This is a genomic window from Micromonospora sp. NPDC053740, assembly GCF_040677775.1.
In the GTDB taxonomy this organism is placed as follows: Bacteria; Actinomycetota; Actinomycetes; order Mycobacteriales; family Micromonosporaceae; genus Micromonospora; species Micromonospora alfalfae.
Genome location: NZ_JBFASO010000013.1, coordinates 115,344 through 173,014 on the forward strand (window position 1 = coordinate 115,344; position 57,671 = coordinate 173,014).

52 protein-coding genes and 1 tRNA gene (1 of these 53 only partly in view) are annotated in these 57,671 nt (G+C 69.7%); 37 read left to right on the forward strand and 16 right to left on the reverse strand.

All coding sequences use genetic code 11. From position 1 onward, the window contains the following. The 7 genes from AB0K35_RS29380 to AB0K35_RS29410 form a co-directional block, all read left to right on the forward strand. Nucleotides 1–20 carry the 3' end of an MFS transporter gene (locus AB0K35_RS29380; protein WP_238671269.1) on the forward strand. It extends 1,252 nt beyond the left edge of the window, so 20 of the gene's 1,272 nt are visible here — the last part of the coding sequence; its start codon lies off the left edge, out of view; its stop codon occupies nt 18–20. Then, nucleotides 17–1,516, forward strand: coding sequence for an MFS transporter (locus AB0K35_RS29385; protein ID WP_363889516.1), 1,500 nt, complete (start codon nt 17–19; stop codon nt 1,514–1,516). The genes AB0K35_RS29380 and AB0K35_RS29385 overlap by 4 nt, the downstream gene beginning before the upstream one ends. Nucleotides 1,517–1,566: 50 nt before the next feature. After that, entirely contained in the window at nt 1,567–2,736 is a 1,170-nt protein-coding gene (locus AB0K35_RS29390) for a siderophore biosynthesis protein (protein WP_363889519.1), read from the forward strand. Further along, on the forward strand, nt 2,733–4,361 hold the full coding sequence (locus AB0K35_RS29395) for an IucA/IucC family protein (protein WP_363889521.1): 1,629 nt from the start codon (nt 2,733–2,735) through the stop codon (nt 4,359–4,361). The genes AB0K35_RS29390 and AB0K35_RS29395 overlap by 4 nt, the downstream gene beginning before the upstream one ends. Next, nucleotides 4,358–5,956, forward strand: a complete 1,599-nt coding sequence (locus AB0K35_RS29400) for an IucA/IucC family protein (RefSeq protein WP_363889524.1) — start codon at nt 4,358–4,360, stop codon at nt 5,954–5,956. Before AB0K35_RS29395 ends, AB0K35_RS29400 begins: the two co-directional genes overlap by 4 nt. Next, nucleotides 5,953–7,098 (forward strand): alanine racemase, encoded by a 1,146-nt coding sequence (locus AB0K35_RS29405; protein ID WP_238671264.1) that lies wholly within the window; start codon nt 5,953–5,955, stop codon nt 7,096–7,098. Before AB0K35_RS29400 ends, AB0K35_RS29405 begins: the two co-directional genes overlap by 4 nt. 211 nt (nt 7,099–7,309) lie before the next feature. Continuing rightward, on the forward strand, nt 7,310–8,614 hold the full coding sequence (locus AB0K35_RS29410; protein ID WP_238671263.1) for a cellulose binding domain-containing protein: 1,305 nt from the start codon (nt 7,310–7,312) through the stop codon (nt 8,612–8,614). A gap of 97 nt (nt 8,615–8,711) precedes the next feature. On the opposite strand, the gene AB0K35_RS29415 is transcribed toward AB0K35_RS29410, so the two are convergent. Both AB0K35_RS29415 and AB0K35_RS29420 read right to left on the reverse strand, forming a co-directional pair. After that, nucleotides 8,712–9,146 (reverse strand): SRPBCC family protein, encoded by a 435-nt coding sequence (locus tag AB0K35_RS29415; protein WP_238671262.1) that lies wholly within the window; start codon nt 9,144–9,146, stop codon nt 8,712–8,714. Nucleotides 9,147–9,165: 19 nt separating this feature from the next. Beyond that, nucleotides 9,166–10,629: a multicopper oxidase domain-containing protein gene (locus tag AB0K35_RS29420; RefSeq protein ID WP_363889528.1), complete on the reverse strand. Its 1,464-nt coding sequence runs from the start codon at nt 10,627–10,629 to the stop codon at nt 9,166–9,168. Between the two features lie 334 nt (nt 10,630–10,963). Here AB0K35_RS29420 and AB0K35_RS29425 point away from each other — a divergent pair, with 334 nt between their 5' ends. From AB0K35_RS29425 to AB0K35_RS29435, 3 genes are all read left to right on the forward strand, one after another. Then, on the forward strand, nt 10,964–12,040 hold the full coding sequence (locus tag AB0K35_RS29425; protein ID WP_363889530.1) for a histidine kinase: 1,077 nt from the start codon (nt 10,964–10,966) through the stop codon (nt 12,038–12,040). After that, on the forward strand, nt 12,037–12,711 hold the full coding sequence (locus AB0K35_RS29430) for a response regulator transcription factor (RefSeq protein WP_238671259.1): 675 nt from the start codon (nt 12,037–12,039) through the stop codon (nt 12,709–12,711). The genes AB0K35_RS29425 and AB0K35_RS29430 overlap by 4 nt, the downstream gene beginning before the upstream one ends. A gap of 65 nt (nt 12,712–12,776) precedes the next feature. Then, a complete protein-coding gene (locus AB0K35_RS29435; protein ID WP_112581719.1) occupies nt 12,777–13,343 on the forward strand; it encodes a PadR family transcriptional regulator in 567 nt (188 codons plus the stop codon). Between the two features lie 52 nt (nt 13,344–13,395). Here the strand turns inward: AB0K35_RS29435 and AB0K35_RS29440 are convergent, their stop codons facing one another. Both AB0K35_RS29440 and AB0K35_RS29445 read right to left on the reverse strand, forming a co-directional pair. Continuing rightward, nucleotides 13,396–15,093, reverse strand: coding sequence for an MFS transporter (locus AB0K35_RS29440; protein WP_238671258.1), 1,698 nt, complete (start codon nt 15,091–15,093; stop codon nt 13,396–13,398). A 162-nt stretch (nt 15,094–15,255) separates the two neighbouring features. Next, the gene (locus AB0K35_RS29445; protein ID WP_363889534.1) at nt 15,256–16,794 is read right to left on the reverse strand and encodes an aminotransferase class III-fold pyridoxal phosphate-dependent enzyme; all 1,539 of its coding nucleotides are present in this window, start codon (nt 16,792–16,794) and stop codon (nt 15,256–15,258) included. A 127-nt stretch (nt 16,795–16,921) separates the two neighbouring features. Between AB0K35_RS29445 and AB0K35_RS29450 the strand changes: the two genes are divergently transcribed. The 6 genes from AB0K35_RS29450 (at nt 16,922) to AB0K35_RS29475 (ending at nt 24,023) form a co-directional block, all read left to right on the forward strand. Beyond that, entirely contained in the window at nt 16,922–17,947 is a 1,026-nt protein-coding gene (locus tag AB0K35_RS29450) for a methyltransferase (protein ID WP_238671256.1), read from the forward strand. Nucleotides 17,948–18,029: 82 nt separating this feature from the next. Then, entirely contained in the window at nt 18,030–19,148 is a 1,119-nt protein-coding gene (locus AB0K35_RS29455) for a sensor histidine kinase (protein WP_238671255.1), read from the forward strand. Next, complete coding sequence (locus AB0K35_RS29460; RefSeq protein ID WP_238671254.1) at nt 19,145–19,804, forward strand: response regulator transcription factor; 660 nt, start codon at nt 19,145–19,147, stop codon at nt 19,802–19,804. Before AB0K35_RS29455 ends, AB0K35_RS29460 begins: the two co-directional genes overlap by 4 nt. A 69-nt stretch (nt 19,805–19,873) precedes the next feature. Further along, complete coding sequence (locus AB0K35_RS29465) at nt 19,874–21,985, forward strand: multicopper oxidase family protein (protein ID WP_363889538.1); 2,112 nt, start codon at nt 19,874–19,876, stop codon at nt 21,983–21,985. Between the two features lie 88 nt (nt 21,986–22,073). Further along, nucleotides 22,074–23,195: a ScyD/ScyE family protein gene (locus tag AB0K35_RS29470; protein ID WP_238671252.1), complete on the forward strand. Its 1,122-nt coding sequence runs from the start codon at nt 22,074–22,076 to the stop codon at nt 23,193–23,195. Between the two features lie 129 nt (nt 23,196–23,324). After that, entirely contained in the window at nt 23,325–24,023 is a 699-nt protein-coding gene (locus tag AB0K35_RS29475) for a response regulator transcription factor (RefSeq protein WP_238671251.1), read from the forward strand. A 16-nt stretch (nt 24,024–24,039) separates the two neighbouring features. Here AB0K35_RS29475 and metK read toward each other — a convergent pair whose 3' ends face one another. Continuing rightward, nucleotides 24,040–25,227 carry a methionine adenosyltransferase gene (gene metK, locus AB0K35_RS29480; RefSeq protein ID WP_091394940.1) on the reverse strand — a complete coding sequence of 396 codons (1,188 nt, stop codon included), beginning with the start codon at nt 25,225–25,227 and terminating at the stop codon, nt 24,040–24,042. 231 nt (nt 25,228–25,458) lie between these two features. Here metK and AB0K35_RS29485 point away from each other — a divergent pair, with 231 nt between their 5' ends. From AB0K35_RS29485 to AB0K35_RS29575, 19 genes are all read left to right on the forward strand, one after another. Then, the gene (locus tag AB0K35_RS29485; protein ID WP_091397314.1) at nt 25,459–26,247 is read left to right on the forward strand and encodes an AfsR/SARP family transcriptional regulator; all 789 of its coding nucleotides are present in this window, start codon (nt 25,459–25,461) and stop codon (nt 26,245–26,247) included. Between the two features lie 81 nt (nt 26,248–26,328). Next, complete coding sequence (locus tag AB0K35_RS29490; RefSeq protein WP_238671250.1) at nt 26,329–27,591, forward strand: beta-ketoacyl-[acyl-carrier-protein] synthase family protein; 1,263 nt, start codon at nt 26,329–26,331, stop codon at nt 27,589–27,591. Then, nucleotides 27,588–28,808 carry a ketosynthase chain-length factor gene (locus AB0K35_RS29495; protein WP_238671249.1) on the forward strand — a complete coding sequence of 407 codons (1,221 nt, stop codon included), beginning with the start codon at nt 27,588–27,590 and terminating at the stop codon, nt 28,806–28,808. Before AB0K35_RS29490 ends, AB0K35_RS29495 begins: the two co-directional genes overlap by 4 nt. Next, nucleotides 28,805–29,863, forward strand: coding sequence for a methyltransferase (locus tag AB0K35_RS29500; protein WP_363889543.1), 1,059 nt, complete (start codon nt 28,805–28,807; stop codon nt 29,861–29,863). Before AB0K35_RS29495 ends, AB0K35_RS29500 begins: the two co-directional genes overlap by 4 nt. Nucleotides 29,864–29,878: 15 nt before the next feature. Continuing rightward, a complete protein-coding gene (locus AB0K35_RS29505) occupies nt 29,879–30,205 on the forward strand; it encodes an antibiotic biosynthesis monooxygenase family protein (RefSeq protein WP_130406888.1) in 327 nt (108 codons plus the stop codon). Next, nucleotides 30,198–31,820 carry an FAD-dependent oxidoreductase gene (locus tag AB0K35_RS29510; protein WP_238671246.1) on the forward strand — a complete coding sequence of 541 codons (1,623 nt, stop codon included), beginning with the start codon at nt 30,198–30,200 and terminating at the stop codon, nt 31,818–31,820. The genes AB0K35_RS29505 and AB0K35_RS29510 overlap by 8 nt, the downstream gene beginning before the upstream one ends. Nucleotides 31,821–31,824: 4 nt before the next feature. Next, complete coding sequence (locus tag AB0K35_RS29515) at nt 31,825–32,166, forward strand: TcmI family type II polyketide cyclase (protein WP_238671245.1); 342 nt, start codon at nt 31,825–31,827, stop codon at nt 32,164–32,166. Continuing rightward, nucleotides 32,163–33,170, forward strand: a complete 1,008-nt coding sequence (locus AB0K35_RS29520) for a methyltransferase (protein WP_357364549.1) — start codon at nt 32,163–32,165, stop codon at nt 33,168–33,170. Before AB0K35_RS29515 ends, AB0K35_RS29520 begins: the two co-directional genes overlap by 4 nt. Next, nucleotides 33,170–33,634 carry a cupin domain-containing protein gene (locus AB0K35_RS29525; protein WP_208646634.1) on the forward strand — a complete coding sequence of 155 codons (465 nt, stop codon included), beginning with the start codon at nt 33,170–33,172 and terminating at the stop codon, nt 33,632–33,634. Before AB0K35_RS29520 ends, AB0K35_RS29525 begins: the two co-directional genes overlap by 1 nt. Further along, nucleotides 33,631–33,888 carry a phosphopantetheine-binding protein gene (locus tag AB0K35_RS29530; protein ID WP_091394916.1) on the forward strand — a complete coding sequence of 86 codons (258 nt, stop codon included), beginning with the start codon at nt 33,631–33,633 and terminating at the stop codon, nt 33,886–33,888. The genes AB0K35_RS29525 and AB0K35_RS29530 overlap by 4 nt, the downstream gene beginning before the upstream one ends. A gap of 4 nt (nt 33,889–33,892) precedes the next feature. Then, on the forward strand, nt 33,893–34,363 hold the full coding sequence (locus AB0K35_RS29535; protein ID WP_238671243.1) for an SRPBCC family protein: 471 nt from the start codon (nt 33,893–33,895) through the stop codon (nt 34,361–34,363). Continuing rightward, nucleotides 34,360–36,021: an acetyl-CoA carboxylase carboxyltransferase subunit alpha gene (locus AB0K35_RS29540; RefSeq protein ID WP_363889548.1), complete on the forward strand. Its 1,662-nt coding sequence runs from the start codon at nt 34,360–34,362 to the stop codon at nt 36,019–36,021. Before AB0K35_RS29535 ends, AB0K35_RS29540 begins: the two co-directional genes overlap by 4 nt. Then, nucleotides 36,008–36,445 carry a biotin/lipoyl-containing protein gene (locus AB0K35_RS29545; RefSeq protein WP_238671241.1) on the forward strand — a complete coding sequence of 146 codons (438 nt, stop codon included), beginning with the start codon at nt 36,008–36,010 and terminating at the stop codon, nt 36,443–36,445. Before AB0K35_RS29540 ends, AB0K35_RS29545 begins: the two co-directional genes overlap by 14 nt. 4 nt (nt 36,446–36,449) lie before the next feature. Further along, entirely contained in the window at nt 36,450–37,835 is a 1,386-nt protein-coding gene (locus tag AB0K35_RS29550; RefSeq protein ID WP_238671240.1) for an acetyl-CoA carboxylase biotin carboxylase subunit, read from the forward strand. A 154-nt stretch (nt 37,836–37,989) separates the two neighbouring features. Next, nucleotides 37,990–39,453 (forward strand): peroxidase family protein, encoded by a 1,464-nt coding sequence (locus tag AB0K35_RS29555; RefSeq protein ID WP_238671239.1) that lies wholly within the window; start codon nt 37,990–37,992, stop codon nt 39,451–39,453. A 105-nt stretch (nt 39,454–39,558) separates the two neighbouring features. After that, nucleotides 39,559–41,004, forward strand: a complete 1,446-nt coding sequence (ahcY, locus tag AB0K35_RS29560; RefSeq protein ID WP_363889552.1) for an adenosylhomocysteinase — start codon at nt 39,559–39,561, stop codon at nt 41,002–41,004. 14 nt (nt 41,005–41,018) lie between these two features. Further along, entirely contained in the window at nt 41,019–41,996 is a 978-nt protein-coding gene (locus AB0K35_RS29565; RefSeq protein ID WP_363889555.1) for a carbohydrate kinase family protein, read from the forward strand. Between the two features lie 96 nt (nt 41,997–42,092). Next, nucleotides 42,093–44,972 (forward strand): BTAD domain-containing putative transcriptional regulator, encoded by a 2,880-nt coding sequence (locus AB0K35_RS29570; protein WP_363889558.1) that lies wholly within the window; start codon nt 42,093–42,095, stop codon nt 44,970–44,972. Nucleotides 44,973–45,131: 159 nt separating this feature from the next. Continuing rightward, nucleotides 45,132–46,499, forward strand: coding sequence for a glycoside hydrolase family 6 protein (locus tag AB0K35_RS29575; protein WP_238671235.1), 1,368 nt, complete (start codon nt 45,132–45,134; stop codon nt 46,497–46,499). Between the two features lie 111 nt (nt 46,500–46,610). Here the strand turns inward: AB0K35_RS29575 and AB0K35_RS29580 are convergent, their stop codons facing one another. Next, nucleotides 46,611–47,855, reverse strand: a complete 1,245-nt coding sequence (locus tag AB0K35_RS29580) for an MFS transporter (protein WP_363889560.1) — start codon at nt 47,853–47,855, stop codon at nt 46,611–46,613. A 203-nt stretch (nt 47,856–48,058) separates the two neighbouring features. Between AB0K35_RS29580 and AB0K35_RS29585 the strand changes: the two genes are divergently transcribed. Beyond that, entirely contained in the window at nt 48,059–48,709 is a 651-nt protein-coding gene (locus tag AB0K35_RS29585; protein ID WP_363889562.1) for a CGNR zinc finger domain-containing protein, read from the forward strand. A 195-nt stretch (nt 48,710–48,904) separates the two neighbouring features. Then, nucleotides 48,905–48,977, forward strand: a tRNA-Arg gene (locus tag AB0K35_RS29590). A 396-nt stretch (nt 48,978–49,373) separates the two neighbouring features. Here AB0K35_RS29590 and AB0K35_RS29595 read toward each other — a convergent pair. The 10 genes from AB0K35_RS29595 to AB0K35_RS29640 form a co-directional block, all read right to left on the reverse strand. Continuing rightward, a complete protein-coding gene (locus tag AB0K35_RS29595) occupies nt 49,374–50,393 on the reverse strand; it encodes an ImmA/IrrE family metallo-endopeptidase (protein WP_363889564.1) in 1,020 nt (339 codons plus the stop codon). Between the two features lie 8 nt (nt 50,394–50,401). After that, nucleotides 50,402–50,770: a hypothetical protein gene (locus AB0K35_RS29600; RefSeq protein WP_363889567.1), complete on the reverse strand. Its 369-nt coding sequence runs from the start codon at nt 50,768–50,770 to the stop codon at nt 50,402–50,404. Next, nucleotides 50,763–50,993 carry a colicin E3/pyocin S6 family cytotoxin gene (locus AB0K35_RS29605; RefSeq protein ID WP_363889570.1) on the reverse strand — a complete coding sequence of 77 codons (231 nt, stop codon included), beginning with the start codon at nt 50,991–50,993 and terminating at the stop codon, nt 50,763–50,765. The genes AB0K35_RS29600 and AB0K35_RS29605 overlap by 8 nt, the downstream gene beginning before the upstream one ends. 139 nt (nt 50,994–51,132) lie before the next feature. Further along, entirely contained in the window at nt 51,133–52,515 is a 1,383-nt protein-coding gene (locus AB0K35_RS29610) for a tyrosine-type recombinase/integrase (protein WP_363889572.1), read from the reverse strand. Next, nucleotides 52,512–52,697, reverse strand: a complete 186-nt coding sequence (locus tag AB0K35_RS29615) for a helix-turn-helix domain-containing protein (protein WP_074474991.1) — start codon at nt 52,695–52,697, stop codon at nt 52,512–52,514. The genes AB0K35_RS29610 and AB0K35_RS29615 overlap by 4 nt, the downstream gene beginning before the upstream one ends. Before the next feature lie 24 nt (nt 52,698–52,721). Further along, nucleotides 52,722–54,434: a replication initiator gene (locus tag AB0K35_RS29620; protein WP_363889575.1), complete on the reverse strand. Its 1,713-nt coding sequence runs from the start codon at nt 54,432–54,434 to the stop codon at nt 52,722–52,724. Between the two features lie 65 nt (nt 54,435–54,499). Beyond that, nucleotides 54,500–55,168 carry a DUF2637 domain-containing protein gene (locus tag AB0K35_RS29625; protein ID WP_363889577.1) on the reverse strand — a complete coding sequence of 223 codons (669 nt, stop codon included), beginning with the start codon at nt 55,166–55,168 and terminating at the stop codon, nt 54,500–54,502. Then, complete coding sequence (locus tag AB0K35_RS29630) at nt 55,165–56,592, reverse strand: FtsK/SpoIIIE domain-containing protein (RefSeq protein WP_363889580.1); 1,428 nt, start codon at nt 56,590–56,592, stop codon at nt 55,165–55,167. The genes AB0K35_RS29625 and AB0K35_RS29630 overlap by 4 nt, the downstream gene beginning before the upstream one ends. After that, entirely contained in the window at nt 56,583–56,810 is a 228-nt protein-coding gene (locus AB0K35_RS29635) for a hypothetical protein (protein WP_363889583.1), read from the reverse strand. The genes AB0K35_RS29630 and AB0K35_RS29635 overlap by 10 nt, the downstream gene beginning before the upstream one ends. A gap of 165 nt (nt 56,811–56,975) precedes the next feature. Then, complete coding sequence (locus tag AB0K35_RS29640) at nt 56,976–57,404, reverse strand: hypothetical protein (protein ID WP_172892459.1); 429 nt, start codon at nt 57,402–57,404, stop codon at nt 56,976–56,978. Nucleotides 57,405–57,671 lie beyond the last annotated feature (267 nt).

The following is a 57,671-nucleotide window of genomic DNA, read 5'->3' on the forward strand; positions in this document are numbered from 1 at the left end:
GCGTCAAGGCGGTGGCGTGACCAGCGTCCAGCCGGCCACCGACACAGCGACATCGGCACTACTGCCACAGCGATGGCTCATCCTGGCCGTGCTGTGCGTCGCGCAACTGGTGGTGGTGTTGGACAACACGGTGCTGACCGTGGCGGTGCCGGTGCTCACCACCGAGTTGGGTGCCAGCACCGCCGAGGTGCAGTGGATGATCAACGCGTACGCGTTGGTGCTGTCCGGGTTGCTGCTCACCGCCGGTAGCGCCGCCGACCGGTACGGCCGCCGTCGGATGCTGCTCGCCGGGCTGGCCCTGTTCGGGGTGGGCTCGCTGGCCGCCGGTCTGGCCAGCACCAGCGGGCAGTTGATCGCCGCACGGGCCGGGATGGGCGTCGGTGGCGCGCTGCTGGTCACCGCGACGCTCGCCGTGGCGATGCAGGTCTTCGACGCCGCCGAGCGGTCCCGGGCGATCGGCATCTGGGCCGCCACCAGCGCGTTGGGCTTCGCCATCGGGCCACCGATCGGCGGCACGATCCTCGCGCATCTGCCGTGGGGCGCGATCTTCCTGATGAACGTGCCGATCGTGCTGGTCTGCCTGCTCGTCGGTCGCGCGCTGGTTCCCGAGTCCCGCGGGACGGCCGGCGGCCGACTCGATGTGCTCGGCGCCGTGCTCTCCACCGCCGGCCTGGCAGCGGTCGTCTGGGCGATCATCGCCGGGCCGGAGCGCGGGTGGGCGTCGACCGAGGTGACCGGCGCGGGGGCTGTCGGCGTACTCCTGCTCGGGATCTTCGTGCGGTGGGAGCGACGGATCGAGCACCCGATGTTGGACATGCGCTTCTTCCGGGACCGGCGCTTCGTCGGTGCGATCTCCGGCGTCGTGCTGATCACGTTCGGTGCCACCGGCGCGCTCTTCCTGCTCACCCAGCATCTCCAGTTCGTCAGGGGTTACCCCGCCTGGGAGGCCGGTCTGCGGATGGCGCCCTTCGCGCTGTCCATCGTGCTGCTCAACGTCAGTGGCGTCGTCGCGAGTGTGATCCGTCGGCTCGGCCTGGCTGTCGCCATCGCCGTTGGCATGACGCTTCTCGCGGCCGGTCTCGCGCTGGTCACCCTCGTTCCGTCCGACGGGTACGGGGTGCTGCTTGTCGGGTTGCTCGTCATGGGTGTCGGTTGCGCGTTGGCCAATCCGGCCATCGTCGAGGCGGTGATGAGCGCGATCCCGGCGGCGAAGGCCGGCGCGGGCGCGGGCGTCGACGGCACCATGACCGAGGTTGGCAGCAGCCTCGGCATCGCGGTGCTGGGTGCCGTGTTGAACGCCCGGTTCGCGGCGCTGCTGCCGGCGGCCCTGGCGGGCGCCGGGTCGTTTCCGGCGGCTCTCGCCGCCGCAGGTGAAGGGGCCGAACGGGAGGCCGTCACTGTCGCCTTCGCCTCGGCGCTGGAGACGGGGCAGTTGGTGGGCGCGGCTGCTGTGTTGATCGGTGGACTGGTTGCCGCCGGATTGCTGCACCGGGCGGATCACCCCAAAACCGCATAATAAGGATAGGCTACCCTAATAGTCACATCGTGGTAGTCGACGGAGGCGGTATGCGGCTGTACATCACCGCGCTCAACCCCACCGACGCCGTCCTGGACGGGTTCCTCCCGGCGGCGGCGTCACTCGGGCTGTCGGCCACGGTGCTGACCGACAGGCCGGCCGAATGGCCGGCGGACGTGCGGGTGGCGCGCTGCGCGGTCCGCGACCCGGCCGCTGTGGTCGCGGCGGCGGCACCCGACCGCGCGGTGGCGCTACTGTCCAACAGCGACCACCTCCAGGAGGCCACAGCGATCGCCGCCCGAAAGCTCGGCCTGCCCGGCAAGGACCCGGACGCCGCCCGCCTCTGCAAGGACAAGGCCGCGGCCCGCCGGGCTATCGCCGCCGCGGGCCTCGATCTGGTACGCACCGGCACCATCGACCCCGGCGTCACGCCGGACGTGCCGACCGGGATGTTCCCGGCGGTGGTCAAACCCCGCGAGGGGGTGGCCAGCGAGGACGCGTACCTGGTGACCGACCACGCCGAGCTGGTCGCCCGGGTCGCCGAGATCCGTGGCCGGCGGCCGGACGTGGCGCTGGTGGTCGAGGAGTACCTCGCCGGCGAGCTGCGGACCTTCGAGACCCTGGGCGACGGCACCGAGCTGGCCTCCCTGGGCGGATGGCGCACCGGCCTCGGCCCGCCGCCGACCTTCACCGAGGAGAGCCTCGCCTGGTCGCCCCCGGCGGAGCGGGCGCGCACCCAGCTGCGGACGCGGCTCGACGCGCTCGGAGTCGGCTTCGGCGCCTGCCACACCGAGTACGTCATCTCCGACGGCCGGGTCCGGCTGATCGAGGTGAACTACCGCCTCATCGGCGACCGGATGGACCTGATCCTCGCCGAACTGCTCGGTGTGCCGTTGTTCGAGTACGTCATCCGGCTGCACCTCGGCGAGCCGCTGGCCGCCCTCGGCCTGCCCGACACTGTCGACCGCCACGCCCAGGTCGAGTACGTCTGTGCGGACCGGTCCGGCCGTCTCGTCGCCGCACCGGGCCCACTCGACACCGTCCACGGCGACGTCCGGCTGGGCTGCCGTCCGCTGCGCGAGGTGGGCCACAGCGCCGAGCACACCGGCACGAACCGTGACTACCTCGCCGTGCTGCACGGAATCGGCCCCGACGAGGGCACCGTCCGGCAGGCGCTGGCAGCCCTCCGCAACGGCCTCCAGTGGACCATCGTCGAGTGAGCGACGACTGTGAGCGGGAAGTCTTCGCGCGGGTGCTCGACGCCCTGCTGCGCGAGGATCACCTCGGTCTGAGCAGCGCCGGCCGACCGGACGGGCCCGACTGGTGGCAGGTGCCACACCCCGCTGGCCTGCTGCGCATTCCGATCCGCGCCGACGGGTTCCAGCAGGCAGTCCGCAGCGCCGCGCCGATGGTGCTGCTGGTGACCCGCGCTGGCGACGTGCGGCGTACGGAGACGCTGGACGGACTGTTGACGCTGCTCGCCCCGCACGACAACGCCGAGGCCGAGGCCGGCTGGCGCGACCTCGGCGTCGAGTGCCGCGCCGACCTGCGGGCCCGACGGCTCGCCGCACGCGATCGGGCACTGGTGCTCACCGAGGTGGCGGCCGAACGCGCGCTCGCCCCGACCGGCCTGCCGGCGGCCCTCCTGGATGACGTGCTCGCCGCCCACCACGGCCACCCCGTCTACCCCACCGACCGGTGCCGGCACGGTCTGCGCGACGACGAACTGCTCAGGTACGCCCCGGAGCATGCCCCACGTTTCGCGCTGCGCTGGTACGCCGCCCCGGTCGACGACGTCCGACTCGCTGGCGAGCTGCCAGCGTGGTGGCCGAGCGCGCCGCGACCGGGTCAGCTGCTGCTGCCGGCGCATCCGATCACAGTGGCCCGCGACGCGCTCCCGGTGCTCGACCTGCCGGTGACCCCGGTGCGACCCACCCTCTCCATGCGGACTGTGGCGCTCGACCACGACCCGTACCTGCATTTCAAACTGCCGCTGCCGACCGCGAGTCTCGGCGCGCGCAACCGACGCACGCTGCAACCGGGCTCGCTCGCCGACGGCGCGACCGTCGCCGGACTGCTCGACCGGACCGCCACCGCCGAACCCAGCTTCGCCGGTCGGATCCGGCACGCCGACGAGAGCACCTGGGCGCACGTCGACGGCGACGAGCGCCGCGGTTTCCTGCTGCGCCGATTTCCGCGCGACCTGGCCGGCGTGCAGGTGGTGCCGGTAGCGGCCCTCGCCGCCGCCGACCCGGTGGCGGGCACGGTCCTCGAACGGATCAGCCCGCAGCGGCCCGTCGCGCTGCTGGAGTCCTACCTGGACCTGCTGCTCGACTGGCACGTCTTCCTCTGGCTACGCCACGGAATCGCACTGGAGGCGCACCCGCAGAACATCCACCTGCTGGTGCACTCGGACGGCACTGTCGGCCTGCTCTACAAGGACAACGACGGCGCCCGGCTCGACAGGCGGCACGGCGGCACGAACGGGCTCGCCCTGCACGACGACCGGATGTGGGCGCGCGACCCGCACGAGTTGGCCGACGTGTTCATCACCATCACCCTGCACCTGGCCGCCGCCGCGCCCCTGGTCGCCCTGGCCGCCCGAGGGCTGCCCGTGCCGACACCCGCCGAGGCGCTGGTGCCCCGGCTCGCCGCCGCCCGCGACCGCTGGGGCGACGGACCGGCGGTGCGGATCTTCACCGAGCGGGTCCTGCACGCCACCGAGCTGCCCATCAAGGCGATGCTCACCGCCGGCACCCTGCTGCCCAAACAGCGGCTCGGCTGCGCCGACATCAACAAGTACTACCTGCGTACCGGCCCGAACTACCTGCGGGAGACACGATGACGAGCGCCCAGTTGCGCTCCCGGCCGGCCAGCGACACCGGTCAGCGCGCCGACCTGGCCGCAGCCCACGCCGTCTTCGGCTGCCTGCTGCGCGAGCTGGCCCCGGCCGACGACACCCCGACAGTGGTCGACGGCACCGTACGGCTGCTGCTGCGGCACCTCGACGTCACAGTGCGCTGCGAGGTCGCGCGAACCTCGCCGCTCGGCGCGCACCGCTACACCGGCCCGGTCCAACGCAGGTCCGGCAGTGGGCGGTGGGAAGACCTGGACGCGGACGGGTTGGCCGCCCTGGTCGCCGCGGAACTCACCACCCGTACCGGCCTGGTGAACGACGAGTTCGCCGAGCAGGTCAGGTCCAGCCGGGACACAGTGGCCCGGCTGCTGGCCGACCGGCCGGCCGAGGATCCGACCCCCACCGGTGAGCCCGCCATCGACGCGTACGTCGACTCCGAGCAGTCGCTGGTCTTCGGCCACCCGCACCACCCCACCCCGAAGTGGCGCAGCGGTGACCCGGACAGTTGGCGGGCGTACGCGCCGGAGCTGCGCACCGCGTTCCGGCTGCACTGGCTGGCCGTACCGGACGACCTGATCGCCGACGCCGGGCCGTTCGATCCACTGGTGGCCGCCCTCGACCCGCCACGGCCCCCGCGCGGGCACCGCGTCCTACCGGTGCACCCCTGGCAGCTGTCGCTGATTCCGCCCACCCACCCCCGGCTGCGCAACCTGGGGGCGGCCGGTGTGCCGGTACGACCCACGGCGAGCGTCCGTACCCTCTACGCCCCCGAGGCCGACCTGTTCGTGAAGACCAGCCTGCACGTGCGGATCACCAACTGCCTGCGCAAGAACGCCCGTTACGAACTCACCGGCGCGGTGGCGCTGACCGACCTGCTGGCCCGGGTGCCGCTGCCGGACGGGGTGGGGCTGCTCGCCGAGCCCGCCTACCGCACTGTCGACGTCCCCGGCCCGGACGAGGCGTACGGCACGATCCTGCGCGGCGGGCTGCGCCCGCACCTGCGTCAGGGCGACACCCCGGTGCTGGCGGCGGCGCTGGCCGCAACACCGCTGGTGACACCGGATCCGGTGGCCTGGTGGCGCGCGTACGTCGGTCTGCTGGTGCCGGCGGTGCTGCGCAGCTGGCTCAGCCACGGCGTGGTGCACGAGGCGCACCTGCAGAACGTGGTCGTCGTGCTCGACCGTGATCACCTTCCGGTACGCATGCTGCTGCGCGACCTGGAGGGGGTGAAGCTGGACGCCGATCGGTGGGGCACCTGGCCGGACGGCGTCCCCGCCCAGGTCCGCTACGGTCCCCGGGCCGCCCACCGCCGGATCGTCTACTGCCTGTTCGTCAACCACCTCGGTGGGATCAGCGGGGCTCTCGCCGACGCGCGGCCGGGAATCGAACGGCGGCTGTGGCAGGAGCTGCGCGCCGTCGTCGAGGCGGTGGCCGCCGACCTCGGTGAGCCGGCGGAGCTGCGCGCGCTGCTGACCGGAGAGCCGCTGCTGGCCAAGGCGAACCTGCTGGTCCGCTGGCGGCGCGACGCCGACCGGGCCGCACCGTTCGTGCCGGTGCCGAACCCGATGGGTGAGCCACGATGACCCGACCGATCTACGTCCACGACCTCGACGCGCTGGCCGGGCAGGCCCGAGCCATCCGGGCGGCGCTGCCCCAGCCGGTCGAGCTGCTCTACGCGGTCAAGGCCAACCCGGACGCCGGTGTGCTGCGAACCCTCGCCCCGATCGTCGACGGGTTCGAGGCCGCCAGCCGGGGAGAGCTGCGCAGGCTGGCCGAGGTGCTGCCGGGACGGGCGCCGGCCGCGTACGCAGGGCCGGGCAAGACCGATGCGGACCTCGCCGCCGCTCTCGCCGCCGGGGTGCACCGCATCCACGTCGAGTCACCCACCGAGCTGGTGCGACTCGGCGCGCTGGCCACCGCGGCGGGCCGGTCGGCCCAGGTACTGCTGCGGGTGAACCTGCCGGTCGACGCACCGGGCGCGAGCCTGGTCATGGGCGGCGGACCCAGCCCGTTCGGCATGGACCCGGCCGACGCGGTCGCGTGCGCCCGCCGCCCGCCCGCCGGCATCGACGTACGCGGGATCCACGCGCACCTCGCCAGCGGGCTGGACGCACCGCTCGCCGCAACTGTCGCTGCCGCCGTGGTCGGCTGGGCTGCGGCCGCTGTCGACGCGGCGGAGGTCGACGTCGGCGGCGGCATGACAGTCGACTACACCGATCCGGACGCGCGGTTCGACTGGGACGGCTACGGCCAGGCCCTGGCGGACGTCCTCGACAGGCACCCGGGCGTGCGGCTGCGCATCGAGCCGGGCCGGTCGGTCACCGCCTACTGCGGGGCGTACCTCACCGAGGTCGTCGACGTGAAGCGCTCCTACGGCGAGTGGTTCGTGGTGGTGGCCGGCGGGACGCACCACCTGCGGACCCCGGCGGCGAAGGGGCACGCGCAGCCGTTCACGGTGCACCCGCGACAGGGTGTCGGCGGCCCCCGTACCGACGGCGGGCCGGTCACAGTGGTCGGGCAGCTCTGCACCCCGAAGGACGTGCTGTCCTTCTCGGCCACCGCGGGGCCGATCGGCGTGGGCGACGTGCTGGCCTTCGCCATGGCCGGGGCGTACGCCTGGAACATCAGCCACCGTGACTTCCTGCTGCACGAGCCCCCGCATTTCCGCACCGGTGACCTGCACAAAGTGGCCGCCGAGTGGGCGGCCCGGCCGCTCGGGACGTGAGCCCGGGAGGCTCGGCCGACTCGGTGTGTTATCGATAACATGCTATCTTTCACCCGGGAGTGAAGGGCACGCTCCCGGTCACCCGAGCCAGTCGGAGAAGACGCGCCGAGGGCCCCGTCCCTCCCGCCGCCTTCCCGGTCGGTGACCAGTCCGGGCCCCCGTCGATGCCAGGCGACCACTGATCGTCGCCGAACGGCAAGGAGCCCAAACAATGCTGAGACGTAGGTTCTTCCTCCCATCCATCGCGGCCGCGGCGCTTCTCCTCGCGGCCACCACCGGCGGCGCGTTGAGCGGCGGCTTCGGTGCGACGGCGGTGGCCGCCACCAACGGCACCCTCGCGGCGACCGCCGGCTGCGGCAAGGCCCCCACACTCGCCAGCGGGACGCGGACGATTCAGAGCAGCGGCCAGAGTCGTACGTACAACCTGCGGATCCCGGACGGATACGACCGGAACCGCCCCTACCGGCTGATCTTCGGCTTCCACTGGTTGAACGGCTCGGCCAACAACGTCACGTCGGCCGGCTACTACGGGCTCCAGCCGCTGTCGAACAACAGCACGATCTTCGTCGCCCCACAGGGTCTCAACGCCGGCTGGGCCAACACCAACGGTCGGGACCTGACCCTCTTCGACGACATCTCCCGGCAGATCGAGAACGACCTCTGCGTCGACACCACCCAGCGCTTCGCCCTGGGCTGGAGCTACGGCGGGGCCATGAGCTACGCGGTGGCCTGCGCCCGACCCACTGTCATCCGTGCGGTCAGCGTCCTCTCCGGTGCCAACCTCAGCGGATGCAACGGGGGCACGCAGCCGGTCGCCTACTTCGGCATCCACGGCATCTATGACAGCGTGCTGAACATCTCCCAGGGTCGGCAGCTGCGCGACACGTTCGTGCGCAACAACGGCTGCACCGCGCAGAGCCCGCGCGAGCCGAGCCGGGGCAGCCTCACCCACATCACCACCGCCTACTCGGGTTGCCGGGCCGGCTACCCGGTGCAGTGGGCGGCGTTCGACGGGGATCACACCCCCAGTCCGGTGGACGGGTCGGGCAGCCCCAACGACTCGCGGACCTGGACCTCGGGTGAGATCTGGAGGTTCTTCAGCCAGTTCGAGTCGACAACGCCGCCGACGACCCCGCCTCCGACGACCCCGCCGCCGACCGATCCGCCGCCGACCGATCCGCCGCCGACCACCCCGCCGCCGACCGGGGAGCCCGGCACCTGCGCCGCCACCTACCGGACGCTCAACACCTGGCCCGGCGGCTTCCAGGCCGAGGTGACAGTGGCCAACAACTCCACAGCACCCCTGAACGGCTGGACCGTGGGCCTGACCCTGGCCAGTGGTCAGGCCATCAGCAGCCTCTGGAGCGGCACCAACACGGGCACCACCGGCAGTGTCACAGTCAGGAACGCCGCCTACAACGGCACTGTCGGCCCGAACGCCTCGACCACCTTCGGTTTCACGGCCACCGGCAACGGTGCCACCGCACCCAGCAACGTCACCTGCACCAGCCCCTGACCGGGGCAGGAGGAGGGCCCGGAGCCGGTTGGCTCCGGGCCCTCCGGTGACGTCCACTGGCGGCGGTTGCCGCCAGCGCCACCGGCTCACACTGCGCTCAGGCTTCGTTCTCCAGCAGGTCGCGAAGGGCGTCGAGGGCGGCGATCTCCTCTTCGAACGTCTTGCCGACGACCGGGCCGAGGAAGCGCGACAGCCCGCTCGGCTGCCACGCCAGCTTCAGCGTCAGCCGGGTCCCGCCGCCGTCGGCCGGGGTGAGCGTGTATTCGCCCTGGGTGCGTACCACGCTGCCGGTTGCCTGGAACGCCAGACGTCGACCCGGCTCGAACCCGGTCACCTCGTAGTCGGCCGGGATGCGGCTCCCACCGGGGCCCTTGAGTCCCTGTTTGTAGCGAGCGCCGACCCCCTCGCCGGAGACGCGCGCGACATCGAGCACGTTGGGACGCCAGCGGGCGTCGTTCTCGCCGCGGGCGAGAAAGGCGAAGACGTCCTCAGGGGTCCGTCCGATCTGCACAGTCTTCTCTGCCGAGGGCACAAGGAACCTTTCTCAGGGGTCAGGGAACGATCTTCATCTGTGCCATCATCCCACTCGCGGAGTGGTCGATCATGTGGCAATGGTAGACATATCGGCCAAGGTACGGTCCGAATGTCGCCTGGAGTCGGACCGTCTCGCCCGGTCCCACCGCGATGGTGTCCTTCACCCCGGCCTCGCCCGGCGCCGGCGGCTGACCGTTGCGGTCCAGCACCCGGAACTGGACCAGGTGGGGGTGGAAGTTGTGCGGGATGCCGAAGAGCGTGTCGCCGTTCGTCACCGTCCACACCTCGGTCGTGTTGCGTTTGATCTCGGTGTCCACCCGTCCGGCGTCGAACTGCTGCCCGTTGATGAGGAACTGGCCGGTCGACGGGTTGAAGTTGAGCGTGAACGCCCGCTCCTTCGTGGCCGCCGGCAGTGCGGGGATGGTGCTCAGCCGGTCGGGCACCCGACTGGTGTCGGCGGTGGCCCGGTTGACGTCGAAGCGCAGCACCGGCCCGGCCACCGCGTCGTCGAGGAAGATCTGGCTGCCGACCGGGAACGCGCCGAAGTCGACGACGATCTCGATCCGTTCGCCGGGCGTCAGGCTCCAGGAGCGGATCGGCGTCGGCCGGGCGAGCAGCCCGCCGTCACTAGCGATCTGGGCGACCTCGGCGTCGTTGCCGAGCCGCAGGGTGAAAGTGCGGAGGTTGGACGCGTTGGCGAAGCGCAGCCGGTACTTGCGGGCGGCCACCGGGAAGTAGGGCTGCGGCTTGCCGTTGACCAGGATCGTGTTGCGGAACTGGAAGTCGTCGTGTTCGAAGACCAGGCTCGCGTCGTCGGCGAACCGCGCGTCGCGCAACATGATCGGGATGTCGTGGTTGCCGCTGGGCAGCCGCAGTTCGGCCTGGGCTGGGTCGTCGATCAGGTAGAAGCCGGCGAGCCCGCGGAACACGTGCTCGGCCTCCATGTGATGGGCATGGTCGTGGTACCAGAGCGTGGCCGCCCGCTGCTTGTTCGGATAGCTGTAGAGCCGGCTCTTACCCGGGTCCAGCACGTCGGTCGGGAACCCGTCGCTGCTCGACGGTGTGTGGCCTCCGTGCACGTGCACCGCGGTCGGCATGTCGAGGTGGTTGCTGTGGGCGATGACCGCGAGCCGGCCCGTCTTTACCCGGAACGTCGGGCCGGGAAAGAGCCCGTCATAGGTCAACACCTCGGTACGCGTCCCGGGCAGGATCTCCACTTGAGCCTTACGGGTGGAAACGACGTAGAAGTCGGTGTTGGCTACCGAGGCGATCGGCTGCTGCACGGGAGGTATCGGCATCCGGACAGCGAACGGGGCGGTGGCGGCCGCGACGTGTGCCGTCTTCCCGTGGCCGGTGTGGGCGCCGTGGGCCGGTGTCGCGGACGGGGTGGACCCGCGGGCTGCTGCCGCCGCGGTGGTCGTGACCAGCGCGGCTGCTCCCGCGGTGGCGCCGGCCTTCATGACGTTGCGTCTGCTCACCATTGGTCGCTCCACTCCTGGTGGTCGAGGTCTCGGGTGAACTGTCGGGGAGGCCCCTCGACGCGTCGTCGAAAACTGGTCGCGGCCAAATATGGATTTCACCTTAAGTTTTGGTGTGACTACCAAAAGCTAAGCTTCGATGCTTCCAACGACGCGCAGTGAGACCGTAGACTCGTGCGAGTAGTCGGCCGTGACAACTCGTAGAAGGCCGATCCGATCTGAGTGCTTTTGTCGCCCACGACGGGGGGAGTCGGCGACACGGCGGGCAGCCGGCGCTGGGGAGAGCCGTTCGTGCCCGCACCTGGGGAGCAATAGGGCACACACCGGGGGATCCGCAATGGTTGTTGGAAACGATGCGCTGCGGAGGACCGCTGCCGAGGTTCTCGAACGCAGGCATCAACCGATTCTTGCCGCCTACTGTCAACGTCTTGCCGCTGCGAGTGACGACTTCGAAGGGGCCGCTGGCCTGATCGACAACTACACGGCGCAGGCCGAGGTCCTGCTCCGGGACACGGCGGCCGAGATTCGCCGTGAGGCGACCGACCCGCTGTCGACACCGCCGCCGGCGGTGTCCACCGAGGATGTCGAGCTGCACCCACGAGAGTGCTTTCGCGCTGTCGTCGCGCTGGCCGACATCGCGTTGGCCGACGCGCTGGAGCAGTTGACCGGCCAGCCCGACGAGGGCGCGATCCTGGCGCTGGTCGCGGACGCGCTCACCCGTACGACACTGACCCGGCTGGTCGACGCGAGTTCGCGCTATGCCGCCGGCCTGATGAACGAGGTCCACCAGGCGCAGATCGCCGAGCGTTCCTTGATCGCGCGCGAGCTGCACGACCGGCTGGGCCACAGCCTCAGCGCGGCGTACCGCAACCTGGAGGCCCACGAGCTCGCCCAGGAGCGACGCCACGACGACGTGGACCGCCGGGTGGTCATCGCCCGGGAGTCGCTCCACGACGCGGTCGGCTATCTGCGTGTGCTCATCGCCGACCTTCGGCTCTCTCAGCCGCTCGGGTCACTCGACGAGGCGCTGGCCAACTTCCTGTCGACTGTCGAGACGGGCGAGACCCGTCTGCACACCGAGATCAACGGCGACGAGTCGTGGGTGCCGCCCGAGGTGCTCGACGAGGTGTTCCTGGTCGTCCGCGAAGCGTTGCGCAACGCGGTGGCCCATGCCGGCGCTCGGGTGATCCACGCGGTCATCGACATCACCCCGCACGAGCTGCGGGCGACCGTCGCCGACGACGGGGTGGGCTTCGACCTCGCGGCGGTGCGCGACGGCTCCGGCCTGCGGGCGATGGCTGAGCGCGCGGCCGTCGTCGGCGGTCGTCTCGCCGTGCGCGCGTCGGGCCACCAGGGCGCTTCGGTCGAGCTCGTCGTGCCGCTGCTGGCCGTCGGGGCGGAGGCCGGCCGGTGACCGTCACGATGATCGAGCCGACCCGCATCGTGCTTGTCGACGACCATGTGGTGGTGCGCGACGGCCTCCGGGAGATCCTCGACGCCCAGCGTGACCTCGTGGTCGTCGGCGAGGCCGGCGACAGCGGCGCCGCGATCAACGAGATCCGAATCCGTCAGCCCGACATCGTGCTGCTCGACGTGCAGATCCCCGGCGACGGGGTGACCACCACGGTCCGCCGGATCCGTGACGTCGCGCCGTCGAGCCGGGTCATCATCCTCAGCATGTTCGACGGCCCGACGCTGTTGCGTGAGTTGTTGACCCTTGGCATCTGCGGCTACCTGCTGAAGAACTCGACCCGCCAGGAGTTGGTGGCGGCGATCCGCAGCGCCCGCGCCGATGACGCGCCGGTGATGCTGGCGGTGTCGCGGGAGAGCCTGACCCAGGTGCAGGGGCCGGTGCACAGCACGCTGTCGGACCGTGAGCGCGAGGTCCTGCAGTTGGTCGGTCAGGCGATGAGCAACGCCCAGATCGCCGGCCGGCTCTGCCTGTCGGAGGCGACGGTCAAACGCCACCTGCGCAACATCTTCGCCAAACTCGGCGCGGTGTCCCGGATCGACGCTGTCAACAGGGCCATAGCGGCCTCGCTGATCGTCCTGCCGAGGCTCTGCGATCCGACGTTTCACGGATAGCGGCCTGGTCAAGGATTGCTCTGGGTAACTTGCCCGCAAACGGGCACTCGTGTTGGACTAATGCCGTGAATAGCACTCGCCTGTTCGTACTCGGAGCGCTCGCGCGTGGGGGCCCCATGCATGGGCACCAGATCCGCCGGGCGGCGCAGGTCGACCGTACCGAGCTGTGGAGCGACGTCAAACCGGGCTCGCTCTACGGCGCGCTGCACCGAATGCAGGTCGAGGGCGTCATCGAGGCGGTCCGGACCGAGCAGGAGGGCAACCGGCCCGCCCGCACGATCTACGCGCTCACCTCGGCGGGCGCGGCCGAGCTGATCGACCACCGTGACGAGGCGTTGCGTGACACCAAGCTCCGTCACGACCCGGTCGACCTGGCCCTGCAGAACGTGATCGACCTCGGAGAAGACGCGCTGCGCGCCATCATCGTGGCGCGCCGGAAGGCACTCGCCGAGCAGCTCGACTCGTGGCTCGCGCTCCGAGAGCTGGCGGCACCGCACATCCGTGGTCTGGAGTGGACGACCTTCCGTCATACCGAGCTCCGACTCCGTACCGAGCTCGCCTGGCACGACGAGCTGCTCGACCAGTTGCCCAAGCTGATGGCCAACCAACCGACCTCGATGACGACCTCCTGACGGTGCCAGCCCCGACCCCGGTGGCATTTCCGGGGTCGGGGCTGGCGGCATGTCACTGAGCGGGCTCGGGCTGGGTGGTCACGTTCCAATCGGGCTTGCTCGCCTCGGCCCAGGGCTCTTCGGGCCGGCGGGGCAGCAGGTAGACGAGAAGGAACGTGAGGATCACGCCGATCAGGACGGCGCCGACGGTCCACTGGACCGCCCGGTTGAAGTTGGTCTCCAGCGCCGACGTGGCGGCGTTGTCGAAGGCCGCGCCCACCGGACCCGGCGCCGAGTCCGCGCAGCCCGGCGGCGTGGCCGTCGGATCCGACGCGCGCGACTGGCGGATGAAACAGTCGGCGAAGGTGGTCGTCGCCGCGCTCGCCTCGGCCGGCGGCAGGCCGGCCGCCACGAGCGATGCCTGGAGCTCCGGGCTCGCCTTCTCGGCGGCCGTCCCCGAGTAGGAGCCGAGCGTTCCGAAGAGGACAACGCCGGCCACCGCGACGCCGATCGCCTGGCCGAGACGTTGGGCGGTGCCGAGCACACCGCTGGCCGCGCCCGCGTCCTGCCAGGGCACGCCGGCCAGCACGATCTCGACGCTCGGCGCGATCACCAGGCCCGAGCCGAAGCCGGCGAAGAGCAAGGCAGGCAGTAGCTCCAGGCCGGAACCCCACCAGTGGATCGTGGCGATGATGCCCACCATGCCGACGATCACGATGCCCGCGCCGAGCATCAGGACGCCACGACCGAGCGCCCGGGCGACGTTGTCGGAGATGGCCGCGCCGACCAGTGTGCCGAACGAGAACGGCAGCAGGATCAGGCCCGTCGTCAGGGCGGATTTCTCCAGGCCGATCTGCAGGTGCAGCGAGAGCGCGAAGAGCAGGCCGATGAAGCCCGCGAAGTAGCAGAGACTGATGCCGACGCCGGCGGAGAAGGAGCGGTGCGCGAAGAGGCGCATGCTCACCAGCGGGACCTGGGCGCGTCGGGCGCGGCGCAGCTCCCACACCGCGAAGACGGCCAGCGCGGGCAGCGCCGCTGCCATCGAGACGAACGTCCATGCCGGCCAACCCAGGCGCTGACCCTCGACCAGGGGTACGGCCAGCAGCAGGACGGCGGCCGAGACGAGCAGCATGCCGATCACGTCGAGACCACCGCGGCGGCCGCGTGACTCGGGCACCAGGATCAGCGCGGCGACGAACGTGGCCAGGCCGATCGGCACGTTGAGCAGGAACACCGGCCGCCAGTCCCAGCCGTTGAGGTCCCACGCGATCAGCAGACCGCCGAGGAGGGGGCCGCTGGCGGTCGCGATGCCGCCGATCGCGCCGTAGATCCCGTACGCCTTGCCGGTCTCCTTCGCCGGGAACGTGGTCTGGATCAGCGCCAGCACCGGCGGGTTGAGGATGCCGGCCATCATGCCCTGCACCACCTGGAACGCGATCAGCTGGCCGGGTGTGTCCGCGAGCGCCGACGCCGCCGACGCGAGTGTGAACCCCGCGACGCCGATGAGGAACAGCTTGCGGTGCCCGAAGCGGTCGCCGATCCGACCGGCGGGGATGAGCAACAGGCCGTAGCCGAGCGCGTAGCCGGCGATGACCCACTCCATGGCCGTGTAGGTCGACTGGAGGTCGCGTTGGATCGGCGCGACAGCCACATTGACGATCGTCGTGGCCAGCAGAATCATGAATGCCCCGGCCAGGATGACGGCCAGGATCAGCCATCGGCGCGGGTTGGGTGGGGCGGTGCTGCGTTCGTCGGTCCAGCTCTCCGTCATCGCGTTCCTCCTGAAGTCGGACGGGGGTCGACAGCGGACCCACCCTCCGACTACACGCCGCCGCGTACGATTAGTCAAGTACGGCTATTTGCGTATGACCTGTACGGCACATGAGGAGGGCCCGGGTCAGCAGCTGACCCGGGCCCGGTGACGCAGAGGTGGCTACGACCAGTCGGAGGAACCCGAACCCCACTCGGAGGAACCGGCGCCCCACGCGGATGTCGCCGGCCACGCCAGGTCGAAGGGGAAGTCGTTGGCGCGAAGCTCCAGCGTGCTCTCCAGCACGGCGTCGGTCAGCCGGTCGACGTCGGCGTCGCTGTGAGCGCCGCCGGCGAAGAACATCGGCATCCCGAGCGTGTAGATGCCGCGCTTGCGCAGCAGCAGCGTGAGGATGAACGTCGCCGGGTTGAGCGCCCGCGAGTAGACCCGGTAGTCGGTGTAGGAGTCTTCCGGAAGGAACTGGAAGCACCCGATGTAGTCGCCGAACCCCACCATCCGCAGCGGGATCCCCTCGGCCGCCCGGAACGCGGCCAGCCGCGCCTGGACCCGGTCGACCTTGGCCCGCAGGTCGGTGTAGTAGGCGGGCCCCTTGTCGCGGAGCAGTTGGAGCGTGGCCAGCGACGCCGCCACCGACAGGTAGTTGCCGGTGTGGCTGCCCTGCAGGCCGGTCTTCTGGCCGAAGTCCGTCCAGGACTGCCCACTGGTCTGCGAGATGTCGAGGATGTCGGCCCGACCGCCGATCGCCGACAGCGGCAGCCCGAGCCCGCTGATCACCTTGCCGTAGGTGACCAGGTCGGTCGGGATGTCGAACTTCTGCGCGGCGCCGCCGAGCCCCGAACGGAAGCCCGTCAGCACCTCGTCGAGGATGAACGGCACCCCGAGCCGCCGGGCGGCCACCGCCACCTCGCGGATCATCGGGATCGTCGTCTCCTCGAACGGGAACGACGAGGCGGCCGGCTCGGCCAGGATGCAGGCCAACTCACCCGCGTGGCGTTCGATCAACTCGACGGCGAGCGTTGTGTCGTTGGGCAGGATCAGCAGGTCGCGCGGCTCGGCCGGGGTGACGCCGGCGAACGCCGAGACCAGCGGAATGCCGTCCTTGCCGATCTCCGGGAACGGCACCGCGGGATGCCCGTGGTACCAGGGCGCCGTGTTGTGGACGGCCAGGTCGTGGGACCCGTGCAGGGTGCCCTCGAACTTGGCGACCATCCGCCGCCCGGTGTGGGCACGGCAGAGCCGGATCGCCGACTGGGTGGCGCCCGTGCCCGAGTGTTGGAAGGCGAACTTCTCGTTGTGCGGGACGATCTCCCGCAGCAGCGTCGCCAGCTCCAGCTCCAACGCGTTGGTGTAGCCGTTGCCGGTGCCCTTGCCGAGGTGCTCGCGGACGAAGTCGACCACCGGCGCCGGGTTGTGCCCGTGCAGCGCCTGAGCGCCGTATCCCATGTGGCAGTCGAGGTAGTCGTTGCCGTCGATGTCGGTCAACGTCGATCCGCTGGCGGTGGCCGCGATCACCGGAAACGGTGGTGCCTGGAACGGCCAGAACACGTGCGCGGCGGCGTCGACCGCCCTCAGTTGCTCGACGTGCGCGGCCGAGGCACCCTGGCGCGCGCCGACCTCGCCGAACAGCTCGTAGACCCACTTCTGCTGCATGAGGTCCTGAATGACCTCGATCGCTCCGCGCTCCTGGTGGCTGGCGCCCATCGTGTCCCCTTCGCATGGCGGCCGTGACAGGCGCAGCCTGCGCCCGCCCACTCGAACCCGGCTGGAGAACCGGTCGATCGACGCGGCTTCGAGCCGGTCTCGAGCGCCGTCGTCGAAGCTCGCCGCCATGACGGAAAATCGGGTCAATCTCTACTCGCTGACCGACACGATCACGCCGTGGGCAGTGCGGGCCGCGGCAACGCTCGGCCTCGCCGACCTGATCGCCGCGGGCACCACCACGCTCGACGAGCTCGCCGCGGCGACGAAGGCCAATCCCGACGCGCTGCACCGGCTGCTGCGCTACCTCTCGGTCCGCGGCGTCTTCACGGAAACCGAGCCGCGGGTGTACGCCCTGACGGAAGCCGCCGAGTTCCTCAAGACCGACCACCCCGCCGCCCAACGTCCCTGGCTCGACGTCGACTCGATGGCCGGCCGGATCGAGGGCACGTTCAGCTCGCTGACCCACTCGATCCGCACCGGCGACGCGGCGTACCCCGTGCGTTACGGCATCGAGTTCTGGGACGACCTGGCCACCAACCCCGACCGGGCCACGTCGTTCGGCGCGCTGATGGCCACCCACGCGAGCTACTTCGACCAGGTCGTCCAGGGCTACGACTGGAGCACCGTCAACCACGTCATCGACGTCGGCGGCGGCACCGGCGCCCTGCTCACCGAGATCCTCAAGGCCCAGCCGCACCTGCGCGGCACAGTGGTCGACCTGGCGGGCGTCGTCGAGCAGGGGCGGGCCCGGTTCGAGGCGGCGGGCATCGCCGACCGCGCCGAGGTGGTCAGCGGGAGCATCTTCGACCCGCTCCCGGCCGGCGCCGACGTCTACATCCTGTCGAACGTTCTGCACGACTGGAACGACAGCGCCGCCGAGAAGATCCTCCAGCGGGCGGCGGACGCGATCGGCACCACCGGGAAGGTGCTGATCGTGCAGATCCTCGTGAAGGACGAGAACGACAACTTCCCCGACGATCCGGCCCGGCTGATGTTCATCACCCAGATGGACCTGCGCCTGCTCTCGCTCATGGCGGGCAAGGCGAGGACCTGGCGCGAGTACGCCGAACTGGGCGAGAAGGCCGGGCTCCAGGTGGACGGCAGCACGGTGATCCCCACCGGGCAGACACTGCTCTCGCTCCGTCGCGGCTGAGCCGACGGGCCCCTTGCTGACGGTTTCCGGTTGGGAAGGGGCCCTCGCTAACGGACCGTGCGCGCGTCGTACCGTTGCGGACATGAACCCGGCCATCAGACGAGTCGCGATCGACGCCGTCATCGCGGTCGTCGTCGCGGCCGTCGTGGCGGTGGCGATCCGGGTCGCCGACGAGCCCGGCGCCCGGCCGCCGGACGCGCGCGCCTACGCGATCGGCGCGGTGATCGGGCTGCTGCTGGTCTTCCGGCGCCGCTGGCCGCTGCTGGTGCTCGTCGGCTCGGTCGCCGCGCTGATGATCTACTACGCGCTCGAGTACCCGGGCATCCCGCCCGCCCTCCCGCTGGCCGCCGCCCTCTTCTCCGTCGCGGCCGCCGGCCGGTTCACCTGGGCGCTCGTCGTCGCCGGGTTCTTCGTCGTCCTTGAGCTGATCATGCGGTACACGCTGCTCGGCGAGGGTTTCTTCCCCGCCCTCTCGGCCACCCTCGAAGAGGGCTCGCTGCTCGCGGCAGTGGTGCTGCTCGCCGAGACGATCCGCACCCGCCGGGACCGGCTGGCCGAGGCACAGCAGCGTCTCGCCGTGATGCGCCAGGAGCGTCAACACGAGGTCGCCCAGGAGCGGCTCCGCATCGCCCGCGAGGTCCACGACGTCCTCGGTCACACGATCGCCGCGATCAGTGTGCAGGCGAGCCTCGCCGACGACATCTTCGACAGCAAGCCGGCCGAGGCGCGGGCCGCGCTGCGGAGCATCCGGGGCGCGGCCCGTGACGCCATGCACGAGGTCCGCTCGGCGATCGGCATGCTCCGCGACGCCGGGGAGGTGCCCGATCTGGCCCGGGTCTTCGCTGTCGCGGAACAGGCCGGCGTGAAGGTGCGGTCGGGGATCGCCGGCACCCCGCGCCCGATCCCGCCGGAGGTGGCGCTCTCGGTCTACCGGATCGTGCAGGAGTCGATCACCAACACGGTCAAACACGCCGAAGCGACGACAGTCGACGTCACCATCGCCTACGCGGGTGACGCCGTCACCGTGGAGATCGTCGACGACGGGGTCGGGTCCGGGGCGAGCCGGCGGGGGCACGGGGTGGCCGGCATGCGGGAACGGGCCACCGCCGCTGGCGGGTCGCTCGAGGCCGGGCCCCGACCGCAGGGTGGGGGGTTCCGAGTGGCCGCGCGGCTGCCGGTCGAGGTGGAGGAGACAGCGTGACGATCCGGATGGTGCTGGCGGACGACCAGACACTCGTGCGGGCCGGCTTCCGGGGCCTGCTCGACCACAGCGACGACCTGGAGGTGGTCGGTGAGGCGTCCAACGGCGCCCAGGCCGTCGAGATGGTCGCCGCGACCCGGCCGGACATCGTGCTGATGGACGTGCGAATGCCGGTGCTCGACGGCGTGCGGGCCACTGCCGCGATCGTCGAGCGGTTCCCGGCCGTGCGGGTCATCGTCCTGACCACCTTCGAGCTCGACGAGTACGTCTTCGAGGCGCTGCGCGCCGGCGCGAGCGGGTTCCTGCTCAAGGACATCGAGCCCGACGAACTGCGCCAGGCGGTGCGGGTGGTTGCCGGCGGGGACATGTTGATCTCGCCTCGGGTGACGAGCCGGCTGGTGAGCGCGTTCGTCAGCAAGGTCGCGCCGACGCCTGTCGACGGCGGCCGGCTGGCGGTGTTGACCGACCGCGAGCGCGAGGTGATGAGCCTGGTGGCCAGCGGGCTGACCAACGAGGAGATCGGGCGCCGGCTGTCGATGAGCCCGGCCACGGCCCGTACCCACGTCCACCGAGCCATGGTCAAGCTCCGCGTCCGCGACCGTGCGCAACTCGTCGTCCTCGCCTACCAGACGGGGCTCGTCGCGCCCGGCAACTGACTACGGCCCTTGTTTCGCAGGCGGTGTCGGCTACGGCGATCGCCGTACGCTCCGGCCGTTCCTCAACGGATGCCGTGCGGTGCGCATCCTTCGTATGTTGGCGTCATGTTTGAGGTCGGAGAGAACGCCGATGGGATCCTGGCCGGGGTCCTGTTCCTGATCTGGCTGTCCGCGGCGATCCTCGCCACGCGGCTGGCCTGGCGGCCGACGCCCGAGGCGCTGCGCAAGAGCGCCCGTCGGTTGCTGCGTCTGCTCGTGGCCGCGCTGGTGGTGCTTGTCATCAAGTGCGTCGCGATCGGGCTGATGCTCGCCGTCGACTGGATCTTCGCCGACAACCGCGTGATCGTGCAGATGCCGCTTCTGCTGCTGCCGATGCTGGCCGTCGTCATCTGGACGGTGCCGGGCCTGCGCGCCCTGGCCAACAGAGCCGACGCGCCGGTCGACGTCGAGACGCGCTCCGCCGCCGCCGATCCCCGATTCGTCGTGCCCGTCCAGGTCACGGCGGTGGCGACGGTCATCGGCGTCTACTTCGCGTACGTGTCCCGTCCGGTCCCGTCCTACCTCGACGACATCGCGACCCACGCCGCGCCGATCCTGCTGTCGGTGGTGGTGCTGTGGTTCTGGCAGGGGCGTCGCCTGCGGGCCGTCACCGCGACCGACTTCGCACGCCGTGGCCGGCGTGCCAGCGCCCTGCGCGCCACCGCACAGGCCGCCGTCGTGGTGCTGGTCGTCGCCGCCGGCATCACCTACGTGGCCCGGAGCAGCAGGCTGCCCGACCGCATGACCATGACGTCCCACGACAACGTCGACTACGGCGGCGGCCCCTCGTTCGGTCACGGCGGCCACGGCGGGGTCTCCGTCGACGACCTGCGCGGACCGCGGACCGGCAAGCCCAACAAGGCCTTCACGCTGACCGCGAAGAACGCAACGGTACGGCTGTCGTCGGGCGCCGAGATCAAGGCGCTGACGTACAACGGTCAGTCGCCCGGGCCGGAGCTGCGGGTCCGTGAGGGAGACCTCGTCGAGGTGACACTGCACAACGAGATTCCCGACGAGAACGTGACAATCCACTGGCACGGCCTCGACGTTCCCAACGGTGAGGACGGCGTGGCCGGCGCGACGCAGAACGCGGTGGAGCCGGGCGGCAGCTTCACCTACCGGTTCATCGCCGAGCAGGTCGGCACCTTCTGGTACCACACTCACCAGAACCCGCTCGAGGCGATCCGGCGAGGTCTGTTCGGCGCGCTGATCGTCGAGCCGCGCGACGGCCCGCCACCCGGCGAGCGGGACTTCGTCGTGCAGGCCCACGAGTGGCGTACGCCTGACGACAACATCGTCTCGTTCGGCACGAGTGACACACTGCAACGCCAGGAGGTCGCCCCGGGCACGCCGGTGCGGCTGCGTCTGATCAACACCGACAACAACCCGGCAGGCGACAGTCGTCCGCGGGCCCTGACTGTCAACGGCACGCCGGTGCGGGTGGCGGCGATCGACGGGGTCGACGTCAACGGTCCGACCCCGCTGACCGATCCGCGGTTCGGGTTGGCGACCGGTGGACGCTACGACGTGACGTTCACGATGCCGGCAGGCCCGGTGCGCCTGACCGACCTCGCCAACCGCGACGGCGGGCTGGTCCTGGCGCCACCGGGTGACGCCTCGACGCCGAAGATCGTCGACGACGGTGACCACTTCGACCCGCTCTCGTACGGCTCGGGCGGATCCCGGCCCTTCGACGCCGGCTCGTCGTACGACCGCTCGTTCACCCAGCTTCTCGACGACCGGCTGTCCTTCTACAACGGGGGGCTCCACCTGGTGCCGATCATCAACGGGCACAGCTTCCCCCATACGCCGACGCTCATGGTTCGGATGGACGACGTGGTCAAGGTGCGGATCGTCAACCGCAGCCACCAGAACCACCCGATGCATCTGCACGGCCATCACGCGTTGGTGCTGTCCCGCAACGGGGTCCGCGCGACCGGGTCACCGTGGTGGATCGACAGCCTCGACGTGATCCCCGGTGAGATCTACGAAATCGGCTTCAAGGCGGATAATCCGGGGCTCTGGATGGACCACTGTCACAACCTCGACCACGCGGCCAACGGCATGGTGATGCACCTCGCCTACGAGGGCGTGACATCCCCCTATGAGCTGGGGCGCGGCACTCCCAACCAGCCGGAGTAGGGGGACCTGTCGAGCCTTCCTCCACCGGGCCTCGAGGCAACGCCGGCAGCGTCGTTCGCATCCGAACCCCGCTTGCTGAGGAGAACCCATGCTCGACGCGATGCGACGAACGTTGTCGCTGGCTGTGCCGCTGGTACTGGTGGCCGGCATTGCCGCGCCCGCCACTGCGGCCACCTCGACCACTGGGCGACTGACCGTTGTCGCCCGCAACCTCGACAACCCTCGCGGTGTCGCCATCGACCGGGCCGGCATCGTCTACGTCGCCGAGGCCGGGCTCGGCGGCGACGACGTGTGCATCCCCGGCACGTTCGGCACCAACCTCTGCTACGGCTCGACCGGTGCGATCACGGCGGTCCGTCACGGCTGGCAGAAGCGAGTCGTGACGGGTCTGCCGTCGTTGCGGAGCACCGGCGCCGGCTTCTCCGTCTACGGCGCCCACGACCTGGCCTTCGACCGGCAGGGCAAGCTCCTGGTGGCGATGGGCTACAGCACCGACCCGGTCTCGCGCGACCTGCTCGGTGCGGCCGGGGCCACGATGGGAACCATCCTCCGGGTCGAGGGGAAGCGCCGCTGGTCTGTCGTCGGCGACCTCTCCGCATTCGAGGGGCAGAACAACCCCGACGGGGTGATTCCGGAGAGCCAGCCGTACGCCGTGGTCGCCGACGGGCGTGACGTCTACGCGCTCGACGCGGCCGCCAACGACGTGCTCCGGATCGACCGTCGTGGCGTGGTCACTGCCGAACACGTCTGGCCGCAGGAGCAGGTTCCGGCACCGCCGGAGTGGGGTCTGCCGCCCGGCTCGACGACGCCGATCCAGTTCGTGCCGGTCACCATCACCCGCGGGCCGGACGGCGCACTCTACATCGGACAGCTGACCGGGCACCCCTTCCCGAACGGCGGCGCCCGGGTGTGGCGGCTGGTGCCCGGGCAGGAGCCGACGATCTTCGCGACCGGCTTCACCAACATCATCGACATCGCCTTCGACAAGCGGGGTCGACTGGTCGTGCTGGAGATCGCGAAGAACGGGCTCAGCTCCGGGGATTCCACGGGTGCGTTGATCCGGGTGGAGCGCGACGGTAGCCACCGGGAGCTGGCGAGCACCGGCCTGGACTCCCCGATGTCGTTCGCCATCGCCTCCGACGGCAGCTTCTACATTGCCAACAAGGGGCTCGGCATCGGCGAGTTGGTTCGTCTGTCCACACGAGACTGACAGAGTCGCGCGGCGATCGTGGCGTTCTTCGTGTCGGGAGGACGCCACGATAGCCGTGGCGTCACACGTCCGCGATACGGTGCCAATCGTGTGCACGCTGGCGGCGGGGGATGGGGTCTGGGGGTTAGGTTGACGCGGTCCGACGGCGGGTCTCCCGCCGGCGCCACCACCATCCTCATAGTCGACGACCACGCTCTCGTCCGCGAGGGGCTGCGCTGGGTGCTCGAGGTGCACGTCGACCTCGACGTGGTCGACGAGGCGGGCGACTCGGCGACCGCTGTCGCCAAGGCGGCGTCGGAGCGTCCCGACGTGGTGTTGCTCGACGTCGAGATTCCCGGCGACGACCCGGTGGTCACGGTGCGCCGCATCCGTGAGGTGTCGCCCGACAGCGCGGTGGTCATCCTCAGCATGTATGACAGCCCCGACCTGCTGCGCCGTCTGATCGCCGCCGGGGTGCGCGCCTATCTGCTGAAGAGCGTGGGTCGGGAGGAGCTGGTCGCCGCGATCCGCAAGGCGCGCGACGGCAGCGGTTCGGTGCTGCTCTCGGTCTCCGGTCAGAGCCTGGTGCAGGTGCAGAACGCGGAGTCCGCCATTCTGTCCCCCGTCGAGCTGGAGATCCTGCAACTCGCGGCCGAGGCGATGACCAATGCCCAGATCGCGCGGCGACTCGACCTGACCGAGGCCACCGTGAAGAGCCACCTGCGTCGCATCTTCGCGAAGCTCGGCGCGGTCTCCCGCATCGACGCCGTCAACAAGGCGGTGGCAGCGTCACTAGTGACGCTGCCACACGACCGGTTGGTGCCACGCCCGCGTCGCCCGCCGTTCTAGCGACCGGCGACGTTCCTCAACAAGCGGCCTTGAGATCGGCGGCGCGGTCGGTGCGCTCCCAGGTCAGGTCCGGGAGTTCACGGCCGAAGTGGCCGTAGGCGGCCGTCTGCTGGTAGATCGGACGCAGGAGGTCCAGGTCGCGGATGATCGCCGCCGGGCGCAGGTCGAAGACCTCACCGATCGCCTTCTCGATCCGGTCGAGCGGCACCGTCTCCGTCCCGAACGTCTCCACGAACAGGCTCACCGGGTGGGCCTTGCCGATCGCGTAGGCCACCTGCGCCTCACACCGCTCGGCCAGGCCCGCGGCGACCACGTTCTTCGCCACCCACCGCATCGCGTACGCCGCCGAACGGTCGACCTTCGACGGGTCCTTGCCCGAGAACGCGCCACCACCGTGCCGGGCGTACCCGCCGTAGGTGTCGACGATGATCTTCCGTCCGGTCAGGCCGGCGTCGCCCATCGGGCCACCGATCTCGAACCGGCCGGTCGGGTTGACCAACAGCCGGTAACCCTCGGTGTCGAGGTCGAGCGCCTCCAGCTCCGGCGTGATCACGTGGTCCCGGATGTCGGGGGCGAGCAGTTCGTCGAGGGAGATGTGGGCGGCGTGCTGCGTGGAGACCACGACGGTGTCGAGCCGGACCGGGCGGAGGCCGTCGTACTCGACGGTGACCTGGGTTTTGCCGTCCGGCCGCAGGTAGGGCACCGTGCCGTCCTTGCGGACGGCGGCCAGCCGACGGGCCAGCCGGTGGGCCAACGCGATCGGCAGCGGCATCAGCTCCGGCGTCTCCGAGCAGGCGAAGCCGAACATCATGCCCTGGTCACCGGCGCCCTGGGCGTCGAGCCCACCACCGGACGAACCGTCGCGCAGCTCGATCGCCGTGTCGACGCCCTGCGCGATGTCGGGCGACTGGGCGCCGATCGAGATGCTGACGCCGCAGGACGCGCCGTCGAAGCCCTTCTTCGACGAGTCGTACCCGATGCCCAGGACCGTTTCCCGCACGATGCGTGGGATGTCGGCGTAGGCCTGCGTGGTGACCTCGCCCGCGACGTGGACCTGGCCGGTGGTGATCAGGCTTTCGACGGCGACCCGGCTGTGCGGGTCCTGCGCCAGTAGCGCGTCGAGGATCCCATCGCTGATCTGATCGGCGATCTTGTCGGGATGACCTTCGGTGACCGACTCGGAGGTGAAGAGGCGGCGCGACATGTGTGACTCCTAACCCGAGGGGCGTGGGGGCCCGGCGAGTCTTCCCGCCCCTGGTGGAGGTTGCCTGGAGGAAGCATCGAGCGATCAAAGGGGTATCCGCCGTACAACTTTCGACACACATCGATCCTCGGAAGAACCCGCGATGTCGCTACCTGCGGTCGTTCCGACACGCCCCGCTCATCCATAGCTTGAGAGCGTCTCGACGAGTGCTATGGGGAATGGGGGACCACTGTGGTCAGGTACGAGATCCTCGGGTCGCTGGAAGTGATCCACGAGGGCCGGATCTGCACGCCGACGCCGCCGAAGGTGCGGACCGTGTTGGCGCTGCTGGTGATGCGGGCCAATCGGGTCGTCCTGGTCGACTCGATAATCCGGGAGCTGTGGGGTGACGATCCGGCGCGCAGCGCCGTCACCACTGTCCAGACCTACATCTACCACCTGCGCAAGCTCTTCGCGAAGGAGGGCATAGAGACCCCGGACCGGACCGTGCTGGAGAGCCGTGCCCGCGGTTACCTGCTCCGGGTGGAGCCGGGTCAGCTCGACGCCGAGGTGTTCGAGACGATGCTCGACCAGGGCCGCTCGCACATCGAGTCGGACCGGCCCGAGGAGGGCGCCGAGGTGCTGCGGCGGGCGCTGGCCATGTGGACGGGGCCGGTGGGTGCCAACGTGACGTTCGGGCCGGCGTTGGAGGCGCACGCGATCCACCTCCAGGAGCAGTGGATCCGCGCACTGGAGCTGCGCATCCAGGCCGACATCACGCTCGGCCGCCACCGCGAGTTGATCGGCGAGCTGCGCTATCTCGTGGGCACGTACCCGCTCAACGAGTGGTTCCACCGCCAGCTCATCGTGGCGCTCAGCCGCTCGGGACGCCGTGGCGAGGCGTTGCAGGCATACCACCACCTGCGCCGGGTGCTCAGTGAGGAGTTGGGCCTGGACCCTTCGCCTGACCTCCAGCGGCTCCAGCGGGAGGTGTTGGCCGCCGGCGGGCCACTGCGCCCGGGGCTTGCCAGGGCCTCGTGACAGGCCCTCGACCGACGCTCCAGCGCCGTTCGACCGGCCGTCCCTAGCTTTCACACGGACATCGCGGCCAGGAGGTCTTCCATGACGAGCACATCCGACCGTCGGGTGGTCATCACCGGGATTGGCGTCATCGCCCCCGGTGGACTGGGCACCAAGGCGTTCTGGGAACTGTTGACCGCTGGCCGCACGGCCACCCGTAGCCTGTCGTTCTTCGACGCCACCCCCTTCCGGTCACGGGTGGCCGCGGAGGCCGACTTCGACCCGGTCGCCGAGGGCCTGTCGCCGCAGGAGGTCCGCCGGATGGACCGGGCGGCCCAGATGGCGGTGGTCTGCACCCGGGAGGCGCTGGCCGACAGCGGCTTCGAGGTCGCCGACCCGACCCGGGTCGGCGTGAGCGTCGGCACGGCGGTCGGGGCCACGATGAGCCTCGAAGAGGAGTACGTCGTGGTCAGCGACGGCGGCCGGAACTGGCTGACCGACCACCGGTACGCCACCCCGCACCTCTACGACTATCTGGTGCCGAGCTCGTTCGCCCGCGAGGTGGCGTGGTCGGTCGGGGCGGAGGGTCCGGCGACGGTGGTCTCCACCGGCTGCACGTCGGGCCTCGACTCGGTCGGCCACGCCCGGGAGCTGATCCGGGAGGGCTCGGCCGACGTGATGATCGCCGGCGCGACCGACGCCCCGATCTCGCCGATCACGGTGGCCTGCTTCGACGCGATCAAGGCGACCACGGCCCGCAACGACGATCCGACGCACGCCTCGCGGCCGTTCGACAACAGTCGCGACGGGTTCGTCCTCGGTGAGGGTTCGGCGATGTTCGTCCTCGAAGAGCTTGAGCACGCCCGCCGACGCGGCGCGCAGATCTACGCCGAACTGGTCGGGTTCGCCTCGCGCTCCAACGCGTTTCACATGACCGGTCTGCGGCCCGACGGGCGGGAGATGGCCGAGGCGATCCGGGTCGCGCTCGCCGACGCCCGGTTGCCCGGCGACGCCGTCGACTACATCAACGCGCACGGCTCGGGTACGAAGCAGAACGACAGGCACGAGACAGCGGCGTTCAAGCGGAGTCTCGGCGACCATGCGTACCGCACCCCGGTCAGCTCGATCAAGTCGATGATCGGCCACTCGCTCGGCGCCATCGGTTCGATCGAGATCGCGGCGTCGGCCCTGGCGATCAAGCACGGGGCGGTGCCGCCGACGGCCAACCTGCACGAACGCGACCCGGAGTGCGACCTCGACTACGTTCCGCTGACCGCCCGTGAGCAGCAGACCGACGTGGTGTTGAGCGTGGGTAGCGGGTTCGGCGGCTTCCAGAGCGCGATGCTCCTGGCGCGTGTGGCATGACCACTGTCGTCACCGGTGTCGGAGTGGCAGCGCCCAACGGGTTGGGCCGCGACGCCTTCTGGGCGGCCACCGTCGCCGGGGTGGGCGGCATCGGGCCGATCAGCCGTTTCGACAGCTCGGGTTACCCCGCCCAGTTGGCCGGCGAGGTTCCCGGATACGAGGCGGCCGATCACATTCCGAGCCGGCTGATGGCGCAGACCGACCACATGACCCGGCTGTCGTTGACGGCGGCGCAGTGGGCGCTGGCCGATGCGTCGGTCGACCCTTCGGCGCTGCCCGAGTTCGGCATGGGTGTCGTCACCGCCAGCGCGTCGGGCGGCTTCGAGTTCGGCCACCGTGAGCTGGAGAAACTCTGGAGCAAGGGCTCTGAGCACGTCAGCGCCTACCAGTCGTTCGCCTGGTTCTACGCTGTCAACACCGGCCAGATCTCGATCCGCCACGGGATGCGTGGGCCGACCGGCGTGCTCGTCACCGAGCAGGCGGGTGGGCTCGACGCGGTGGCGCAGGCCCGGCGCCAGGTGCGCAAGGGCGTGCAACTCGTGATGACCGGCGGTGTCGACGCGTCGCTCTGCCCGTGGGGCTGGACGGCCCAGCTCGCCAACGGCCTGCTCAGTACGGGGCGGGATCCGGCCACGGCGTTCCTGCCGTTCGACGCCAACGCGTCGGGTTACGTGCCGGGCGAGGGCGGGGCGATCCTCGTGTTGGAGGACGAACACGCCGCTGCCCGGCGCGGGGCCGCCGTCTACGGGGTGATCGCCGGATACGGCGCGACGTTCGACCCCCGACCCGGCTCCGGCCGCCCGCCGGGTCTGCGTCGGGCGGCCGAGATGGCAGTGTCCGACGCCGGTCTCACACCGGCCGACATCGACGTCGTCTTCGCCGACGGCGCCGGTGTCGCGCAGCTCGACCGCGTCGAGGCCGAGGCGATCACAGCGGTCTTCGGCCCACGTGGGGTGCCGGTGACCGCCCCCAAGACGATGACCGGCCGGCTCTACTCGGGCGGGGCGGCGCTCGACCTCGTCTCCGCGCTGCTGTCGATCCGGCACGGCGTCATCCCACCCACCACCAACATCCGCCAGCCGGCCGAGGGCCTGCACCTCGACCTGGTGCGTGACGTCGCGCGGGAGACACCGGTACGCGCGGCGCTCGTACTCGCCAGGGGCTACGGCGGGTTCAACGCGGCAATGGTCGTGACCGACGAAAGGAATGGACGATGACCGACGCCAGTCTCGCCGCCGTCGCGAACTTCGACGAGCAGCAGGCACTCGACCTGCGTGAACGGCAGATCGCGGTGCTGGGAAGCGCCAAACAGATCGCCAACGTGATCTACGTGGTCACCGAGCTCGGCATCGCCGACCTGCTCGTCGACGGACCAGTGCCGGTCGCCCGACTGGCGGCGGCGACCGAGTCGCACGAGGACGCGCTGCGGCGGATCCTGCGCGCGGCCTCAGCGGTCGGCATCTTCGACGAGCAGGAGGACGGGTCGTTCGCGCTCACCCCGCTCGGCGAGGGGCTGACGTCGGTCCGGATCGGCGGGCTGCGGCCGATGGTGCAGTTCAGCGGCGCTGACTTCAACCGCCTCCCGTACGCGGAGATCCTGCACAGCGTCCGTACCGGCGAGCCGGCCTTCAACAAGGTCTTCGGCATGGGCTTCTACGACTATCTCCAGGCCCACCCGGAGGCCAACCGGTTCTTCGAGGGCTTCATGGCCCACTGGAGCCGGCGGCTCGCCGACCGGTTCGCCGCGGAGTTGGCACCCGAGCGGTTCGGCCGGATCGCCGACATCGGCGGCAGCAACGGCTACTTCCTGGCCAAGATGCTCCAGCGTCACCCCGATGGCACCGGTGTCCTCTTCGACCTGCCCGAGGTGGTGGCCGACGCCGAGCCACTGCTCAAGGAGCACGGTGTCACCGAGCGGGTCGAGGTGCGGGGCGGCGACTTCTTCACCGACGAGCTGCCGGTCGGTGCCGACGCGTACATCCTGAAGTCGATCGTCCACAACTGGCCGGACGACACCTGCGTCACGTTGCTGCGTCGGATCCGGGCGGCGATCGGCGACGCCGACTCCCGCCTCATCGCGATCGACCAGATCGTGCCGCCGCGCAACCAGTGGGACCACGCCAAGATCATCGACATCGACATGCTGGTGCTCTTCGGCGGCAAGGAGCGCGACCTCAGGGAATGGCAGGCGCTGTTCACCGCGTCCGGTTTCGAGCTGGTCAACACCCCCGCGTCCCGCGGCTGGGCCCTGCTCGAAGCGCGTCCGATCTAGGAAAGGAAGCCCGCAATGGCACACATCGGCATCGACCAGCCGGTCGTGACGATGGTCAACGTCTTCACCGTCGAGCCGGCCAACCAGCAGAAGCTCGTCGACATCCTGATCGAGGCGACCGACGCGGTGATGTCCAAGGTGGACGGGTTCGTGTCGGCGAACATCCACGCCAGCCTCGACGGGACCCGGGTCGTCAACTACGCGCAGTGGAAGAGCGAAGAGCACTTCACGGCGATGCTCAAGAACCCCGAGGTCCACCCCCACTTCGGCGAGGTACGCGCGATCGCCACGCCGGAACGCCACCTCTACAAAGTCGTCTACACGGAGGACGCTCATGTCTGACGGAAGCACCGACGTCCTGATCGTCGGCGGCGGCCCGGTCGGCTTGTCGACCGCGCTCTTCCTGGCCCGCAAGGGAATCCGGCCGATCCTTGTCGAACGTCGGCCCCGGCTGTCGACGATCCCCCGCGCCACCGGTCTGCACGCCCGCACTGTGGAGATCTTCCGCACCGTCGGCCTGGAGCCCGCGGTGCAGCAGGCCGGCATGAAGATCGTCGGACCGGGTGCCGAACTCGACCTGGTCCGCGCCGGCCGCGCCACGCCACTGGTCATGCTCGGCGCCCAGTCCCTGGCCGACCTCCACAAGTCGTTCGTGATGGAGGCGCACGATGTCGACTACGACAAGTTCACGCCGAGCTGGCCGATCTGGTGCGGCCAGGACCACTACGAGCCGCTGCTCTACGACGCCGCGGTCGAGGCGGGCGCGGAGATCCGCTTCCAGAACGAGCTGATCGGGCTGACCCAGGACCAGGACGGCGTGACGGCGACCGTCAACGACAATGGCACGACACGCACGATCCGGGCGCGCTACGTCGTCGCCGCCGACGGTGTGAAGAGTCCCGTGCGCGAACTGCTCCAGGTCGGAAACCGCAGCAACGGCGTCGCCGGGAACTTCGTCAGCATCATCTTCCGCGCCAAGGTCGACCTGCCCGAGTCGGCACCCCGGTTCACGCTGATCTACCTGATGAACCAGCTGGCCCAGGGTCTGCTGCTCTTCATCGAGCCGGGACGGTGGATGTTCGGCGTCAACTACTACCCCGAGCGCGGGCAGTCGCCTGCCGACTTCACACCGGAACGCTGCGTCGAACTGGCCCGGATCGCTGCCGGCGACCCCGAGCTGGAGGTCGAGGTCGAGTCGGCCCAGCCCTGGGACGCGCGGCACATGGTCGCCGACGCGTACCAGTCGGGGAGGGTCTTCCTGGCCGGCGACGCCTGTCACGCCCACCCGCCGGCCGGCGGCTTCGGCGTCAACGCCGGCATCCAGGACGCGCACAACCTGGCCTGGAAGCTCGCCGACGTGCTTCAGGGGCGGGCCGACGAGAGCCTGCTCGACTCCTACGAAGCCGAGCGTCGTCCGGTCGGCGCCGCGACCGCCGACCAGGCGTGGATGCTCTTCCGCACCCGGGGTCAGCTCGCCGACGAGGACAAGGCCGCCTACCGCGACTTCGTCATCGTCACGATGGGCTACCGGTACACCTCCAACGCGATAGTCGGCGCGCCCGCCGACACCGAGCTGCTGCCCCGCGAGCTGACCTTCACCGGCCAACCCGGATCGCGTGCCCCGCACGGCTGGGTCGACCACGACGGCGCTCGGGTCTCCACGATCGATGTGCTGACCGAGGGCTGGACGTTGGCCACGGCTCCGGGCGACGACGCCTGGCTCGCCGCGGCCGAGGCGGTCTCGGCGGAGACCGGGCTTCCGATCAAGGCGCTGACCGCCGGACCCGACGGTGACCTCGCCGACGACGGTTCGTGGCTCGCGAGCTGCGGAGTCGGCCCCGGCGGGGCGCTGCTGGTACGCCCCGACGGCATTGTCGCCTGGCGCAGCGCCGGCCCGGTCGACGACCAGGCCCAGACCCTGACCGCTGCCCTGGCCACGATCCTGCGGGGAGCGTGAGCACATGTCCTACCGCGCCCTCATGGTCATGCGGATGGCCCCCGGCCACGCCGACGCGGTCGCCGAACTCTTCACCGAGCACGACAAGGGCGACATGCCCTACGTCGTCGGCATCTCGCGGCGCACGCTCTTCCGCTACCAGGACCTCTACATGCACCTGCTGGAGGCCGACACCGACGTCTTCGACAAGCTCCTCGCGGCCCGAGCCCGCGCGGACTTCCAGGAGGTCAACAGGCGCCTCTCGGCCTACCTGCAGCGCTACGCGCCGGACAGCATGACCGAGTTGCAGGACTCGAAGGCCACGCCCTTCTACACCTGGAGCCCCGAGACAGGGAGCATCACGTGACGCTGACCCGCCGCGACATCAACGACATGATGCAGGCATACAAGAAGACGAGCCTGCTGCGTACCGCTGTCGAGCTGGGCGTGTTCGACGCGCTCGCCGAGGGCCCGGCCACTGCCAGCGGGCTCGCCCCGAAGCTCGGCATCCATCCCCGGGGTGCGCGCATCCTGCTCGACGCGCTCACCGCGATCCGACTCACCGACCGCACCGGCGAGCACTTCTCGCTCACCCAGGCGGCCGCCGATCACCTGGTCAGCACCCGTCCCGACTACCTGGGCGGCATGGTCAAGGTGATGTCGAGCGACTGGGAGTGGGACGCGCTGCGCGACCTCAGCGCCGCCGTACGGGCCGGCGGCACCGTCCTCGACGTGCACGCCGAGACCCCGGAGTACACCTACTGGGAGGACTTCGCCGCGTACGCGACGAAGGTCGCCCAGCCAACCGCCGAGGTGATGGCCGAAGCGCTCGCGCCGTGGACGAAGGAGCGCGCCGAACTCGACATCCTCGACGTCGCCTGCGGCCACGGCGTCTACGGCTACACGCTCGCTCAGCACAACCCACAGGCGGCGGTGACCTCGCTGGACTGGCCCAACGTGCTCGCCGTGACGGAGAAGCACGCCGAACGGCTCGGCGTGCGCGACCGGGCGTCGTTCCTGCCGGGTGACATGTTCACCACCGATCTCGGCGGGCCCTACGACGTCGTGCTGCTCACCAATGTCACGCACCACTTCTCCGAGGAGCGGGTGCATGAGCTGGTGACCCGGCTCGGTTCCGTGGTCAAGCCGGGTGGACGGCTGGTCATCGTCGGGTTCACCACTGGCGACGAGTCGCCGGCACTGGACCCGGCTCCGTACCTCTTCTCGGTGTTGATGTTGGTCTGGACCTTCGAGGGCGAGTCGCACTCCGTCGCCGCCTACAACCGGGCCCTCGCCGCGGCGGGCTTCGGCCCGGCCACCGTCCACCCGACGGACCTGCCGTTCCGAGTGCTCGTCGCAGAGAAGGGATGATCATGCATCGGCAACCGATCGTGAAGGTCGCCGCCACCGACGTGCCCGGCATCAACCGGATCGGCGGCGAGGTGCGGATCCTGCTCAGCCCGAAGACCGTCGACGCGACGGAGGGCTTCATGGGCACGGTCCGCCTGGAGCCGGGCGAGTTCCTGGCGGAGCAGTACAACCCGTACTCGGACAAGTTCTGTTATCTGGTGCGCGGCGAGGTGGTGATCCGGGTCGACGGCGCGGAGGTCAAGCTCGCTGCCGACGAGGCTCTCATGGTCCGTCGCGGCCAGCGGCACCGCATCGTCAACGCCGGTGGCGAGACCGCGCTGATCGTGTTCCAGATCAGCCCGCTCGCACCGCGCCCCGAGCTGGGCCACGTCGACACCGAAGAGGTCCCGCACCCCGAGTCGCCGGTGCCGCAGGTCGGCGGCGTGCGCGACGGGTGGCAGCGACCGACGGGAGGAAACTCATGAGCCAGCTGACCCTCGACGACCTACGTCGGATCCTGGAGACCAGTTCCGGTGTGGTCGAGCAGACCGACTGGGCCGATCCGGCGACGCTCGACGCGCCGTTCGACGACCTCGGCTACGACTCGCTCGCGCTGTTGGAGCTGGCGGCGCGGGTGCAGCAGGAGTACGAGGTGCGCATCCCCGACGACGCCGTGTCGATCATGAAGACGCCGCGGCTCGCTGTCGACTACGTCAACCAACGACTCGCGGATCGGTGACCCGATGGCCGGACACACTGACAACGCGGTCGTCATCAACGCACCGTTCGACCTCGTCTGGGACCTCACCAACGACATCCCCAACTGGCCCTCCCTGTTCAGCGAGTACGCCAGCACCGAAGTGCTCTCGACGTCCGCCGACGGGGCCGTCGTCTTCCGTCTGACCATGCACCCCGACCCGGCCGGCCGGGTCTGGAGCTGGGTCTCCGAGCGGGTGCCCGACCGCGGCGACCGGGTGGTACGGGCACGGCGGCTGGAGACGGGCGCCTTCAAGTACATGAACCTGTTCTGGGAATACACCGAGATCCCGGACGGCGGCGTGCGGATGCGGTGGGTACAGGACTTCGAGATGCGGCCGGGCGGGCACGCCGACGACGAGGGCATGACCGCCCACCTCAACCGGACCACACGTGAGCAGCAGGCACGCATCCGGGAGATCGTGGAGAAGGCCGCGGCCGAACGCGGGCAGTCATGACCGCCACCGTCAACACACCCGTCGGCAAGAGCTGGCTGATCTGCCCGGGCTGCCGGGCGCTGCTCTACCAGCGCCGGGTCGAGCGCAACCTTGGCGTCTGCCCGGAGTGCGACCACCACGATCAGGTCACCGCACACCAGCGGATCGAGCAGCTCTTCGACCTCGACTCGGTCGAGGAGCTGCCACCGGTCGGCGCCTTCGGTGATCCGCTCGGTTTCGTCGACACCAAGCCCTACCCGCAACGGATCGAGGCGGCCCGCCGGCGCACCGGGCTCGACGAGGCAGTGGTCTGCGTCCGGGGCACCGTCGAGGGCCAGCCCCTGATCGCGGCGGTAATGGACTTCCGGTTCCTCGGCGGCAGCCTCGGCTCGGGCGTCGGCGAACGGATCACCCGGGCCGCCGAGGTGGCGCTCGAAACCCGTACGCCGCTGCTGATCGTCAGCGCCTCCGGCGGGGCCCGGATGCAGGAGGGCGTGCTGTCGCTCATGCAGATGGCCAAGACGAGCGCGGCGCTCGGTGCCCTCGACGAGGCCGGGGTGTTGACGATCTCGCTGGTCAGCGACCCGACCTACGGTGGCGTTGCCGCATCGTTCGCGACGCTCTGCGACGTCATCCTCGCCGAGCCGGGGGCGCGCCTCGGCTTCGCCGGGCCGAGGGTCATCCAGCAGACGCTGCGTCAGCCGCTGCCGACCGGCTTCCAGACCGCCGAGTACCTCTTCGCCCGCGGCATGCTCGACGACCTGGTGCCCCGGTCGAACCTGCGGCCGACCATCGGCCGGCTGCTGGCCTTCGCGGGGGCCGACCGGTCCGCGCCCAACCCTTACCCGGTACGTGCCACCACGCCCCCCGAGTCGGCCGACCCGTGGGCTGTCGTGGCGCTGTCCCGCGATCTCGGTCGACCATCCACACTCGACTACATCGGTCACTTCGTTGACGGTTTCGTGGAGCTGCACGGCGACCGGCTGGCGAGTGACTGCCCGGCGATCGTCGGCGGCGTCGGTCTGATCGACGGCCGGCCCACAGTGGTGATCGGCCACCAGAAGGGCCACACGGTCGCCGAGGTGGCCAGCCGCAACTTCGGCATGGCGACACCTGCCGGCTATCGCAAGGCGGCCCGGCTGATGCGCCTGGCCGAGAAGCTCGGCACGCCGATCGTGACGCTGATCGACACGCCCGGCGCCTACCACGGCGTCTCGGCGGAGGAGAACGGGCAGGCCCTCGCCATCGCCGACAGCATCCGGCTGATGGCCGGGCTGACGGTTCCGGTCGTCGCGATCGTGACCGGCGAGGGTGGCAGCGGAGGTGCGCTCGCCCTCGGCGTCGGCAACCGGGTGCTGATGCTCACCAACGCGACGTACTCGGTGATCAGCCCGGAAGGCTGCGCCGCGATCCTCTGGAACGACTCCGGCCGGGCCGACGAGGCCGCCGCGCAGCTCAAGCTCCAGGCCGGCGACCTGCTGGCGCTCGGCATCGTCGACGGGGTGGTTCCCGAACCACCCGGCGGGGCACCGGCCGATCCCGGGGCGACCGCGTCGGCCGTACACCGGGCGGTTGTCGACGCGTTCGCGGAGTTGGCCGGTCTCAACCGCGAGGAGGTGCGGGCCCATCGCCGGGCCCGCTTCCGACAGATCGGAGGTTTGACGAATGCCGGAGGGTAACGCCGACCCGCTGGATGCCGCGGTCCGCAGTCTCGCGCGGCTGATCGGGTCGACGCCAGGTCCGGTCCGCCGCGCCCGGCTGCAACACGGCGACCTGGTGGTCGAGGTGGAGTGGCCGGATGGCGCACCGGGGGCGGCGGTGGTACCGGCCGCCCCGCCGGTGGAGACCGACGCCGGTCTGCACTACGTGTGCGCGCCGATGGTCGCGACGCTCTACCTCGCGCCGTCGCCCGGAGCTGACCCGTTCGTCACTGAGGGCGACCAGGTCATTCCGGGCCAGCAGGTCGCGATCCTCGAAGCGATGAAGATGATGATCCCGGTCGAAGCCGACCGCGCGGGCGAGGTCGTAAAGGTGCTGGTGCCCAACGCGAGCCCGGTCGAGTACGGCGAACGGTTGATCGCCTTAGCTGTGTCGGAGGGCTGACCCAGTGTTCGAGTCGGTGCTGATCGCCAACCGGGGCGAAATCGCGGTCCGGATCGCCCGGACCTGCCGGGAGATGGGACTGCGTACCGTGGCTGTCTACTCGACAGTGGACCGGGACTCGGCGGTGGTGCGGCTGGCCGACGAAGCCGTCCAGATCGGGCCGGGTCCCAGCCGGCGCAGCTACCTGAGTGCCCCGGCCATCATCGAGGCGGCCCGTCGCACGGGGGCCGACGCCATCCACCCGGGCTACGGATTCCTCTCCGAGGATCCGGACTTCGCCGAGATCTGCGAGGCCGACGGGATCACGTTCATCGGGCCGCCGCCCGCCGTGATGGCCGCTCTGGGCGACAAGGCCCGGACGCGGGGCATCATGGCGGGCCTCGGCCTGCCCGTACTCCCCGGCACGACCGACGCCGTCGAGTCGGCTGCCCACGCCCGCGCTGTCGCCGACGAGATCGGCTTCCCGCTGATCATCAAGGCGGTCGCCGGTGGCGGCGGTCGGGGCGTACGGGTGGTCCGCGATCCGGCCTCGTTCCTTGGCGAGTTCGCCGCCGCGCGGGCCGAGGCGCAGCTGCTCTTCGGCGACAACCGGGTCTACATCGAGCGCTACCTCGAGTCTGCCCGCCACGTCGAGGTGCAGGTGCTCACCGACCGCTACGGCAACGGCATCCACCTCGGCGAGCGCGACTGCTCGGTGCAGCGGCGTCACCAGAAGCTGATCGAGGAGTCACCCGCGCCGGGGCTGCCGCAACACATGGTCGACCGGATGACCGCCGCCGCGGTCACCGGCGCGCTCGGTGTCGGCTACGTGGGCGCTGGCACCTTCGAGTTCCTGGTCGGCGGTGGGGACGACTTCCACCTCATGGAGGTCAACTGCCGGCTCCAGGTCGAACACCCGGTCTCCGAGCTGGTGACCGGCGTCGATCTGGTGCGGCAACAGATCCTCGTCGCGGCCGGCGAACGGCTGGCGCTGACCCAGGCCGACGTGACGCCACGCGGCACCGCGATCGAGTGCCGTCTCAACGTCGAGGACCCGGCGCGCGGGTTCGTACCGACGCCGGGCGAGCTGACCCGCTTCGACCTGCCCGCCGGCCCGTTCGTCAGGGTCGACACGCACGGGTACGCCGGTTACCGGGTCCCGGCGGACTACGACTCCCTGCTCGCGAAGGTGGTCGTCTGGGCGCCCGACCGCACCCAGGCCCTGGCCCGGATGGCCCGCGCCCTCGACGAGTGCGCCGTCGAAGGGCCAGGAGTGGCCACCACCCGCGACTTCCTCCGATCGACGCTCGACCACCCGCTGTTCCGCACCGCGAAACACGACACCTCGCTTGTCGACACCATGCTCACCGGCCTCCAGCCGGACACCACCGAAGCTCCAGGGCGCCACTAGCCGAAGGGTTCACACTGCTGCCGGTTCGCGGGTTTGCGGCCCGTGCGTCCACGCGGGCGCCTGCGGACGGAAGGTGGCCGACATGGCAATTGACAACGCTTCTCGAGGTGTCAGCCGACGGCGATTATTGGCCGGAGTCGGCGCGGGGGCGCTCGTGGCCGGCACCGGGGGAGTCCTGCTCGACGCGACGCCGGCGGCGGCCGCGTTCTCCAACCGGTTCGGTCGGATGTTCCCGTCGCTGCCGGCGTTCGGTTCCGCGACGACCCAGATGCGGAACGCACTGATCGACCTGTCGCGCGTCGGCGGCCCGATGGACGCCCGCGACCCGCTCAGCGTCGGTGCCGAGGCGCTCGCCGACCTGCAGCAGCACAGCATCAACAACCCGGACAACTTCTCCATCCCACAGGGCATGACGTACTTCGGGCAGTTCGTCGACCACGACCTGGCCTTCGAGACGACGGCGCCGCTGGGTACGCCGGTCGACCCGACCACGGTGCCGAACCCCCGGACGCCGGCCCTCGACCTCGACTCGCTCTACGGTGGCGGGCCGACCGGAAACCCGGAGCTGTACAACTCGGCCGATCCCGCCAAACTCAAGATCGAGTCGGGCGGGCGCTTCGAAGACCTGCCGCGCAACTCCAGTGGCAAGGCGATCGTCTTCGACTCCCGCAACGACGAGAACCTGCCGATCGCGCAGATCACTGCCGCGTTCATCCTCTTCCACAACCGGGTGGTCGACCTGGTGCGCGCCCAGGGCACACCGGCGGCACAGGTCTTCGGCGCCGCCCGGCAACTCGTCACCTGGCACTACCAGTGGATCGTGCTCAACGAGTTCCTTCCGCTGATCGCCGGCCCGGGCACTGTCTTCACAGTGCTCAACGGTGGCCGCCGCTTCTACAAGCCGGAGCCGAACGCGACGTTCATCCCGGTCGAGTTCACCGCTGCGGCGTTCCGGTTCGGCCACAGCCAGCCACGACCGGCCTACCTGGTCAACCGTACCGGCGACGGCGGCGACGAGTTCTACGCCATGCTCTTCGACCCGGCGCTGAGCGGCGCCGACCCGGCCGACCTGCGCGGCGGGAAGCGGGCCGCCCGCCGCTACCTCGACTACCAGTTCTGGTTCCAGTTCTTCGACGGCCAGGTGCGCTGGAGCAAGTGGATCGACGTACGCAACTCGACGCCGCTGTTCGGCTTCCCACTGCCACCACCGCCGTCCGGCTCCCCGTCGGCCAACCTGCTCGGACGCGACCTGCTCCGGCAGCTCACCTTCGGCATCCCGTCGGGCCAGCGGATCGCCGCGACCATCGGCGCGCCGGCGCTCGGCAGCTTCAACTTCCCGGAGCTCAGCGGGTACGGCCTCGGCCTGGACTCCAACACCCCGCTCTTCTACTACATCCTCAAGGAGGCGCAGCTCCAGGCCGGCGGAGGTTCGTTGGGCGCCGTCGGTGGGCGAATCGTGGCCGAGGTGCTCATCGGCATCGCCCAGCTCGACCCGGCGAGCTACCTGAAGGTGCAGCCCAACTGGCGTCCGACCCTCCCCGCCCGCTTCTCCGGCCAGTTCACGATGGCCGACCTGCTCACGTACGCCCGGGTCGACCCGGGCAGCCGCAACTCCTGACGGCGCTTGCTCCGCACCCGGGCCCGGGTGGCCCGGTGTGCGGAGCATGAGCCCGGTTGAACGGGACTCCAACGGTCCTCGACGCGGGTGGGGGAGGGTGCGGGCATGACTGGCGACTTCAGCGATTTCAAGGTGGCGGATCTGTCGTTGGCGGCCTTCGGGCGTAAGGAGATCGAGCTGGCCGAGCACGAGATGCCGGGTCTGATGTCGATCCGGAGGGAGAACGCCTCGCGCCAGCCGTTGAAGGGTGCGCGGATCACCGGGTCACTGCACATGACGATCCAGACGGCGGTGTTGATCGAGACGTTGGTGGCGCTCGGCGCGCAGGTCCGTTGGGCGTCCTGCAACATCTTCTCCACCCAGGACCACGCCGCGGCGGCGATCGCCGTCGGCCCGACCGGCACCCCGGACGCCCCGGCGGGTGTCCCGGTCTACGCCTGGAAGGGCGAGTCCCTCGACGAGTACTGGTGGTGCACCCAGCAGGTGCTGCTCTGGCCGGACGGGCAGGGCCCGAACATGATCCTCGACGATGGTGGTGACGCCACACTGCTGGTGCACAAGGGCGCCGAGTTCGAGGCGATCGGCGCCGTCCCGTCGCCGGAGAGCGCCGAATCGGAGGAGTACGAGGTCGTCCTCGGTGTGTTGACCCGGTCTCTGCGGGAGGACAACCGCCGCTGGACGCGGATCGCTGCCGGGATCAAGGGGGTGACCGAGGAGACCACCACCGGCGTGCACAGGCTGTACGAGATGCAGCAGGCGGGGAACCTGCTGTTCCCGGCGATCAACGTGAACGACTCCGTGACCAAGAGCAAGTTCGACAACAAGTACGGCTGTCGGCACTCGTTGATCGACGGGATCAACCGGGCCACCGATGTGCTGATCGGCGGGAAGGTCGCAGTGGTGTTCGGCTACGGCGACGTCGGGAAGGGCTGCGCCGAGAGTCTGCGTGGTCAGGGTGCGCGGGTCATCGTGACCGAGGTGGATCCGATCTGCGCCCTCCAGGCGGCGATGGACGGCTACCAGGTCGCGACCATCGACGACGTTGTCGAGACCGCTGACATCTTCGTGACCGCCACCGGCTGCTTCAGCGTGATCACCAATGAGCACATGGCGCGGATGAAGCACCAGGCGATAGTGGGAAACATCGGCCACTTCGACAACGAGATCGACATGGCCGGTCTCGCGAAACGCGGTGATGTCGAGCGGATCACCGTGAAGCCGCAGGTGGATGAGTGGCGGTTCGCGGACGGCCACTCGATCATCGTGCTGTCCGAGGGACGGCTGTTGAACCTGGGCAACGCCACTGGGCACCCGAGCTTCGTGATGTCGAACAGCTTCGCCAACCAGACGATCGCGCAGATCGAGCTGTTCACCAGCACCGACCAGTACCCGATCGGTGTGCACACCCTCCCCAAGCACCTGGACGAGAAGGTGGCCCGACTCCACCTCTCCGCGTTGGGTGTCCGCCTCAGCGAACTGACAAAGGAACAAGCCAACTACCTCGGCGTCCCGGTCGAAGGGCCCTACAAGCCCGACCACTACCGCTACTGAGAGGGCCCGTCCGCATGATCGCCGTATCCGGCTCGATCGCGACCGACCATCTGATGCGTTTTCCGGGGCGGTTCGCCGAACAGCTCATCGCCGGCAGCCTCGACACCGTCTCGCTCTCGTTCCTCGTCGACGACCTGGTCGTCCGGCGCGGTGGGGTCGCGGCCAACATCGCCTTCGGGCTCGGTCAACTGGGGCACCGGCCGGTGCTGCTCGGCGCGGTCGGCGCTGACTTCGGCGACTACCGCAGCTGGCTGGAGCGGCACGGGGTCGACTGCTCGGAGGTGCAGGTCAGCTCCAGCGCACACACCGCCCGGTTCATCTGCACCACCGACACCGACCTCTGCCAGATCGCGTCGTTCTATCCCGGCGCGATGGGCGAGCCCGACCGGATCAGCCTCGACGGTGTCGCCGCACGGGCCGGCGGGCTCGGGCTCGTCATCGTCGCCGCGGAGAACCCGGACACGATGCTCGCCCGCGCCGCCGCCTGCCGCCGACTGGGCCTGCCCTTCGCCGCCGACCCGTCACAGCAACTGGCCCGGATGCCGTCGGCCGACATCGAGGCGATGATCAGCGGCGCTCGCTACCTGTTGACCAACGAGTACGAGGCGGCGCTGCTGGAGTCGAAGACCGGGCTGAGCGAAGACGACATCCTGCGCCGCGTGGGCGTGCGGGTCGTGACCCTGGGCGCCAACGGGGTACGCGTCACCGGGCAGGAGGGTGACTTCCTGGTTCCGGCGGCGCGGGTGGGCCGCATCGTCGACCCGACCGGCGTCGGCGACGGCTTCCGGGCCGGCTTCTTCGCCGCGCTCGCCGCCGACCTGCCCATCGAGCGCGCGGCGCAGGTGGGCTGCGTACTGGCGGCGCACGTGCTGGAGGTCGAGGGCCCGCAGGAATACACGGTCGACGCCGACGCTTTCGAGCGCCGCATCGTCGACTCCTACGGCCCGGACGTAGCTGTCGACGTGCGGGCGCTGGGGCTGGCTCGGGTCTGATCGGGCCAGCCCGGGGGCGAGCCGGCCCCGTCCTCGGGCGGTCTTCAGACGATGCACGACGATCAGCCGGGCTCGATCTTGACACAGTGACACCAGATGACTACCCTACGGGCCGATCTGCACAACGGGGGTGTCATCGTGGCGGTGCCGATCGACTTCATGGTGCTCGGGCCCCTTGAGGTTAGCGCTGGCGACCGACGCGTTGAGCTGGGCGGCGAGCGGCAGAGAAGGCTGCTGGCCGGTCTGCTTCTCCGGCACGGTCAGCTGGTGTCCGCCGCTGACCTGACCGCCATCGCCTGGAACGGGGACCCGCCCGCGACGGCTCGCAACCAGATCCACAGCGGAATTTGGCAGCTGCGTCGCACCCTTGACCGCTACGGTGCGGCGCACCTGCTGGGTGGTGAGCGCGCCAACTACCGGCTTCGCGTCGACGCGAGTCAGCTGGACCTCGCCCGATTCAAGGACGCCGTGTCCGAGGGGCGACGCCTCGTAGCGCTCGATGACAAGCGCAAGGCAGCCGTCGTGCTGCGTCAGGCGGTGTCGATGTGGCGGGGTCCCGCGCTCGCGGATCTGAACGGGATCGTGCTGGAGCGCGAGGCGGCCGTGTTGGAGGAGATGCGCATAGCGGTCCTCGAAGAGTGTCTGGAGTGCGAGCTGACCTTCGGCGGCGGGGCCGCCGTGGTCGCCGAACTGACTGATCTGGTGGCGAAACATCCGCTGCGCGAGCGGCTCGCGGCCATGCTGATGACCGGCCTCTACCAGTCCGGGCGGCAGGCCGAGGCGATCGAGGCGTACCAGCGCGTCGCTTCCACGCTCGCCGACGAACTGGGCGTCGACCCGGGCGACGAGCTGCGTAGGAGGTACGAGGCGATTCTTCGGCAAGACCGAGCCCTCGACCCGTCGGCGCGTCCCGAGGGCGTCACCCTCGCCTCCGGCGCCGGTGCGGCACCTGTTCGCCCTGCTCAACTACCTGTGCAAGGGGCCCTGTTCGTCGGCCGTTCAGCCAGCCTGGCCGAGTTGGATGCGGCTCTGGCGACCAATCCCACCGACCAGCCGCACCCCACGGTCCTGTCCATAGTGGGCCATGCCGGCGTCGGCAAGACGGCGCTGGCCGTCCGTTGGGCACATCGGGTCCGCGACCGTTTCCCGGACGGGCAGCTCTTTGTGAACCTGGACGGGTTCGGCCCGGACGGAACGGCGGCCCTCAAGCCCACCGACGTCCTACGAGACTTCCTGGAGGCGTTGCACGTTCCGCCGGACCGGATACCTCCCGGGATCAACGCCCAGGTGGGTCTCTACCGCAGTGTCCTGGCCGACCGGCGGGTGCTGGTCGTGCTGGACAACGCCCGCGACGCGGCACAGGTGCGCCCGCTGCTCCCGGGCAACCCTTCCTGCCTGGTCGTGGTCACCAGCCGAAACCGGCTCACCGGACTCGTCGTGAACGAAGGGGCTCAACCCGTTCCGCTCGGCATGCTGACCGCGGTGGAAGCGCACGAGTTGCTCACCCGTCGACTCGGCGTCGCCCGGGTCGTGCAGGACGCGGGAGCCGTCGACCAGATCATCCGCAGGTGCGCAGGTCTACCCCTGGCGCTGGCCATCGTCGCAGCGCGTGCGGCCACCGACGCCCAACTCCCGATCGAGGTCCTCGCCAGCCGCATCGGGAGCGGTGGGGATCTGGACGTCCTTGCCGGAGACGATCCGCAGTCCGACCTCCGGACCGTGCTCTCCGGTTCCTACCGCGCTCTCAGCCCCGAACACGCCCGACTGTTTCGCCTGCTCGGCCTGCATCACGGCCTGGAGATGGCCGTCTCGACCTGCGCCAGCCTGGCCGGTCTGCCGCTGGACCAGACCAGCCGACTGCTGGCGGACCTGGTAGCGGTCCACATGGTCGAGCGGCGTTCGGCCGACCGGTACGCGCTCCACGATCTCCTGCGCGCATACGCGCGCGAACTCGTCGGTGTTCACGAGACCGAGCGCGATCAGCGCGCCGCGCGGCAGCGGATGCTCGACCACTACCTGCACACCGCCCATGTCGCCGATCGCCTGATCTACCCGCACCGGCGTGACTCGATCGACCTCGCGGCGCCGCAGCCCGGCGTGACCACTGAGGTCCTCACCGACAGCGACGCGGCGTTCGCCTGGTACACGCACGAACGGCGGGCACTCGTCACGGCCGTCGACATGGCAGCGTCGAACGGGTTCGACTCGCACGCCTGGCAACTCGGCTGGACACTGACCACCTTCCTCAACCGATGCGGGTGGTGGCACGAATGGGCTGCGGTCGAGGCCACCGGTCTCGTCGCTGCGCAGCGGCTGAGGGATCGCAGGGCCGAGGCCCGGTGCCATCGTGGCCTCGCCAACGCCCACACCCGGCTGGGGCACTACGAACGTGCCCGCCAGCACCACGGTTCTGCCTTGAGGCTGTACGTCGAGATCAGGGACCGGACCGGACAGGCGCAGGTCCACAGCAATCTGTCCTGGTTGGCCGAGCGCCAGGGAAGCTACCGTGACGCGCTGGCGCACGCCGAACAGATGCTGCGCCTCCATCAGCATGCTGGTCCCGAATCTGGCGAGGCAAGCGCACTCAACGCGGTCGGGTGGTATCACAGCCTGCTGGGGGACCACGCCCGCGCTCTTGACTACTGCGGACGCGCCGTTGCTCTCATGCAGCGCTTGGGTGACCTCCACGGTGAGGCGTACGTGTGGGACAGCCTGGCGCATGTCCACCACCAACGAGGCGACCACGCGCAGGCGCTCTCCTGTGGGCGGCGCGCGGTCAACCTGGCTGCGGAGGTCGGCGAGACCACTCTCCAGGCGAGCGCGTTGGCCCGCCTCGGTGACACCTACGAGGCCGCGGGTGACCTGGCCGCCGCGTGGAAGGTGTGGCACCAGGCCTTGGATGTCTACAACGGGCGCGACGAGGTGCAGGCGGCAGCCATTCGGGAAAAGCTGAAGGTCAGCATCTACGGCTCCTGACTCCTGCCAGTTGTGACACCCGGACACGGGCCCCCAAACACGGACATCCAATCCATCGACGCGTGTTCACGTCTTGGCAGCGGTCCGCGCCTCCGCTAACGTCCCTGGGAACGCTCCCATGAACTTAGACACATCTATGTGATCTGGAGGCAACACGTCGTGGCTATCTTCTCCTCGCTCCGCCGCAGATCGGCGGCCATCAGCGTGGCGGCCGTAGCGGGCGCCACCGCCGTCGGCGTCTGCCTCGCCGTCAGCAGCGCCTCCGCCGGCACACTGTCCGGGTCGCTCTACCGCGACCCGAGTTCGGCAGTCGTCCGCTGGGTCGCCGCCAACCCCGGCGACTCGCGTACCGCCGTCATCCGCGACAAGATCGCGAGCCAGCCGCAAGCGCGCTGGTTCGCCAACTTCAACCCCTCGACGGTGCAGTCCGAGGTCTCCGGGTTCATCGGCGCCGCCAACGCGGCGCAGCAGATCCCGGTGCTGGCCGTCTACGAGATCACCAACCGGGACTGCGGTGGGGCCAGCGCCGGTGGGGCGCCGGACCTCAACCAGTACCAGACGTGGGTGTCCAACTTCGCCAGGGGACTGGGCAACCAGACCGTCATCATCATCCTGGAAACCGACTCGCTCGCTCTGCTGACGTGCCTGAGCAGCGCCGAGATCAACGCGCGCAACCAGGCGATCTCGACTGCCACCCGGACCATCAAGTCGGGCAACCCCAACGCCAAGGTGTACCTCGACGCCGGCCACTCCACCTGGAACAGCGCTGGTGAGACGGCCAACCGGCTCCGGGCGGCCGGCGTGCAGTACGCCGACGGCTTCTTCACCAACGTGTCGAACTACAACTCCACCTCCAACGAGGCGAACTTCGGTCGGGCTGTCATCTCCGCCCTCAACGGCATGGGGATCTCGGGCAAGCGCCAGGTCATCGACACCAGCCGTAACGGGGGTGCCAGCGGGGACTGGTGCGGCGACGACAACACCGACCGGCGCATCGGGCAGTACCCGACGACCAACACGGGTGACAGCAACATCGACGCGTACCTGTGGGTGAAGCCGCCGGGGGAGGCGGACGGCTGCCGCTACACTGCCGGTTCGTTCCAGCCCGACCTGGCCTTCAGCCTGGCCAACGGCGCGCCCAACCCGCCCACCACCACCCCGCCGACGACGACGCCGCCGACGACCACTCCACCGACCACCACCCCGCCGACCACCCCTCCGAGCTCGCCGCCGGCCGGTGACGGCTGCTACGCGTCGATCGCGGTCAACCAGTGGGCTGGCGGCTTCACGGCGAGCGTGACGGTCACCGCCGGCAAGTCGGACATCAACGGCTGGACCGTTACCGTCCCGCTGCCCGGCGGCGCGGTCACCAGCGCCTGGAACGCACAGGTCAGCGGCACCAGTGGCACCGTGGGGTTCACCAACGTGAGCTACAACGGACGGGTCCTGGGCCGACAGTCCACCAACTTCGGCTTCCAGGGCACCGGCACCGGCCCGGGCGTGTTGGCCGACTGCGTAACCAACTGATTTCAGTCAATGCGGCGGCCCGGCGCGGAGGACCACTCTCCGTGCCGGGCCGTTCTCTGCCACCCCAGGTGAACGCGCCCAGGTCGCGTAGCTCACCGAACACCGCGCCAGCTATGTCGGCACGCTGGCGGCCTGTGGTTTCTCGGCATCGTGGCTGCGGGTCTGTCGCACCGGCCAACTGCTCTGGTCAGGCCTATGGTTCCTCCCTCTCCTACGGGACATTTCGTGGCCGGCGAGCAACGCGATCGCCACGGCTGTCAGCAGACCACTGAACAACGGGATGACGCGCACCCCGGCCGTCGCCAGCAGACCCGCGCCGATCAACGAGCCGGCCGCGAGGCCGAAGTTGAACGCGACGCTGAGGCTGGCCGACGCCATGTCGGTGGTCGACGGGGCCACCTGCATGACGCGGTGCTGGATTCCCGCGATCAGCGAACTGAACGACATCCCCGCCACGGCGAGCAACGGGATCGTCAGTACCTTGCTCGTGCCAACTCCAGAGAGGCCCAGCATCGCGGCGCTGAGGAGCCCGAGTAGAACGAGCACGACACCGAGTGGAAATCGGTCCAGGACCCGGCCGACCGCCCAGGTGCCGGCGACGCCGAACGATCCTTGAACGAAGAGCAGCAGGCCGAGAGATGCCGCGGCGAACCCGCTGACGTCGAGCAGAAAGACGGTCATGTAGGTGAACGCGCCCATGGCGCCGGTGACCGCGAGGATGGTGGCGACAAGGAGCACGACGAAGCGGCGCCGGTCCGGCATCGGCCCCGTGTCGCCTGCATCCTGTTGCGGTGCGACGCTCGGCAGGAGCAGGGCGACAGCGATGCAGGTGACGAAGCCGAAGATGGCCATCGCGACGAAGGCGGCCCGCCACCCGGCCTGCCCGCCCAACCAGGTACTCAGCGGCACGCCGAGGACCGGGCCGAGGGCGTTACCGATCGACAGCCGAGCCACGATGCGACCTCGGATGTTCGCGGGGAACATCGAGATCGCCACCGGGAACACCACTGCCCAGAAGACACCGTTTGTGGTGGCGGACACCAGCCGCGCGGCGAGCAGCACCTCGTAGGAGGTTGCGAAGGCCGACACCGTCGTCGCCGCGGCGAACACACCGAGGGCGCCGGCGAGCAGGGGGCGCCGGGGTACGCGTCGAGTGACCCGGGTGAGGGGGAGCGCCACAACCATGACCACTGCGGCGTACCCGGTCACCAGCAGACCAGCCTCGGACCTGGAGCGTCCCAGGTCTGGCGCGATCAGCGTGAGCAACCCGATCGGAAGCACCTCGGTGGTGACGTAACAGAAAGTGGCGGCGGACAACGCGGCGAGGGCATAGGCCGCGCGTCGTTGGTGCGCCATTGGCTACCTCCCAGATCCTGGATGTCGGTCGATGATCCCGGCTAAATGGGTTTTGACGGTAGCATAGACGACTGCGCATCCCTCGCTGTCTCGCTGCCGGGTCCTATCCCTAAGCCGACGCGCCAAGCCCAGCGGGTCGCGTCGACTCCTGAACTGAACATGGTGTAACCGTCTTGGGCGGTCTAGGTGGTAGCCTGGCTGGCATGCCAATCGACGTGTGCCAGCTGCCGATGGTCGGGGGGCACCCCGTACTGGATCTGGTCAACACGCTGGAGCGCGGGGGCACCGCACCGCACGACTTCCTGTCCGACAGCTCCGCCCTGCTGCGCTGGTCGGTCCAGGTCGGCCTGATCAGCGACGCGGAGGCCGACCAGGTTTGCCGGGCGTGGCGCGACGAGCCCGCCGCCGCGCAGGCGGGACTGGACGCCGCGCGGGACATCCGCGAGGGCCTGTATCTCGTGATGCTCGCCGCGATCACCGACGCGGACGACGGCACGGCGAGCGACCCCATCGCGGCCGGTGCCGCGCTGGTCGGACTACACCAGCGCTGGTCCGGCGCGGCCGCTCGAGGACGATTCGTGCTCGACTCGTCACAGGTACGGCTGGTCTACGGCACGGTGCCGGCCATGTTGGTGCCCGACCGGATCGCCGAGGCCGCTCTGGACGTCATGCTGACGGCCGACCTGACCCGAGTGCGCCGCTGCCCGGTGCTCGAAGGCGGCTGCGGCTGGCTGTTCCTCGATCGCAGCCGCAACGGATCCCGCCGCTGGTGTCGCATGGCCGACTGCGGCAACGTGGTGAAGGCGCGACGGCTCACCGAACGTCGCCGCGCCGCCCGGCCCGCCAACTCGTAGCCGGTCGACTGATCAATGCTGTGCGTGGTGAGTTGCCACGGCAGCGGACGCCTGCCGACCTCCTGTCTGTTCCCCCGGCGTCCCGTCGGGTTGTCGCGCCTGTGCTGGGATAACAGGCGTCCGGGCGGCGGGGTGAACGCAGGCCGCTCCCTGCCACCCCAGCTGGCCGCCCGGGTCGCTAGACTGGGCCCTCGCGCCCCCGTAGCTCAGGGGATAGAGCATCGGTTTCCTAAACCGTGTGTCGCAGGTTCGAATCCTGCCGGGGGCACCTCGAAGATCAGCAAGAACGCCGCCTGAGCAGCGGATATGTCACCGTGTCGATCGGTCGACCTGTGCAGTGGTGTGCCGCCCAGAGCCGGCGTTTGTCGCTGTTCACGGACTATTCGCGGATTGATCTTGACGGCGCTTTCCCAGGTGGTGCGGCCCGCGCCGGCAAGGCTCGGACCGAGAAATCCTGCCGAGACTAGTACCAGAGCCCTGCGGCCTCCATGCTTGCGAGTTCGGCGGAGCGCCCTGATAGGGCCGTCCTAGACGTGACCTTAGTCACGGATGGTTCCGTGCTGTCGCGGATGAGAGCCTCGACCGAGTCGGGCGCGCCCGGCAGGGCAGGTGTACGAACGTCTGCTTGGACCCATTTCGCAGGGGCAAGGTTTGAGGATTTTCCTCAAAGGATTCCTCGTTTTTGTGCCCATTCCTCAACCTTGCGGCGCAGGTAAAGGTCAAAGTCGGGGTGCTCGATAACCGCTCGGTACTCTACTCTTCCGTCAAACTTGTGGCGCAGGATAGCCAGTGCCTGTTGAGGGGTGTGAGCCCTTTCTGCGGAAAGGCTGCCGCCTACTACGCCGTTAATGCTTAGAAGTATCTTCTGGTGTAGCTTCGTGTCGGGCTCATGTGACGCAATTGCTGAACGCAGTAGATTTGTCGCCGAGGGTGTGCCGGGCACGGGCTCGAATGCTTCGAAGTCGGTAAGTCTGAACCATTCCACTGTTCTGTCGCTAACGACAGACGTCCCAGACTCAATTGACGAGTCTTTTAGTGGCCGCGTGTCTCCTCGATAGGTGCCTGTTGGCACAACGGTGCCAGGGCTGGTATATGTGCGGCGTTCTCCTCGAACCGTGAATGTGAATACGAAACCGGGCTGAAGAAGATGGCGGAGCCTCATGAAGGCGGCGTCGGCTGAGACCTCAGTGCGATCAAGTCCGCGCAGTATCGCTTCCATGTCGGTACTGCGAATCAATGGTCGTAGGAACCGATCGGGAACGAGTAGATAGCCCGCGAAGCGGGTGGCCTCGCGCTCCTGCTCGTTAACGTCGAGCGCAATTTCCAGATGTGTTTCCGCAGGTCCGGCACCCACTTCGCTTGCCACTGCCTGGCAGCCAACTGTACCGTAATGCCAGCCCATTTTGATGTGGCCATATTCGTGAGCCAGAGTCAGGCGTTGGCGCCTGCGGTGCAATCCCTGCCGCACGAAGACCTTTGGGCGCCGTTGGTGTAAGCCGTGAACCAGCGCGTCACATCCGGCGTAAGGCCAGTCTTCAAAGAAAAGATCTGCGCAGTCTTGTATGATCTTCTCGATATTGACGGGAGGGCTCAGGTCGTACCGTTCAACGATGGCTGAGGCGAGAAATCTTGCGGGCTCTGCAGGTCCACTAGTACACCAAAGGCCAAGCTCGGTATCGGTCATCACTCGGCCTAGTGGTCCCGGATCCGCCCCTTTGATTTCAGCCAGTCAAGTACTAGCTCGGCATCTGTGGTGTCGTTCGACCGCGCCGCTGCGCCCATCAGATTGGCGCGAAGTATGTCTGCGACTGGCCGCTTCGCTCTGCGAGCAGCCACGGTGAAGCGAAGCGACTCTGGCCTCTCGCCCCAAAGGCGATACTCTTCCCATGTCATCCCGAGGAACTCATGAAGTTCCATGGATGCTGCTTGAGAGTCGTCAGGGGCGTCGTGCCAGTGTTCGATGTAGTCGTCGATCTCGTCGAGCGTCGCGTGTCCGCGCAGCACGTCGTCCATGAAGGTCGATCGATCGTCGGCTCGGTTGCGCTGAAGAAGCTTAAACATCGATCTTCCTTCCTCTTACCGCAGGCTTCGTAAACTCCCCAGTGTACACGTCCGCGACGCCGATATGGCGCCCCCTGGAGTTGAAGACCTCTAACTCGCAGTGCTGGCCATCGTAGGTGTAGATGCGCCCGTCGCGGTCCCGCCAGCGGCGAACTCCGTTGCGCGCCCCCAAGTTTTCTAGATCATCGACGTAGCTGGGCCTGGGAATGGGTGTGTACGACAAGGTCAGTATGGCTCCGATCGAACCACAGCGGTAGAGGCTCGCTGAGCAAACCGAAGGATTATAGCTCCGTGGGGCCTTTCGCCAACATCCGGTTTGATCATCCGGATTGACGCCAGCTGATCACCTATCGGCTCGCCGCCTAGCTTCGCCGCAGAGCATGGTCGATGCGCTCGTTGACAGCTGCCTCCTGGCCGTCGATGCACTTGGCGTACACCTTCAGCAGCACGTCGACGGAGTGCCCGGCCCGGGCGGCGACGTTGGTTGCCGGAACACCGGAGTTCAGCCAGAGCGACACCGCCGCGTGCCGCAGGTCGTATGGACGCCCGGCTAGCGGGGACGCCACCTGCACCGGAGTCAGCGCCAGCTCCCGCGCTGCCTTCCACACCCGTGAGTACGTCGACGCTGCCACCACGTTGCCCTTGTCGCTGCGGAACAGCCGACCGTCATCGGCGACGCCGAACCGGTCGACATGCCGCCGCAGGATGCCCACCAGCTCCGGCGGGATCGGCACGACCCGGGACTCCGCCGCCGCCCGGTGCTTCAACCCGCGCCGGTCATGCACCTCGCCGCTGTCGGTCCACCGCTTACCCGCCTGGGGCCGGTTGTCGACCAGCGTCAGCCGGCCCCACCCGGTTGCCGGAAGGTGACAGTCCTGCTCGCGCAGCGCCAGCGCCTCACTCGGGCGTAGCGCCGCGAAGTACAGGCACGCGAAGAACGCGACTAGGCGCTCACCGCGGCCGACGCGACCCCGCTCGCCGACGTATGACACCGCCGTCAGCAGTTCCCGCGCCTGGCGACCGTTGACCACCACCCGCCGGTCGACCGACTCGGCGATGGTCGCCCGCTGCGCCCGTACCCGGATCTTGTCGACCGGATTGAACGCCAACGCCTCCAGTTCGACGGCGTACTGAAGCACGTTGTAGAACACCGACCGCTTCCGCCGCACCGTCGTCGGCGCCGCCGGCCGGCCGTCGAGTCGCAGCGCCAAGCCATCCAGCGCCGCCCGCACCACCGCTGCCTCACTGATCTCGGACACCGGCAGCGACGCACGGCGCAACCACCGCAGCGCCGGCCCCAGTTCCGCCGGCACATCCCGATCACGTACGCCCGGCGGCAGGAGGTGATCGAGCAGGACCCGTCGCAGTTCGTCCACCGCCGGCCGGCCCGCCTGCTCACGAACCAGAACGGGAGTCACGGTCGCCAACGCGTCGACCATGCTTCCCCGTGACTTCGCCGCTGCGCCCGGCCACTTCATATCGATGTACGCTTGCACGAACTCCAGCCACGACACTGCGCCCATGCTCTGCACCATCGAGTCAGGCAGGCCAGTGGTGGTGTCGAACGCCTCGCCTCGGTTGATCGCCTGCATCAGGTCCGACCGGTGGTTGTCCGCCAGCGCCCGGGTTGCGAAGTTCCGCGACTTCTCCCGCCCGCCGACGATCCACCGCACCGTGTACGTCTTCTTCTTGCTGGCGCCCTTGTTGACGCGGATGTCCCAGACCCGCACCGCCCGCGACTTCACGCCGCCTCCCGGTGCTGTTCCAGCCACGCCCGCAGGTCGCGCCGCTCGATGCGTAGCTCACCGTTGGGCAGCTTGATGCACTCCGGGGCGATGCCCAGCTCTCGCCAGCGGTAGAAGGTTCGGCGCGATACGCCGTTGAGCACGGCGAGGACTTCCGGAACGGTCAGCAGCTCACTTTCCATGAGGGGTTCGGTCCTCCGAGTGGTTCAGGCAGCAGGGGAGAGGGGAGCAGCGGTTGCCGAAACGGCGGCGGCTGTTCGTATCCGGGCGGTGTCGAGGTCGGCGCGCCAGCGAATGCGGGCGGATATCGCGCGCAGGAGCCGGTGTTCCAGGGGTGGCACGTCGGGGTCTTCGGGCCGGGCGAGTTCGAACCGGTACCGCTTCGAGCCGCCCGTCTCGTCGGCCGCCTGGTCGTGCTCCTCGGTGTCGGCCATGCCGCCGGCGAGGATGGCGCGGACCCAGGCCCGGTTGTCGGCGCGGTGGTCGGCGAGGGTCTTGCCGGACCACTGCCGAGAGACGAGGACGCGGCGGCCGGTGAAGCCGAGGGTGGAGCGTTGGTGGACCTTCCCGGTGCAGCGGCCGGGGGTCAAGCCCGCCTTGACCCCGTCCGGCTGGACTCCGTAGAGCAGCCAATTGGCGCACGTCGGGGAGCACGGCAGGACAGCGAGTTCCGCGTGGAGCCGGTCGAAGTGCGCCTTCTGCGCGTCGGAGCGCGGCTTGGCCTGGTCGGTCAGGTCCTTGGTGACGTACTTCGTCACGTACCGGATCGACCGCTCCGCATCCTTGGTTCCCTGCTCGATACCCCGCGCGTCAATCCGCCCGAGCCGGGCCATGTATGCGGGTCGGCTGTCGGGTTCTTCCAGGGCGTCGATGGCTTCGCCCCAGGTGGGCAGCGGCTCACGCGTCTTCGGGTCGACGTACGCCTGTCGGTCGACGTCCCAGACCGGCAACTTGTCGACCGGGTAGACCAGCTCGTCGAAGTGCGGCCACCACACCTGGTGATAGGTCGCTGCCGCAATCTGCTTGAGCAGCCGGCGGGGCAGGGTGCCGCGGATCGCGAAGTGCGCGTGTGGGGCGAGTCGGCGTTGCAGCTCGACGGCGCCGGCGTACTGGACGTTCCAGCCGGCGGCGCGGCGGACGTTCTGCCACCACCGGTCGAGGACCCGGGCGAAGTGGATCGCATCGAGGGCCGCTCGTCGGTAGTCGTAGCTGGCCGGGTCGACCGGGGTGCCGAGCACGTTATCGTGGGGGCCGTGCCGTTGGCCGCACTCGCAGGGCGCAACGTAGGCGCCGCGGCGGAGGTGGGAGTGCACCGGCCCGTGCGAGCCCAAGGTGAGTGTGACGAGCATCGACGGCCGGTGTGTCTTGCCCGCCCGACCGACGTAGGCGCGGCCGACCGTGCGCGGGTCGACCGGCAGCCGGGGCAGGTCCGGGGTGTCCTGCCGTCGCCTGGTCGAGCGCTTGCGCCGGGGTCGCTCGTCGCGCTCCTTCGGGGTGAGGTGGCCGCGCAGGCTGGTTTCGGCGAGGGCTTCGTCCAGCTCGGCTATCGCGTCGTCCACGTCGGCGATCTGCGCGGCCCGCTCGTCCGGGGTCATCGACTGGTAGTGCAGCGCTTCGCGTTCGAATTCCAGGTGTGCCCGCACCCGGACGAGGGCGAGCGCGTCTTCACCGGGCTTGTCGGGGCGGACGGCGGGTTCGTCGGCGAGGTGCCAGCCCTCGCGGATCTGTTGGATGCGCAGCCGCCGGCCCCGCTCGGCGCACGGCTTGCATTTGGCCGCGAGGGTCGCCCCGCAGGGCACCTCAACGACCTCGGTCAGGCCGGTGGTGGTGTCGGTGCGGCGCAGGGCGAGGGGGCGGACGCAGACGCCGTTCTGTTCGGCGAGTTGCTTGAGCGCGCCCTTTGCCAGGGGCTTGCGCATCCTGTCCGCTCGCGATCCCGGTCGAGGCTGTTCGACGGGAGTCGTGGGGATGAGTTCGAGTTGGTTCACCGGTCACGCTCCCCGCCGAAGACGCTGGCGTTGCGGGGCGCGAACGCCGCCGCTGGCACGGGCACCAGTCCCGGCCGCCGCTCTACCGGCATCACGGGAACCGGGCGGAGGGCCGCCGGGCGGGGCTGCTCGTCGGTGGCCTCCAGTGGGACGGTCACCGCCTGGTCCTCGTCGATGAGGTCGGCGGACGGCCGGTCCTCGGTCGGGTCGTAGCCGGGCGGGACGTCGCCCCAGTCGTTGGCGTCTGCCGGTTTGTCGACGGGGGCCGCCGCTGTTGGTGTGGTGGAGAAGACGAGCTTGGACAGGCCGAGGAACGCTAGCGCCGGTACGGCGGACAGCAGCCACCCGGACACGCCCGGTTTGGCTACGGCAAGCTGCGCGGACAGCGACAGTGCGACGGCGCAGACGAGCAGGAACATCGGGTACCCGATCGGGCCGCCCGTGCGGCGCCGCCGCCGGATCGTGAGCAGTGCCGCCAGGGGCAGTAGTTCGGAGATGGCGGCGTTGGCCCAGCCGAACCAGTCCCCGGTACCGGCCGGGGAGTTGGCCATGGTCCAGTCGTGGACGTGGGTGAACGAGGCCGCGCCGGCCAGCCCGCCGACCGTCAGGACGATGAGCACCAGGACGACGCCCTCTACCCGGTCTGCGTTCGCGTTGGCCTTCACGGGGTCACCTCCTGCTCGTCGGTGTCGTCCAGCCGCCGGTAGGTGCGGCCGAGGTGGCGGATGTCGTCGTCGGTGAGGTAGGCGAAGCGGACTCGGACGGGTTCGCGGACGCCGTCGAGGACGACGAACCCGACCCCGGGTGTCGATTCGGGGATGCGGTCGCACAGCGCGCCCCGGTCGCGAGCCCCGTCGCCGAGGACCATGTCCACCTGCTCCGGCTCGGTCAGCCGCAACCCGATGCGAGTGGGGAACAGGTCCCTAAACGGCAGCACGTCCTTACGCGGGTCCTGCAACGCCGCCACCACGTGCACCCCGACCGCCCGCCCTTGGCTGAGGAGGAGGCCGAGGGCTTCCTTGATCCGGTCGCGGACCTTCCGATCGGTGATGTACGCCGTCAACGCCGCCAGCTCGTCGACCACCAGGACGATCAGCGGCTCATCGACCGTCGGTGTGTGCTGGCGGGCCAGGCCGCGCAGCCGGGCCGCTCGTAACCGCATGCGCTTGACGGCTTCTTCGAGGACGCCGGCCATGCCGTCGGGGTCGTCGTAGGAGAACCGGGCGAACAGCGGCACCCCAGCTGCCAACTCCATGCCGCCCTTGGGGTCGAACGCCCACAGCTCCACCAACCCCGACCGCACACCGTCGGCCAGGGAGCGGATCAGCGACCACAGCACCGAACCCTTACCCGACCCGGTCGCCCCCGCGATCAGCACATGCGAGCCGGCCAAGCGCAGCTCATAGGGTTGTCCGTCCTCCCGCACACCGAGCGGCAGCCCGGCCAGGTCCGGCACCACCGGCACCGGCAGCGGATCAACGATGGCGGCGAGAGGGTCACGGCGCAGGAACCGCAGCACGACCTGATCCGGTCGGTCCGTGGACCGGGCCTGCCCGTGGCGGAGGCGGAAGGCGTAGGCGAGGCGTTCCGCGGCCTGCCCCCAATCGTCTGGGATCTGACCGGGCAGCATTCGCACGGTCACCTCATCGCCGTACCGGTCACAGCGCACCCGCAGCAGTTGCGGCACGTACCGGTCACCGCCGAAGGCCGTCGCCAACCCACACGTCGCCATGACCGACGCCCACCGCCGCCGAAACACCGTCAGAGCCCGGACACGGCTGACGATCGGATACCAGCCGAACCGCAGCCACGACGACCGGTGCCACCGCCACCACCCCACACACCCAGCAGCGACGACCAGGACGACGCCGGCCAGGACCAGGCCGCCGTACTCCGCCCGTACCCATAGGCCGAGCACGGTGGGGGTTGTCAGCCACCAGTACCGCACCGCCAGGACCGTGAGGCGGAACAGGCCCCGGGCCAGCCACCAGAACACCAGCAGCCAACCCGGCACCCGCCACGCCGGCAGGCGCACGTTCATCGGCGCCACGGGGATCTTCTCGCCCGGAATGATGTTGATCAGAGGCACAGGTCACCACCCCTGCCAGGACGGGCCAGGGTGGCGATGCACGAGCGGCACGACATGCGCCGCAGGTCGAACCGGCGCGGCTTCACCCACTGCTCACAGCGAGGGCAGCGAATCGCGCACACCCGCGCCGACGCCGGCGGCAACCGCAGCACGGACCGGACGGCCGCCTCCACCTCCCGATAGGCGTGCCGCAGACCGACCAGACGAGTACGGGACATCAGGACCACCACCCCGACGAGCAGCGGCCAACAGGGCAGTTCAAGGCAGGGGGAACTACGGTGGGCATCACGCCCTCCTTCACACGTGAGGGATGGAAGAAGCGCGGGACGGGCCGGGACTCTTGGCGGGGAAACGACCCGCCCCGCGCGCCAAACAGCAACCAGTCAGGCCGCCACCGAACCGGGCACCGTCGACGCCGGCCGGATCGCGGTAGCCCGCAGCGAGTACGCCATCCGGGAACGGCAGTCACCCGACGAGCGACCCGGCTTGCACCGCTGCGAATCCACATACGGGGTCAGCGTCAGGCCCTCGAACTCCACCGCCGGCGGATAGCCCGGCACCGTCGACGGCGGCGGCACCGGCTGCTGCCCGGCGACCACCTTCACCTTCACCTCGGTCGACCGACCGAACTTCCCGGCCTCCGGGTCCAGGTCCATCACCCGCACCACCCAGACCCGCTCCCCGGTCTCCTTGTCCCGAGCCTGGTTATCCGCCTCACCACGCCGCTCAAAATCGATCTGCGGCGACACACCAAGGCACAACGCCCCGGCGGGGAACACGTACTCGGACGGGACCGGCACCTTCAACGTCATCGGAACCACGTGGACAGCCTCCTAGCTTTACCAGTCGTCCACCTGACAACCGGTTGAGCTAACAAGTTACGTCAGCTTGTAAGCACAAGCAAGGTCAAAGGTGAGGCCATTGCCAATGTGGAGAGCCGCCGCACCAGGCCGAGGAGGCGCGAGTGGGAGAGCGAGTGACAGCCGAGCGCCTAACGCTGGTGACCACCGTTGACCGATGGTTCCACCTGGACCAGCCAGTGCTCATCGAACGTGGGCAGACCTACTGGATCGACCGCA

Bases quoted from the DNA above. Each gene is read 5' to 3' on its own strand.
- AB0K35_RS29445 (WP_363889534.1), bottom strand. From the start codon at position 16,794: ATGGGCGCCAGCCACCAGGAGCGCGGAGCGATCGAGGTCATTCAGGAC.
- AB0K35_RS29540 (WP_363889548.1), top strand. From the start codon at position 34,360: ATGACCGCCACCGTCAACACACCCGTCGGCAAGAGCTGGCTGATCTGC.
- AB0K35_RS29505 (WP_130406888.1), top strand. From the start codon at position 29,879: ATGGCACACATCGGCATCGACCAGCCGGTCGTGACGATGGTCAACGTC.
- AB0K35_RS29640 (WP_172892459.1), bottom strand. From the start codon at position 57,404: ATGACGTTGAAGGTGCCGGTCCCGTCCGAGTACGTGTTCCCCGCCGGG.
- AB0K35_RS29420 (WP_363889528.1), bottom strand. From the start codon at position 10,629: ATGGTGAGCAGACGCAACGTCATGAAGGCCGGCGCCACCGCGGGAGCA.
- AB0K35_RS29585 (WP_363889562.1), top strand. From the start codon at position 48,059: ATGCCAATCGACGTGTGCCAGCTGCCGATGGTCGGGGGGCACCCCGTA.
- AB0K35_RS29545 (WP_238671241.1), top strand. From the start codon at position 36,008: ATGCCGGAGGGTAACGCCGACCCGCTGGATGCCGCGGTCCGCAGTCTC.
- AB0K35_RS29635 (WP_363889583.1), bottom strand. From the start codon at position 56,810: ATGTCCCGTACTCGTCTGGTCGGTCTGCGGCACGCCTATCGGGAGGTG.
- AB0K35_RS29510 (WP_238671246.1), top strand. From the start codon at position 30,198: ATGTCTGACGGAAGCACCGACGTCCTGATCGTCGGCGGCGGCCCGGTC.
- AB0K35_RS29470 (WP_238671252.1), top strand. From the start codon at position 22,074: ATGCTCGACGCGATGCGACGAACGTTGTCGCTGGCTGTGCCGCTGGTA.
- ahcY (WP_363889552.1), top strand. From the start codon at position 39,559: ATGACTGGCGACTTCAGCGATTTCAAGGTGGCGGATCTGTCGTTGGCG.
- AB0K35_RS29400 (WP_363889524.1), top strand. From the start codon at position 4,358: ATGACGAGCGCCCAGTTGCGCTCCCGGCCGGCCAGCGACACCGGTCAG.
- AB0K35_RS29515 (WP_238671245.1), top strand. From the start codon at position 31,825: ATGTCCTACCGCGCCCTCATGGTCATGCGGATGGCCCCCGGCCACGCC.
- AB0K35_RS29615 (WP_074474991.1), bottom strand. From the start codon at position 52,697: ATGGAAAGTGAGCTGCTGACCGTTCCGGAAGTCCTCGCCGTGCTCAAC.
- AB0K35_RS29410 (WP_238671263.1), top strand. From the start codon at position 7,310: ATGCTGAGACGTAGGTTCTTCCTCCCATCCATCGCGGCCGCGGCGCTT.
- AB0K35_RS29450 (WP_238671256.1), top strand. From the start codon at position 16,922: ATGACGGAAAATCGGGTCAATCTCTACTCGCTGACCGACACGATCACG.
- AB0K35_RS29405 (WP_238671264.1), top strand. From the start codon at position 5,953: ATGACCCGACCGATCTACGTCCACGACCTCGACGCGCTGGCCGGGCAG.
- AB0K35_RS29595 (WP_363889564.1), bottom strand. From the start codon at position 50,393: ATGACCGATACCGAGCTTGGCCTTTGGTGTACTAGTGGACCTGCAGAG.
- AB0K35_RS29620 (WP_363889575.1), bottom strand. From the start codon at position 54,434: ATGCGCAAGCCCCTGGCAAAGGGCGCGCTCAAGCAACTCGCCGAACAG.
- AB0K35_RS29570 (WP_363889558.1), top strand. From the start codon at position 42,093: ATGACTACCCTACGGGCCGATCTGCACAACGGGGGTGTCATCGTGGCG.
- AB0K35_RS29565 (WP_363889555.1), top strand. From the start codon at position 41,019: ATGATCGCCGTATCCGGCTCGATCGCGACCGACCATCTGATGCGTTTT.
- AB0K35_RS29500 (WP_363889543.1), top strand. From the start codon at position 28,805: ATGACCGACGCCAGTCTCGCCGCCGTCGCGAACTTCGACGAGCAGCAG.
- AB0K35_RS29600 (WP_363889567.1), bottom strand. From the start codon at position 50,770: ATGTTTAAGCTTCTTCAGCGCAACCGAGCCGACGATCGATCGACCTTC.
- AB0K35_RS29425 (WP_363889530.1), top strand. From the start codon at position 10,964: ATGGTTGTTGGAAACGATGCGCTGCGGAGGACCGCTGCCGAGGTTCTC.
- AB0K35_RS29390 (WP_363889519.1), top strand. From the start codon at position 1,567: ATGCGGCTGTACATCACCGCGCTCAACCCCACCGACGCCGTCCTGGAC.
- AB0K35_RS29535 (WP_238671243.1), top strand. From the start codon at position 33,893: ATGGCCGGACACACTGACAACGCGGTCGTCATCAACGCACCGTTCGAC.
- metK (WP_091394940.1), bottom strand. From the start codon at position 25,227: ATGTCGCGCCGCCTCTTCACCTCCGAGTCGGTCACCGAAGGTCATCCC.
- AB0K35_RS29465 (WP_363889538.1), top strand. From the start codon at position 19,874: ATGCCGTGCGGTGCGCATCCTTCGTATGTTGGCGTCATGTTTGAGGTC.
- AB0K35_RS29530 (WP_091394916.1), top strand. From the start codon at position 33,631: ATGAGCCAGCTGACCCTCGACGACCTACGTCGGATCCTGGAGACCAGT.
- AB0K35_RS29490 (WP_238671250.1), top strand. From the start codon at position 26,329: ATGACGAGCACATCCGACCGTCGGGTGGTCATCACCGGGATTGGCGTC.
- AB0K35_RS29580 (WP_363889560.1), bottom strand. From the start codon at position 47,855: ATGGCGCACCAACGACGCGCGGCCTATGCCCTCGCCGCGTTGTCCGCC.
- AB0K35_RS29495 (WP_238671249.1), top strand. From the start codon at position 27,588: ATGACCACTGTCGTCACCGGTGTCGGAGTGGCAGCGCCCAACGGGTTG.
- AB0K35_RS29455 (WP_238671255.1), top strand. From the start codon at position 18,030: ATGAACCCGGCCATCAGACGAGTCGCGATCGACGCCGTCATCGCGGTC.
- AB0K35_RS29440 (WP_238671258.1), bottom strand. From the start codon at position 15,093: ATGACGGAGAGCTGGACCGACGAACGCAGCACCGCCCCACCCAACCCG.